Annotated in this window: 53 protein-coding genes (1 of these 53 running past the window's edge); all 53 read left to right on the top strand. The window is 46.7% G+C overall.

Annotated features, from left to right (window positions below):
• Window positions 1-705, top strand: the 3' portion of a protein-coding gene (gene fliY, locus G358_RS0115070) for a flagellar motor switch phosphatase FliY (protein WP_019638069.1). It extends 537 nt beyond the left edge of the window; the window shows 705 of its 1,242 coding nt (coding positions 538-1,242); the start codon falls outside the window, past its left edge; it ends in the stop codon at window positions 703-705.
• Window positions 706-732: 27 nt separating this feature from the next.
• Window positions 733-1,098, top strand: coding sequence for a response regulator (locus G358_RS0115065; RefSeq protein ID WP_019638068.1), 366 nt, complete (start codon window positions 733-735; stop codon window positions 1,096-1,098).
• Window positions 1,099-1,108: 10 nt separating this feature from the next.
• The gene (locus G358_RS0115060; protein WP_019638067.1) at window positions 1,109-1,645 is read left to right on the top strand and encodes a flagellar biosynthetic protein FliO; all 537 of its coding nucleotides are present in this window, start codon (window positions 1,109-1,111) and stop codon (window positions 1,643-1,645) included.
• A gap of 35 nt (window positions 1,646-1,680) precedes the next feature.
• Entirely contained in the window at window positions 1,681-2,403 is a 723-nt protein-coding gene (gene fliP, locus G358_RS0115055; RefSeq protein WP_420836063.1) for a flagellar type III secretion system pore protein FliP, read from the top strand.
• Window positions 2,404-2,485: 82 nt separating this feature from the next.
• A complete protein-coding gene (gene fliQ / locus G358_RS0115050; protein WP_019638065.1) occupies window positions 2,486-2,755 on the top strand; it encodes a flagellar biosynthesis protein FliQ in 270 nt (89 codons plus the stop codon).
• A 12-nt stretch (window positions 2,756-2,767) separates the two neighbouring features.
• Complete coding sequence (gene fliR / locus G358_RS0115045; protein ID WP_026342277.1) at window positions 2,768-3,556, top strand: flagellar biosynthetic protein FliR; 789 nt, start codon at window positions 2,768-2,770, stop codon at window positions 3,554-3,556.
• Window positions 3,557-3,571: 15 nt separating this feature from the next.
• Window positions 3,572-4,660, top strand: a complete 1,089-nt coding sequence (gene flhB, locus G358_RS0115040) for a flagellar biosynthesis protein FlhB (protein WP_019638063.1) — start codon at window positions 3,572-3,574, stop codon at window positions 4,658-4,660.
• Window positions 4,661-4,684: 24 nt separating this feature from the next.
• Entirely contained in the window at window positions 4,685-6,721 is a 2,037-nt protein-coding gene (gene flhA, locus G358_RS0115035) for a flagellar biosynthesis protein FlhA (protein ID WP_019638062.1), read from the top strand.
• Complete coding sequence (gene flhF / locus G358_RS0115030) at window positions 6,718-8,136, top strand: flagellar biosynthesis GTPase FlhF (RefSeq protein WP_019638061.1); 1,419 nt, start codon at window positions 6,718-6,720, stop codon at window positions 8,134-8,136. The genes flhA and flhF overlap by 4 nt, the downstream gene beginning before the upstream one ends.
• A complete protein-coding gene (locus G358_RS0115025; protein WP_019638060.1) occupies window positions 8,133-9,023 on the top strand; it encodes a MinD/ParA family protein in 891 nt (296 codons plus the stop codon). The genes flhF and G358_RS0115025 overlap by 4 nt, the downstream gene beginning before the upstream one ends.
• A 27-nt stretch (window positions 9,024-9,050) precedes the next feature.
• Complete coding sequence (locus tag G358_RS0115020; protein WP_019638059.1) at window positions 9,051-10,514, top strand: protein-glutamate methylesterase/protein-glutamine glutaminase; 1,464 nt, start codon at window positions 9,051-9,053, stop codon at window positions 10,512-10,514.
• Between the two features lie 28 nt (window positions 10,515-10,542).
• Window positions 10,543-12,639: a chemotaxis protein CheA gene (locus G358_RS0115015; RefSeq protein WP_019638058.1), complete on the top strand. Its 2,097-nt coding sequence runs from the start codon at window positions 10,543-10,545 to the stop codon at window positions 12,637-12,639.
• Window positions 12,640-12,705: 66 nt separating this feature from the next.
• On the top strand, window positions 12,706-13,167 hold the full coding sequence (locus G358_RS0115010; RefSeq protein WP_019638057.1) for a chemotaxis protein CheW: 462 nt from the start codon (window positions 12,706-12,708) through the stop codon (window positions 13,165-13,167).
• A gap of 36 nt (window positions 13,168-13,203) precedes the next feature.
• Entirely contained in the window at window positions 13,204-13,797 is a 594-nt protein-coding gene (locus G358_RS0115005) for a chemotaxis protein CheC (RefSeq protein WP_205621542.1), read from the top strand.
• Entirely contained in the window at window positions 13,790-14,287 is a 498-nt protein-coding gene (locus G358_RS0115000) for a chemotaxis protein CheD (protein WP_019638055.1), read from the top strand. The genes G358_RS0115005 and G358_RS0115000 overlap by 8 nt, the downstream gene beginning before the upstream one ends.
• An 89-nt stretch (window positions 14,288-14,376) precedes the next feature.
• Window positions 14,377-14,712 (top strand): hypothetical protein, encoded by a 336-nt coding sequence (locus tag G358_RS0114995; protein ID WP_240480035.1) that lies wholly within the window; start codon window positions 14,377-14,379, stop codon window positions 14,710-14,712.
• Between the two features lie 15 nt (window positions 14,713-14,727).
• On the top strand, window positions 14,728-15,516 hold the full coding sequence (locus G358_RS0114990) for a FliA/WhiG family RNA polymerase sigma factor (RefSeq protein ID WP_019638053.1): 789 nt from the start codon (window positions 14,728-14,730) through the stop codon (window positions 15,514-15,516).
• A 51-nt stretch (window positions 15,517-15,567) separates the two neighbouring features.
• Entirely contained in the window at window positions 15,568-16,980 is a 1,413-nt protein-coding gene (locus tag G358_RS0114985) for a DUF342 domain-containing protein (protein WP_019638052.1), read from the top strand.
• Window positions 16,981-17,037: 57 nt separating this feature from the next.
• Window positions 17,038-17,352 (top strand): hypothetical protein, encoded by a 315-nt coding sequence (locus tag G358_RS0114980; RefSeq protein ID WP_240480034.1) that lies wholly within the window; start codon window positions 17,038-17,040, stop codon window positions 17,350-17,352.
• A gap of 45 nt (window positions 17,353-17,397) precedes the next feature.
• On the top strand, window positions 17,398-18,015 hold the full coding sequence (locus tag G358_RS0114975; RefSeq protein ID WP_019638050.1) for an OmpH family outer membrane protein: 618 nt from the start codon (window positions 17,398-17,400) through the stop codon (window positions 18,013-18,015).
• Window positions 18,015-18,677 carry an MltG/YceG/YrrL family protein gene (locus G358_RS0114970; protein ID WP_019638049.1) on the top strand — a complete coding sequence of 221 codons (663 nt, stop codon included), beginning with the start codon at window positions 18,015-18,017 and terminating at the stop codon, window positions 18,675-18,677. The genes G358_RS0114975 and G358_RS0114970 overlap by 1 nt, the downstream gene beginning before the upstream one ends.
• A gap of 269 nt (window positions 18,678-18,946) precedes the next feature.
• Window positions 18,947-19,645 carry a 30S ribosomal protein S2 gene (gene rpsB, locus G358_RS0114965; protein ID WP_019638048.1) on the top strand — a complete coding sequence of 233 codons (699 nt, stop codon included), beginning with the start codon at window positions 18,947-18,949 and terminating at the stop codon, window positions 19,643-19,645.
• Between the two features lie 151 nt (window positions 19,646-19,796).
• On the top strand, window positions 19,797-20,447 hold the full coding sequence (gene tsf / locus G358_RS0114960; protein ID WP_019638047.1) for a translation elongation factor Ts: 651 nt from the start codon (window positions 19,797-19,799) through the stop codon (window positions 20,445-20,447).
• A 201-nt stretch (window positions 20,448-20,648) separates the two neighbouring features.
• Window positions 20,649-21,377, top strand: a complete 729-nt coding sequence (gene pyrH, locus G358_RS0114955; RefSeq protein WP_019638046.1) for a UMP kinase — start codon at window positions 20,649-20,651, stop codon at window positions 21,375-21,377.
• Window positions 21,377-21,931: a ribosome recycling factor gene (gene frr, locus G358_RS0114950; protein ID WP_019638045.1), complete on the top strand. Its 555-nt coding sequence runs from the start codon at window positions 21,377-21,379 to the stop codon at window positions 21,929-21,931. Before pyrH ends, frr begins: the two co-directional genes overlap by 1 nt.
• A 70-nt stretch (window positions 21,932-22,001) precedes the next feature.
• On the top strand, window positions 22,002-22,769 hold the full coding sequence (locus G358_RS0114945; protein WP_019638044.1) for an isoprenyl transferase: 768 nt from the start codon (window positions 22,002-22,004) through the stop codon (window positions 22,767-22,769).
• A gap of 20 nt (window positions 22,770-22,789) precedes the next feature.
• Window positions 22,790-23,593 carry a phosphatidate cytidylyltransferase gene (locus G358_RS0114940; protein WP_019638043.1) on the top strand — a complete coding sequence of 268 codons (804 nt, stop codon included), beginning with the start codon at window positions 22,790-22,792 and terminating at the stop codon, window positions 23,591-23,593.
• A gap of 114 nt (window positions 23,594-23,707) precedes the next feature.
• The gene (locus G358_RS0114935; protein WP_019638042.1) at window positions 23,708-24,847 is read left to right on the top strand and encodes a 1-deoxy-D-xylulose-5-phosphate reductoisomerase; all 1,140 of its coding nucleotides are present in this window, start codon (window positions 23,708-23,710) and stop codon (window positions 24,845-24,847) included.
• 117 nt (window positions 24,848-24,964) lie between these two features.
• A complete protein-coding gene (gene rseP, locus G358_RS0114930; RefSeq protein WP_019638041.1) occupies window positions 24,965-26,242 on the top strand; it encodes an RIP metalloprotease RseP in 1,278 nt (425 codons plus the stop codon).
• A 66-nt stretch (window positions 26,243-26,308) separates the two neighbouring features.
• Window positions 26,309-27,760 carry a proline--tRNA ligase gene (proS, locus tag G358_RS0114925; protein WP_019638040.1) on the top strand — a complete coding sequence of 484 codons (1,452 nt, stop codon included), beginning with the start codon at window positions 26,309-26,311 and terminating at the stop codon, window positions 27,758-27,760.
• Window positions 27,761-27,952: 192 nt separating this feature from the next.
• Window positions 27,953-32,269, top strand: a complete 4,317-nt coding sequence (locus tag G358_RS0114920; protein WP_026342276.1) for a PolC-type DNA polymerase III — start codon at window positions 27,953-27,955, stop codon at window positions 32,267-32,269.
• Between the two features lie 116 nt (window positions 32,270-32,385).
• Window positions 32,386-34,560, top strand: a complete 2,175-nt coding sequence (locus G358_RS0114915; protein ID WP_084662804.1) for a peptidase domain-containing ABC transporter — start codon at window positions 32,386-32,388, stop codon at window positions 34,558-34,560.
• 80 nt (window positions 34,561-34,640) lie between these two features.
• Window positions 34,641-34,877 carry a hypothetical protein gene (locus G358_RS0114910; RefSeq protein ID WP_019638037.1) on the top strand — a complete coding sequence of 79 codons (237 nt, stop codon included), beginning with the start codon at window positions 34,641-34,643 and terminating at the stop codon, window positions 34,875-34,877.
• A 120-nt stretch (window positions 34,878-34,997) separates the two neighbouring features.
• Window positions 34,998-38,111: a type 2 lanthipeptide synthetase LanM family protein gene (locus tag G358_RS0114905; RefSeq protein WP_019638036.1), complete on the top strand. Its 3,114-nt coding sequence runs from the start codon at window positions 34,998-35,000 to the stop codon at window positions 38,109-38,111.
• A 179-nt stretch (window positions 38,112-38,290) separates the two neighbouring features.
• The gene (gene rimP / locus G358_RS0114900; RefSeq protein ID WP_019638035.1) at window positions 38,291-38,752 is read left to right on the top strand and encodes a ribosome maturation factor RimP; all 462 of its coding nucleotides are present in this window, start codon (window positions 38,291-38,293) and stop codon (window positions 38,750-38,752) included.
• Window positions 38,753-38,791: 39 nt separating this feature from the next.
• Window positions 38,792-39,889 (top strand): transcription termination factor NusA, encoded by a 1,098-nt coding sequence (nusA, locus tag G358_RS0114895; RefSeq protein ID WP_019638034.1) that lies wholly within the window; start codon window positions 38,792-38,794, stop codon window positions 39,887-39,889.
• 33 nt (window positions 39,890-39,922) lie between these two features.
• The gene (gene rnpM / locus G358_RS0114890; protein WP_019638033.1) at window positions 39,923-40,237 is read left to right on the top strand and encodes an RNase P modulator RnpM; all 315 of its coding nucleotides are present in this window, start codon (window positions 39,923-39,925) and stop codon (window positions 40,235-40,237) included.
• A complete protein-coding gene (locus G358_RS0114885) occupies window positions 40,230-40,553 on the top strand; it encodes a L7Ae/L30e/S12e/Gadd45 family ribosomal protein (protein WP_019638032.1) in 324 nt (107 codons plus the stop codon). The genes rnpM and G358_RS0114885 overlap by 8 nt, the downstream gene beginning before the upstream one ends.
• Window positions 40,546-43,131: a translation initiation factor IF-2 gene (gene infB / locus G358_RS0114880; protein WP_019638031.1), complete on the top strand. Its 2,586-nt coding sequence runs from the start codon at window positions 40,546-40,548 to the stop codon at window positions 43,129-43,131. The genes G358_RS0114885 and infB overlap by 8 nt, the downstream gene beginning before the upstream one ends.
• Before the next feature lie 16 nt (window positions 43,132-43,147).
• Window positions 43,148-43,501 (top strand): 30S ribosome-binding factor RbfA, encoded by a 354-nt coding sequence (gene rbfA, locus G358_RS0114875; protein ID WP_019638030.1) that lies wholly within the window; start codon window positions 43,148-43,150, stop codon window positions 43,499-43,501.
• 17 nt (window positions 43,502-43,518) lie between these two features.
• Window positions 43,519-44,496: a DHH family phosphoesterase gene (locus G358_RS0114870; protein WP_026342274.1), complete on the top strand. Its 978-nt coding sequence runs from the start codon at window positions 43,519-43,521 to the stop codon at window positions 44,494-44,496.
• Complete coding sequence (truB, locus tag G358_RS0114865) at window positions 44,493-45,413, top strand: tRNA pseudouridine(55) synthase TruB (RefSeq protein WP_019638028.1); 921 nt, start codon at window positions 44,493-44,495, stop codon at window positions 45,411-45,413. The genes G358_RS0114870 and truB overlap by 4 nt, the downstream gene beginning before the upstream one ends.
• Before the next feature lie 41 nt (window positions 45,414-45,454).
• Entirely contained in the window at window positions 45,455-46,402 is a 948-nt protein-coding gene (locus G358_RS0114860) for a bifunctional riboflavin kinase/FAD synthetase (protein WP_019638027.1), read from the top strand.
• A gap of 193 nt (window positions 46,403-46,595) precedes the next feature.
• Window positions 46,596-46,865, top strand: coding sequence for a 30S ribosomal protein S15 (rpsO, locus tag G358_RS0114855; RefSeq protein ID WP_026342272.1), 270 nt, complete (start codon window positions 46,596-46,598; stop codon window positions 46,863-46,865).
• 304 nt (window positions 46,866-47,169) lie between these two features.
• Window positions 47,170-49,275, top strand: a complete 2,106-nt coding sequence (pnp, locus tag G358_RS0114845) for a polyribonucleotide nucleotidyltransferase (RefSeq protein ID WP_019638025.1) — start codon at window positions 47,170-47,172, stop codon at window positions 49,273-49,275.
• Window positions 49,276-49,475: 200 nt separating this feature from the next.
• Window positions 49,476-50,462, top strand: a complete 987-nt coding sequence (locus G358_RS0114840; RefSeq protein WP_019638024.1) for a polysaccharide deacetylase family protein — start codon at window positions 49,476-49,478, stop codon at window positions 50,460-50,462.
• Window positions 50,463-50,637: 175 nt separating this feature from the next.
• The gene (locus G358_RS0114835) at window positions 50,638-51,852 is read left to right on the top strand and encodes a M16 family metallopeptidase (protein WP_420836062.1); all 1,215 of its coding nucleotides are present in this window, start codon (window positions 50,638-50,640) and stop codon (window positions 51,850-51,852) included.
• Window positions 51,842-52,291 carry a dUTP diphosphatase gene (gene dut / locus G358_RS0114830; RefSeq protein ID WP_019638022.1) on the top strand — a complete coding sequence of 150 codons (450 nt, stop codon included), beginning with the start codon at window positions 51,842-51,844 and terminating at the stop codon, window positions 52,289-52,291. Before G358_RS0114835 ends, dut begins: the two co-directional genes overlap by 11 nt.
• Before the next feature lie 221 nt (window positions 52,292-52,512).
• The gene (dpsA, locus tag G358_RS0114825; RefSeq protein ID WP_019638021.1) at window positions 52,513-53,412 is read left to right on the top strand and encodes a dipicolinate synthase subunit DpsA; all 900 of its coding nucleotides are present in this window, start codon (window positions 52,513-52,515) and stop codon (window positions 53,410-53,412) included.
• Window positions 53,409-53,999: a dipicolinate synthase subunit B gene (locus tag G358_RS0114820; RefSeq protein WP_019638020.1), complete on the top strand. Its 591-nt coding sequence runs from the start codon at window positions 53,409-53,411 to the stop codon at window positions 53,997-53,999. The genes dpsA and G358_RS0114820 overlap by 4 nt, the downstream gene beginning before the upstream one ends.
• A 54-nt stretch (window positions 54,000-54,053) precedes the next feature.
• Complete coding sequence (locus G358_RS0114815) at window positions 54,054-55,088, top strand: aspartate-semialdehyde dehydrogenase (RefSeq protein WP_019638019.1); 1,035 nt, start codon at window positions 54,054-54,056, stop codon at window positions 55,086-55,088.
• A gap of 99 nt (window positions 55,089-55,187) precedes the next feature.
• Entirely contained in the window at window positions 55,188-56,408 is a 1,221-nt protein-coding gene (gene dapG / locus G358_RS0114810; protein WP_019638018.1) for an aspartate kinase, read from the top strand.
• Window positions 56,409-56,432: 24 nt separating this feature from the next.
• Window positions 56,433-57,314, top strand: coding sequence for a 4-hydroxy-tetrahydrodipicolinate synthase (gene dapA / locus G358_RS0114805; RefSeq protein ID WP_019638017.1), 882 nt, complete (start codon window positions 56,433-56,435; stop codon window positions 57,312-57,314).
• Window positions 57,315-57,671: the final 357 nt, after the last annotated feature.

Raw genomic sequence — 57,671 nt, 5'->3', positions numbered from 1 at the left:
GGTAGTCTGCCCCCCGATGAGACGCTAGTAAAAATATCATTTAGGCTAACTATCGGCGATTTGATTGATTCGACGATTATGCAGCTTCTTACGGTGCAGTTCTCTAAAGAGATGGTAGATAACTTGATCAATGGAGCGGTATCGGAATCGACTTCGATGGAGAGCGCGGCGGCATCTGCCCCGGCATCCGCACCGCCACCGGTATCTCCAGCAGTGGAGGATGCGCCTGCATTTTCGCAGCCGATGACTGCTCATGAGCCGCCGATGCAATCGCCAATGCAGCAGCCGATGATGCCTCCAATGCAGGATCAAGGTTATTATGCGCCGCCGCATGGCCGGCCGTACAATGAGCCGCAGCATTATGGAACCATGCCAGGCCGGAATTTGAATGTTCAGCCGGTGCAGTTCGCTAATTTAGGCGCTCCAGCTTATGCTCATGTGGATGAAAGTAATTTAAATTTACTGATGGACATTCCCCTTAAAGTCACCGTAGAATTAGGAAGGACCCAGAAGCAAATTAAGGATATCCTGGAATTGTCCCAGGGCTCTATTATCGAGCTGGACAAGCTGGCCGGTGAACCAGTGGACATTCTCGTGAACAACAAATTGATCGCTAAAGGCGAAGTTGTCGTCATTGATGAGAACTTTGGTGTTCGTGTGACGGATATCGTTAGTCAGTGGGACCGGATTCAAAAATTACAATAGTAGAAGTTTAGGGAGGATTTTAAATCAATGGCAAACCGAATTCTAATCGTAGACGACGCTGCTTTTATGAGAATGATGATCCGTGACATTTTAACGAAAAACGGATTCGAGGTCGTAGGAGAAGCGCAGGACGGTGCTCAGGCCGTCGAGAAATTCAAGGAGCTGCATCCGGATCTCGTAACGATGGATATTACGATGCCTGAAATGGACGGCATTGCTGCACTTAAAGAAATCAAGGGAATCGATCCGAATGCGAAGGTCATTATGTGTTCCGCTATGGGTCAGCAGGCAATGGTCATCGACGCGATCCAGGCTGGAGCTAAAGACTTTATTGTTAAGCCGTTCCAATCTGACCGTGTTATCGAAGCTATTAACAAGACACTAGGTTTGTAGGCTTTTTACGATGACATCGAATCAGCCGGACTATCCGCCGATTGGCAGCGATATGAACCTGTGGGGCAATTTAGTAACGGTCATTTCCGTACTGGCTATCATTATTGTATTAATCGTATTATTAATTCGTTTTCTTGGTAAGAGAAGCCGTTATTTGTCCCAAAGCCGATCGATCCGCACTCTAGCGGCCATCGGTTTGGGACCAAACAAATCTTTGCAGGTGATCGAAATCGGTGAAAGTGTCTATGTTGTCGGAGTAGGTGAAGACATTTCCCTGGTTGATAAAATTAATGATCCGGAAGAAGTGGCGATATTGCGCCGAGCATTTGAAGAACAAGGAGAAGAATTTCCTGCTCTTGCTTCCGTGGTAGGTAAATTAGCTGCTCGATTCCGCAAATCTCCTCCTAAGGAGGAAGAACTGGATGAGACGACCTTCCATGAAATGTTTCAATCGCAGTTAAGTAAAATGCCTAGTCGGAAACGGCAAATGGAGGAGCTGCTTCAGGACCAGGAAGGACAATCTACAGATCGGTTGAGGGATTCATGAAAAAAAAGGTCTTTATAGTAGGATTATTGTTTGCGATGTGGAGTGTGCTGACCGTGTCGGCCGCTTCGGCCGCGCCAGTGAATCCGATACCGGATATCGGCATTCAAATTGGAAATTCGGATGGACAGCCAGGTACGACATCCCTTTCTCTAATTTTGCTCATTACAGTATTAAGCATCGCTCCTGCGATTCTTATATTAATGACCAGCTTTACGAGAATTGTTATCGTGCTCGGATTTGTGCGCAACTCACTCGGGACGCAGCAAATGCCTCCCAACCAGGTGATTATAGGCTTGGCGCTATTTCTTACCTTGTTCGTCATGAGTCCGACACTGTCTGACATTAATGAGGTAGCTCTGCAGCCTTATATGAAAGGCGAAATTACGCAGACGGAAGCTTTGGACAAAGCGGCTGTACCTATGAAGAAGTTCATGTACAAACATACCCGTCCTAAAGATCTTCAGCTGTTTATGAGCTACACTAAGACGGAAAGACCGGCCAGTTATGAAGATTTACCGATATCCGTACTGGTGCCTGCGTTCGCAATCAGTGAATTGAAAACCGCGTTTCAAATGGGATTTTTAATATTTATTCCATTTCTCATTATCGATATTGTCGTGGCGAGTGTGCTGATGGCGATGGGGATGATGATGCTGCCGCCGGTTATGATTTCACTTCCGTTCAAAATATTACTGTTTGTGCTCGTTGACGGGTGGTATCTCGTCGTTAAATCATTATTGACCAGCTTTAGTCCTTAGCCGGAATGCGGTCTGCGTTACGTTCCGAATTCCGGCGGACAACCTTCAACGGAGAATATTTATCAATCTGGGGGGTAGACGGATGAATACGGATTTTATAATCGGTTTGGCCGGGCAAGCGGTTTTTACCGTGTTAAAGGTTAGTGCGCCGATGCTGGTTATTGGATTATCCGTCGGTTTAATCATAAGTATATTCCAGGCGACGACGCAAATCCAGGAACAGACACTGGCCTTCGTTCCTAAAATCATCGCCGTCTTACTCGCCTTGCTGTTATTCGGCCCTTGGATTTTGACGACCATGGTCGATTTTACTTACGGTATTTTAAACAATCTATCTAATTATATCGGTTAGGCATAAAAGAATATGGAGATTTTATTACAGTCTACTTCAATTTTTTTGCTAGTTTTTTGTCGAATGACAGCGTTTTTTGTAGTCGCGCCGATTTTTGCGTCACGTGGAATACCGAATTCATTCAAAATCGGGATATCGGCGATGATCGCTCTGCTAATTGTTATTATTCAAGACGGTAACCAGGTTATCCCGACTGATTTCAATTATATTTTGTTAATCATTCGTGAACTGTTGCTTGGATTACTGATGGGTTATGTGGCGGTTCTAATATTTACGGTTATCCAGATGGCAGGTTCGTTTATCGACATTCAAATGGGCTTTGGGATCGTTAACGTGATTGACCCTATGACAGGGGCATCCGCTCCTGTGCTCGGCAATTTTAAATACATGATTGCCACGTTATTGTTCCTGGCGATGAATGGCCATCATTACTTATTAGATGCTGTCATCCGCAGTTATAATTGGATGCCCCTATCCAATGAACTGTTTCAGAAAATATATCACGGGAGCATTGGCGAGTTTTTGGCAAGATTGTTCAGTCAAGCGTTTTTGCTGTCATTCCAACTTGCGGCACCGCTTGTTGTCGCCTTGTTCGTGACGGATGTAGCGCTCGGATTTTTAGCCCGGACGGCTCCTCAATTTAACGTTTTTGTCATTGGGATACCGCTTAAAATTATGGTCGGGTTATTGATGCTTCTGCTGCTCATTCCCAGCTTCATTTATGCTTTTGAGAACTTGTTCCAGGTTTTATTCAAATCGCTGCATAATTTGTTTGGCACGATCGGGCAAAGGCCAACGTAGGATAGGGGGATCGTTATGTCGTTCCGGTATGCGCTGAACCTGCAGCTGTTTGCCGGTGAAAAAACAGAGAAGGCTACGCCAAAGAAACGGCAGGATGCCCGGAAAAAAGGCCAGGTTGCTAAAAGTCAGGATTTATCAGGCTCGATCGTGTTGTTGTCCGCTTTTTTATGCCTGTTAATGTTCGGAGGCTTCATCAAGGAACGACTGATTTTACTTTTTTCTGACGTGTATTTTCACCGGATGAACATGGATGTTACCAAAGAAAATGTCATGACGATGTTTGGAGACTATATGTTTCAAATTTTACTCCTCCTTGCACCGGTGTTTTTAGTCGTCGTTGTGATGGCAGTCATTGCAAACTATGCCCAGGTCGGTTTTTTGCTGACAGGAGAACCATTTAAAATTCAGTTCAAGAAGCTGGATCCGATCAAAGGGTTTAAAAGAATTTTTTCAATGCGGTCCTTGGTCGAGTTTCTGAAGTCGCTTCTGAAACTAACGATCATCGGCTATCTGGTTTATTCTACCGTTTGGGGAGCTCGCGGAAATATCGCTGCCCTGGGACATGTCACGATAGAGGACGCATTTTATTTTACTTCCAAGCTTACGATGAATCTCGGTTTAAAAATCGGGGCTGCTTTATTCGTACTGGCCGTTCTCGATTACCTGTACCAGAAATATGAGCATGAGAAAAACTTGAAAATGTCCAAGCAGGACATAAAAGACGAGTACAAAAAAATGGAAGGCGATCCGCTCATCAAAGGCAAAATAAGAGAAAGACAGCGGCGCATGGCACTGCAGCGTATGATGCAGGAAGTGCCTAAAGCAGATGTTATCATTACAAACCCTACCCACTTTGCCGTCGCCTTGAAATATGAGGGTTCCGAAATGGATGCCCCGCAAATCGTTGCTAAGGGTCAGGATTATGTAGCCCTCCGCATCCGCGAAATCGCTAAGGAACACGGCGTTATTATTATGGAAAATAAGCCGCTGGCACGAGCATTGTTCCAAAGAGCGGAAATCGGCGATTCGATTCCTGCAGACTTGTTTCAGGCCGTAGCCGAAGTGCTGGCTTACGTATATAGAATGAAAGGAAAGAGTAAATAATGGACGGGATCGGAGGCGGAGCCAATGAAGAAGGCTAAGGATTTATTTATACTGATAGGTATTATCGGCATCGTTCTATTAATGATTCTTCCGATCCCGACCTGGCTGCTGGATATTCTTCTCATCATTAACATATCGATCGCTTTGATGATTCTGCTTGTTGCCATGAATACGAAAGAGGCGCTGCAGTTTTCTATCTTTCCGGCAATGCTTCTTATCACAACGTTATTCCGGCTAGCACTCAATGTATCGACAACCAAGCTTATTTTGGGACAAGCCAAAGCCGGTGATGTCGTTGCCACATTTGGCTCCTGGGTATCGCAAGGCCAGCCAGTTGTCGGTTTCATCGTGTTCCTTATCCTGGTAGTCGTTCAGTTTATCGTCATTACTAAGGGATCGGAACGCGTAGCGGAAGTGGCAGCGCGTTTCACCTTGGATGCAATGCCGGGGAAACAGATGAGTATTGATGCGGATTTGAATGCCGGTCTGATTAACGAGCAGCAGGCGAGAGATCGTCGTCGCAAGATCGAAAGAGAGTCGGATTTCTACGGAGCTATGGACGGGGCGAGCAAGTTCGTCAAAGGTGACGCCATTGCAAGTATTATAATATTGCTGATTAACCTGATCGGCGGTTTCATTATTGGAATGTCGATTCATCACATGGGGTTTGGCGAGGCGTTATCCACTTACTCCCTCCTTACGATCGGGGACGGACTTGTCAGCCAAATTCCTGCGTTGCTGATCTCGACTGCAGCCGGCCTTATCGTTACCCGCGCTTCTTCGGAAGGCAATTTGGCAGACGATATTACTGGCCAGCTTTTCAGTTATCCGAAGCTCCTTTATATTGTAGCTGGTACTATCGGGATGCTAGGACTTTTTACCCCTATCGGACCTGTAACGACATTGCCTTTTTCAGGTTTACTCGCTTTTGCGGGCTATAGGATGCAGAAAAACCTCAACCGTCATCAAATTGAACAGGAGCAGGAAGAGGAGGAGCAGCAGATCGAAGAGGTGCGAAGTCCGGAAAGTGTCATCAACTTGCTGCAGGTCGATCCGATTGAATTCGAATTTGGATATGGCCTCATCCCTTTGGCAGACAGCGGCCAAGGCGGAGATTTGTTAGACAGAATCATTATGATCCGCCGGCAATGTGCGCTAGAAATGGGGTTAGTTGTACCTGTTATTCGAATTCGTGACAATATTCAACTAAAACCGAACGAATATGTGATCAAAATTAAAGGAAATGTCGTTGGTGGTGGTGAATTATTACTTAATCACTATTTGGCAATGAGTCCTGGGATGGATGACGAATCGATTACAGGTATTGAGACTCGGGAACCAGCCTTTGGATTGCCAGCGATTTGGATCGATGAATCGACGAAAGACCGGGCTGAGCTATCAGGCTATACTGTAGTTGATCCCCCTTCCGTAGTGGCTACCCATTTGACGGAAATGATCAAGAAGCACGCGCATGAGCTGCTTGGCAGACAGGAGACGAAGACGCTTGTCGATAATCTCAGGGACAACTACGCCGTTCTTGTCGATGAACTCATCCCTTCCGTACTCTCTATTGGAGATGTGCAAAAAGTGCTGGCCAAGCTGCTGCGTGAGAAAATATCCATTCGCGATATGGTGACGATCTTTGAAACGCTGGCTGACTACGGAACCTATACAAAGGATCCGGATGTGTTGACCGAGTACGTCAGACAAGCGCTATCGAGGCAAATTACGCAGCAATATACTCAGCAGGGTGAAACGATGAGGGTAATTACCGTAGGTCCATCGCTCGAGAAGAAAATTGCCGAAAGTGTACAACAGACCGAGCAGGGCAGCTATTTAGCCCTTGATCCCGCCTCTACTCAATCGGTCTACCAGAAACTGACGGAGCAAATCAACCGGTTGGTTCAAACAGGACAACAGCCGATCGTCCTGACATCACCTACGATTCGCATGTATTTACGCCAGGTGGTCGAGCGGACGATGCAGGACATACCCGTACTGTCTTACAGTGAACTTGAGCCGAATGTCGAAATTCAGAGTGTCGGAGTGGTGAACTTATGAGAGTAAAAAGGTATATCGTCGAGACGATGCCTGAGGCTATGCACAAAATCCGTGATGAGCTGGGCGTCGACGCTGTCATTTTAAGTACGAAGGAATTAAAAATCGGCGGGTTTCTCGGAATGTTTCAGAAGAAAAAAATTGAAGTGATCGCTGCATCAGAAAGCAAGGAAACGGCAGCACCCAAGGGGAAACCATCCCGGCCACTCGTTACAGCTCCTTCATTTCCGCCGGTTACGCCACATGCGGTGCCTGAAGCCTATCGGAAATCTTCAGCGATGATGCAGCAGGGGGGCAGCAGCGCTGTATTGCCGGCAGCAGGGAATGAAGAGGACAAGGCGGGTCTAGGGGACAAGCAGCTGACACCGGCAGCCGCTGCCGTTGCTGCGGTCGCTGTAGCCCAGGCTGACGATCCATTGCTGGAGGGAGAGCGACTGCAATTGTCAGCCCGAGTCCAAGACAGTATTGCTGCCGGAACTGCGGCTCTGCATGGAGCCGTATCTGGCGACGAGGCTATGCCCTCCTCGCCTGCGGGCAGCAGAGAAGACCGGCTGTTCATAGAAATTGAACAGATGAAAATGCTGATGTCGAAGCTCGCCCGGTTTCAAGAAGGCTTACCGGAGCTGCCCGAGCCGCTGAATGAATTGAAGGAAAGGCTTGTCGGGCAAGAGGTCAATCACGCGCTTGTGGACTTATGGATCGACTCCACCTATCGAGAGTGGGAGAACAGCGAGAAGAAAATGAGCGATGAGGAATTAACGGCCTCCGTGAGAACGAGTATTGAATCCTTTCTTAAGGAGCGGATCGGCCAGGGAATTCAGGAAGGGACTAAAGTAGTATACATTGTCGGGCCAACGGGTGTCGGAAAGACGACGACGATCGCCAAACTGGCAGCGGATCAAATTTTTCGGGCCCGGAAAAAGGTAGGCTTCATTACAGCGGATACGTATCGCATTTCGGCGATAGAGCAATTGCGGACGTATGCTTCGATTTTGAACGTTCCGCTTGAGGTTGTCCAGTCACCGGGGGATGTGCAAAGGGCGATGCAGCGCCTGCAGCATTGCGATCTGATTTTAATGGATACGGCAGGAAGAAATTATCTGAATGAGCTGTATGTCGCTGAATTACACAGTTTGTTGAGCCCTTCAGAGCTCAGCGAAACTTATTTGGTACTTAGCTTGACTTCTAAAAGCCAGGATATGAAGACGATTACCGAGCATTTCAGCAAATATGGCATCGAGAAGGTGATATTTACGAAGCTGGATGAAACGCAAAGCGTTGGACCTATTTATAGCTTGCTGGATGAGTATCCGCTGCAGGTATGCTATGTAACGAATGGCCAGAATGTACCCGATGATTTGCTGCAAGCCGACAATGATTTATTTATGGATATGCTTCTTGGAGCAAAACGGACATGAATGACCAGGCTCAATCTCTTAGACGGCTTGTATCAACCTTAGAAGAGTCATCCAGTACACAGGCGTCCAAATCTCGTTCAGCCCGCATTATTACTGTAAGCAGCGGGAAGGGCGGTGTTGGCAAATCCAATTTCACCTTAAATTTTGCTCTGGCTCTAAAAACGCTTGGCCGCAAGGTGCTCATCTTCGATGCAGATATCGGCATGGCTAACATCGATGTACTTATGGGGGCCCGCCCCCGGTACAATTTATACCATCTGCTCAAAGGCGAGAGGAGTATAGAGGAGATTGTCGAGTTGGGGGCTTTCGGTCTTCCCTTTATCGCGGGTGGATCAGGAATGGCCGATTTATTTACTTTATCGGAATCCGATCTGAATTATTTTACCTCGCAAATTGAAGGGATTTCCGAACAAATGGATTTTATTATTTTTGATACGGGAGCAGGCTTATCGAAAGAAACGGTAAAGTTTATTACTGCAGCCGATGAGTGTCTGGTAGTCACGACGCCAGAGCCAACTGCAATTACAGATGCATATGCATTAATCAAAGTCGTTCATGGTATGGATCAGGATGTAGCATTTCGCCTTGTCATTAACCGTGTTGCGAATAAGCAGGAAGCTCAGCAGGTTACCGATAAAATTTCCCTGGTGGCCAGACGTTTTCTCGATATGGAGGTTCCACTGCTTGGACATATCCATGATGATCCGCATGTAATGCAGGCGGTAAAGAAACAAGTCCCATTTTCAACCGCATTTCCTAGCTGTGTAGCTGCACGCGACATTCAACGACTGGCTATTAAATATTTGGAAGTTCCACAGATCGGGCAAAAGGATACCTTGACAGGAATCAAAGGATTTATGCATAGATGGCTTAAGCGCACAAGATGATTCTAATTAAGGAACAGGGGTGGGACGATGCCTTACCGGATTATGGTGGTCGATGATTCGGCATTTATGAGGAAGATCGTGTCAGACTTAATTGAGCAGAATCCTTCATGCGAAGTAATCGCTACGGCCCGAAATGGGCGTGAGGCTATTGAACAAATTGCTCTTTTATCGCCGGATCTTGTGACATTGGACGTAGAAATGCCGGAAATGAACGGACTTGATGCTCTGAAAATCATCATGGAGCGTCACCCGGTGCCTGTCATTATGCTTTCGGGCATCAACGAGCAAGGTATGCGGGAGACGATCATGGCTCTCGAATTGGGAGCTTTTGATTTTATCCGCAAGCCGTCCGCTTCCACTAGTTCGCATGATATTGCCCAGGTTCGACGCGAACTTCATGAACAGATTCAAGCGGCCATGCTGATGAAGGAGCACAAGGCTGCCAGACAGCTCGCGCTGGACAATTCGGTTAATCAACACGCGCGGTCTCCAAACTTAAATAAATCGGCGCGTCCGGCAAATGCCGAGACGACAAAATCATCACACAAGCCTACACCTGGTACACCTGGTACACTTCGTCCAGGGGCCAAGTCTGGCGCAGCTAAAGCATATGCAGCTTCAGCTTCGGAGGTCCTGTCTAAAAATGAAGGGGCTAAGGCAGAGGCTTCGGATCGAACAAAACTGAATTCGGCACACCTTCAGAAAAAGACCGGACCATATGTGCATGTGCCGGATGGAGCAGATCGGTTAAATCGACCGCTTTTACCAGATAAGCTCGCTAATCCGGCTTTAATCCACAAGAAAAATAACGGCTCAATCATGAAACGGCCAAAAGCGGATGAGAAAATTGAGGCAGCAGCAATTCAACAACGACTGCCTGTCAAAGAAAAGAATAGCGGCTTACCCTTAAAGACGGATTTCACTGACCTGGTAGCCATCGGGACATCAACAGGGGGCCCCAAAGCTCTAAAAGCTGTGTTAGAAAAAATACCCAGGAACTTCCCGGCGCCTATCGTGATCGTGCAGCATATGCCGCCAAACTTCACCAAATCATTAGCGCAGCGGTTAAATAGTTTAAGCGCACTGCACGTAGTTGAGGCAGAAGAAGGAATGAAGCTGCTTCCGGGTACAGCCTACATTGCCCCAGGCGGCCATCATATGAATGTGGTTAAGGATTTGGATGGTTATAAAGTTACCTTGACGGGACAGGAGCCTCGTAATGGTCATAGACCGTCGGTAGATGTTATGTATGAATCATTAATGCCGCTTAAAGCGCTGAAAAGGCATATTGTACTTTTAACGGGGATGGGCAGCGACGGGGCGAGAGCAATGAAGAAGCTGTATGATGCGGGTGTCAGTTCGACCATTGCTGAAAGTGAAGAGACCTGCGTAGTTTACGGCATGCCGCGCTCAGCGATTGAACTGAATTGTGTAAGTCATGTTTTACCATTACATGAGATCGGCCCCAAGCTTGTACAAGTAGTGAAATAAAGGAATCTCTTAGAGGAGGTGCCTCACCATGGACATGAATCAGTATTTATCCATGTTTATCGATGAGTCCAACGATCATTTGCAATCATTAAACGAGAATATGCTGGAGCTGGAAAAAGCCCCGGAGGATATTGGCATTGTGCAAGTTATTTTCCGTTCGGCGCATACCCTTAAAGGAATGGCTGCCACGATGGGATTTGAGGATTTATCCTCATTGACGCATCAGATGGAGAATGTGCTGGATCTGGTGCGTAACGAAAAGCTGAAAATGCAGGAGTATATTTTCGATACGTTATTCAAAAGTCTGGACGCTCTGCAGCTGATGGTGCAGGATATCACGCAAGGCGGCGACGGCAAAGCCGACGTCCAATCGATCGTATCTTCGCTCCAGGCGATCGTTCGCGGTGAGGTACCGGGAGGCGGGGATGAGAAGCCGGCTGCCGGGAATAATGCTGGTGCAGCCGCTGCTTCTGGGGCTATTCATTCAGATATTCAGCTGGATGAGTATCAATTTTCGGTACTGGAGCAATCGATATCTGAAGGCCATAAGGTCCTGTACATCGAGGTAGCTATTCGTGAGGACTGTCAATTAAAAGCTGCGCGAGCGTATTTGGTCTTTGACCTGCTTGAGCGATACGGTGAAATCGTGAAGTCTCATCCCTCTGTACAGGAGATCGAGCAGGAAAAATTTGATCGCAGCTTCTCGCTATATTACATAACGCAGAAGGAAGCTTCGGAATTACAAAGCATGATTGTAAATCTGTCCGAAATCGATTTTGCGCAGGTAGTCACGCTCGATCATGAGACGCTTAGCGAGCTTACGACCGGGGTTAAAGAGGCCGCGGCAGGAGCCGCAACGGCACCCGCTGCTGTCAGTGCTGCTGCGCCGGAAGTTAAAGCCTCTGAACAGGCAGCTTCAAAACCGGCGGCAAGTGAAGCGAAAGCCGGCGGCCGCACGAATGGAGGAGGAGCACCCTCTCGAACGATTCGCGTCGATATTGAGCGTTTGGATGTGCTCATGAATTTACTTAGCGAACTGCTTATCGACCGTTCCAGACTGGAGCAGCTTGCCCAAGAAGTAAAGCGGGCTGATTTGACCGAGACGGTTGAGCATATGAGCCGTGTTGGCAGTGATCTTCAGAACATTGTTCTCAAGCTGCGCATGGTTCCGATCGATACGGTATTCAGCCGCTTTCCGCGCATGGTTCGAGACGTGGCCAAATCGCTGGACAAGAAAATCGATCTGGTCATTATCGGTGCGGAGACCGAGCTGGATCGCACCGTCATTGATGAGATCGGTGATCCGCTTGTGCATTTGCTGAGAAATGCGGTCGATCACGGTGTTGAATCTACGGCACAGCGCATCGCTGCTGGCAAGCCGGAGACAGGAACCGTTCAATTGCGTGCTTTCCACAGTGGAAATCATGTATTTATTGAAATTGAGGATGACGGCGGCGGCATCGATCGGGATAAAATTTTGAGCAGAGCCTTTAAGAACGGGATCGTCAAGGAAAGCGAAGCTGCTGCCATGTCGGACGAGCAGGTGTATATGCTTTTGTTTGCCGCTGGATTTAGTACCGCGGATGTCATCTCTGACATTTCGGGGCGCGGTGTCGGACTTGATGTTGTCCGTTCAAAAATCGAGTCGTTAAGCGGCGTCGTATCCGTAACTTCTACGCTTGGCCAAGGAACGAAGTTCTCGGTGCAGCTCCCGCTGACCCTCTCCATCATTTCGGCGATGCTGATTAAGATTGGTTCCGAGAAGTACGCGATTCCGCTCTCATCGATCGTTGAGACTGGACTTATTCAACGTAAGCAAATTCGCAAAGTACACGGATATACGATGATCCCTTATCGAGATGCGCATATTCCACTGTTATCTTTGGCCAATCTGTTTGAAGTTGCTGACTTTGCCGAGGATGCCGAGGAGGAAACGGAAATTGTCGTCGTCCGTAAAGGCGATCGGCTGGCAGCTCTGACTGTTGAAGATTTCATCGGACAAAGCGAGATCGTCATTAAAAATCTGGGCAAATACTTGCCGGCAATTCAAGGTGTTGCAGGTGCGACGATTTTGGGTGACGGACAGGTAGCTCTGATTATTGATCCGAATGCTTTCATTAAGTAAAGCCATTACACACTCGGTAGGCAGGGCGCAAGCAGTCTCTGCTTCAACCATTAAGGAGGATTTACCATGGGAGAGGAATTGAAAGTCATCGTATTTAAACTGGGTGATGAAGAGTACGGGATTGAGGTGGACAAGGTCCAGACGATTGAACGGATGATGCCTATTACCCGCGTACCGAAAACTTATTCCTTTGTAAAAGGAGTAATAAATCTTCGTGGCGTCGTAATCCCCGTCATTGACCTGCGCGGCCGCTTCGGTCTTCCAGAAGCAGATTATACGGACCAGACACGGATTATTATCGTAGCTGTAAATGAGATGGAGGTTGGCTTTATCGTTGATTCTGCTAACGATGTCATGGACTTGAATTCCGATACGATCGATTCGCCGCCGGATGTCGTTGGAGGAATCAAAGCGAAATATTTGCACGGAGTGGCACGTATTTCGGATGAACGGCTTCTGGTCATGCTGAACTTGTCCGAGGTATTAAATCGTTCAGAAATCATTCAATTGGAAAGCTTAGAGGGTTAAGAGGTGGATCTGTTCAGAGGCTTTGAGGAATTTAAAATGGATGTGTTAAAGGAAGTTGGCAACATCGGTGCGGGTAATGCGGCAACCGCTTTGTCGAGACTCCTTGATAAACCGATTGATATGGCGGTTCCCAAAGTGCAGATGCTGCCATTCGAAGCCGTTGCTGACAAAGTAGGCGGGGCGGAGAGTGTAGTTCTCGCTATCTTTTTAAGAGTTGAAGGGGATGCCCCTGGCAATCTGTTTTTTATCCTTAGTCCTGAAGCAGCGAAGAAGCTGCTTCATCGCCTCGCTGGTCTTCAAGTCGAAAGCGAGGAAGAGTTTTCGGAGATGGAATGGTCGGCGTTGTCTGAAATCGGTAACATATTGGCAGGCTCCTACTTGTCTTCGCTTGCTGATTTCACATCGCTCTCTATGATGCCGACAGTGCCAGCGCTGGCCATGGATATGGCGGGGGCAATACTTAGTTATGGACTGCTGCAGTTTGGTGAAATGGGTGATTCCGCATTGCTGATCGATACGACCTTTATCGAAGGACAACATGAAGTGGAGGGACAATTTTTCCTTATACCGGATCCAGATTCGTTTGATAAAATATTCGCTGCCTTAGGAGTACCAATGAATCATGATTGAAGAGCAGCGAGTTGTTAAGGTCGGTATGGCAGATCTCAATATCATCGAGCAGCAAGGGCTAATTCGTACGACAGGGCTTGGCTCCTGCGTAGGATTAACTTTATTCGATCCGATCGTCAAAGTGGCTGGTCTTGCACATGTAATGCTTCCGGTCTCTACGATAGCACGCGATGGCGCATTAAACATTGCGAAATATGCGGACACTGCTGTCCCAGCTTTATTAGAACGATTACTGGAAAGCGGAGCAGATCAGGCGAGAATAGTGGCTAAAATGGCAGGCGGATCTCAAATGTTCACTTTTGCCGGAACAGGGGATTCGCTCCGGATTGGCCCGCGAAATGTGGAGTCTTGCAAGGAAAAATTAAACGAACTGGGTATCCCTTTACTAGCGGAAGATACAGGGGGCAATTACGGTAGAACAATCGAGCTTGATTGTGAGACCGGTATATTGTTCATACGCAGTGTACAAAAGGGTATAAAGGAATTGTAGCCATGGCTGGAAAAATGAAATATTACATGTTGTTTGGACTCTTTGGGTTTTTAATCACGTTTGCTGTCTCTTCTAGCAGTAACTTGTTTATGACAAGCTTAATCCGATCATTGATTGGCTTTGTGGTCTGGTTTGCGCTTTCTTATGCGGCCTACTGGATGTTCGGCTTCATGAAAGAAATGTCCCCGATCCCAGAGACCGAGGAATTAGGCGTATCTCCCGAAGATGAGGGAAAAGGCGGACAGCTTGATTTGACGACTCCGGATGAAACGGATGAACTGAACGACTTGTTGAAGCAGCCACTTGGAGATCAGACAGGACAGAACGATTTTACACCATTAAACCCGCCAAAATTGGTAAAGACATCTGACGACAAAGATCCTGAAGAACTGGCTAAAGTTGTTCGTCACCTGACAGAAAACTAAGGAGGGTGAAGGCAATTGGAAGAGCGAAAGACATCCTCTTTAAGCTACGCTGATGTGTGGGAGCGTTGGAAAGAACACGGCGAAATAGAGGCCAAAAAACAGCTTATTGAAAAGCATTTACACATTGTCGATTATGTATCGGGACGTCTTGCGGTGGGCCTTCCGAAAAATGTGTCTAAAGATGACTTGTACAGTAATGGTATAATGGGCTTGATAGATGCTGTAGAGAAATTTGACTATAAACGGGGTCTGCAATTTGAGACCTATGCTTCATGGAGAGTTAGAGGGGCCATCCTGGACGGATTGCGGCAGGGGGATTGGGTTCCCAGGTCTGTTCGCGAAAAAGCTAAAAAAATTGAAGAAGGGTATCAGCAATTGGAGCAGCAATACCTCCGTTCTGTTACAGATATGGAAATGAGCGCTTATTTGAACGTAAGCGAGAAGGAATTTCAAAATATGCTGCAGGAAGTTGCCGTCATGACTCTTTGTTCGTTAGAAGATCCGATTCGGGAAGAGGAATCCGAAACGCGGCTTACTTTATTGATCGATGAGAAAGCTAAAAATCCCGATTACAAAGTGAGGGAATTTTTCCTTAAAGATTCTTTGGCGAAAGGGATCGAAAAGCTGACCGAGAAGGAACGGACGGTAGTTTCTTTACTATACTATGATGATCTATCCTTAAGTGAAATCGCGGAGGTGATGTCTCTTTCCCCGTCACGTATCTCTCAACTCCATTCTAAAGCTATTCTTAGACTGCGTGGCAGCTTGGAGAAACAGAAAGATTTGTTGATGAGAGAAGATTGAAGACTGCAAGATGAACTTGCGAGTATTATGAGATGGAAGGAGGAACGACTAATGGAATACATGAAGGATCTAGCTCAAATTTTGAGTGTAACGATGAATGATGACAAAACGGTAGCCTATTTGCAATTTTTGAAGAAGGATGAGGAGTTTACTTGTACTCCTGATGTTTTGCTTCACTTTTTGCGAGGGGAAGGTGTGAAATACGGTATTCAGGACGATATCGTGACAAGATTTTCTCTTCATCCTAAAGAATACTATTTTAGTAAAACACCGATCGCTATCGGAATCGAGCCGGTACAAGGCAAAGACGGCTCGATTCGCTATGCGGTGCCGATGGATGACGAGGATCAGCACCGTAAACCGGCGGAGAGCGATGACGGCACAGTAGATTTTAAAGACATCACCCGCTTGAACAACGTACGAAAAGGCCAGATTATCGCAGAGCTTGTCCCACCGGTGCCGGGAAGCCCTGGCACAGCGATTACAGGCGAGCCGATTCCTTGTAAGGAAGGGAAGGAAGCGCGCTTTAAGGTAGGCAAAAATGTCGTTCTTAACCCGGAACAGACAGCAATGTATGCGGCAATCGACGGTCTAGTCACGCGGACGGATAAAGGCAAATTGAACGTATTTCCGGTCTATGAGATTAATGGCGATGTCGACTATAGTACCGGTAATATCGATTTTGTAGGGACGGTCGTCATCCGCGGCAACGTTTTGACTGGTTTTCGCGTCTGCGCTTCCGGGGATATTCGTGTCAATGGCGGAGTAGAGGGTGCGGAGTTAATTGCCGATGGTTCCATTGAAATAACAGGCGGCATTATCGGTTATAACAAAGGGCTAGTCAAAGCGGCTCACCACGTAAAGAGCTCGTTTATCCAGGATGGAAACGTTCAGGCTGGCGAGGATGTCATCGTTACGCAAAGTATTATGCATTCCAATGTCCGGGCTGGCCGTGATGTGATCTGCAGCGGAACCAAAGGTCTTATCGTCGGTGGTAACATTCAGGCAGGCGAGCGGGTTACGGCCCGAATTATCGGCAATCCGATGTCTACAACGACTTCGATTGAAGTGGGGGTTTTGCCGGAGCTGCGGAATGAACTGCTTGAGCTGCGTCAGCAGACAAAGGTCCAGATGGAAAATCTTGACAAGACGAAGAAAGCGCTTGCTTTGCTTGATCAGCTCGCTTCCATGGGAAAACTGACACCGGATAAGGTGGCGATGAGATCGAAGCTTAACTTGACCCAGAAATCAAACATGCAAGAGCTTGAGGAAATTAGAGAACGGATGCTATTTATCGAGAAGGCGCTGGAAGAGACGGGAAATGCACGGGTGGATGTGCTGAAAATGATTTATGGCGGATCTAGAATTGTCATTGGCAGATATACAAAATATATTAAAGATCCTGTGTCCCGAATGTCTTTCTATTATAGTGAAGGAGACATTTCTATGTCGGCTTACGTCTAGGGCTCCTAATGAAGACAAACAATTCTCTGAATTCGGCTTGAGGTGATTTTTATGAATATGAAATCCGTTGAATTGCAAATAGCTGTCCCCCGGACTAGCGAGGCGGGGCGTATTCAGCAAGATCAGCAGCAGAGGCCTCTCAGTGATCAGTCTTTACTCGCACAGCAAAATTTGAAGACGAGCGAGCTTGAACGGAAAAGAAGCTCGGGGTTGGAACAGAGCGCTCATAACAAGGCTGTAAAACGAGAAGGAAGTGCCTCCTCTGACCGGCAGCAAGAGCAACCGGAGTCCGGAGAACAGCAGGAAGAGCGGGATAAAGATCAGCCAGCCGAGCATCCCTATAAAGGAAAACATATCGATTTGTCATTTTAGCAGGACAACATACATGAATACGTACAGCAAAAGGTGAGGATAACATTGGGAGAGCCATGGATTTATATCGTGATGCTGGGGATTGCTTCTATATTATATGCTATATTTTTACCCGGCCGGAAACCTGGCGGTGAAACGGCGAATGAGATGGAGGCCATATTTGAACAATATATGGCTGAAATTGAGAAAGAAAATGAGGAACTAATTGATTTGATTGCCGGTATGAAGCAGGATTTTACATCTAAGCAATTGGCGCAGCAGGAATCCATCGTAGAGCTGCGCCAGCGTCTATTAGAGGTGGAGCAGTCCAACCGGCAGCTTGCTGCTCGTTTTGAATCCCTGGAGGTTCCTCCAGTTCCAGAGGAATCCTCCTCTCTTTCACCAATCGAACCATCATCTCAAGCGGCTGTGCATCAGGCTGTGCATCATCCAAGCGAAGCAGTTCCTCCTTTAGCAGTGCAAGCATCGGCTGCCGCAGAAGCTGCGGCTTCCACCTCTGAGGAGGAGGAGTTCCAGACTACCGATTCACTGCGCGACAGGTACCCGGAGCTGTTTGAGCTGTATGCTAAAGGAAAATCTATCGATATGATTGCCAAATCTATCGGAATTCAGCGCGGCGAGGTTCAGCTTATTTTGCAATTGGCTAACAGGGAGGAAGCGTAATGTTCAGAAATCGCCACTTCATGTTGGGAATTGGAATCGGCCTCATTGCTGGCGCGCTTTTATTGCAAATCATCATGATTGGGCAAGGTCAGCAGAACAAGCTTGTGACAGAGGAGCAGGTCAAGCAAGCTGCCGAGAAGTTGAATTTGCGGGTAGTAGGGGAAGACGAACTGCTGCTCACAGAGGAAGAATGGGAGTCTAGGATGGCGGAGGACAAGCTGGATCCAGCCGATACTGCTGAAGAGCCGTCGGAACCAGAGCAGCCTGAGGCGCCAAATACGCCTGCAACTCCGCAGGACCCCCAATCGGATAGCGGGCAAGCTCCAGGCGCAAATGGTGAAAGCAAGCTGCAAACGGATAAGCCGGCGGCTCCGGAGAAACCGGAAGCCGGCGTTCCTAAAGAAGCCGATGCCGCCGTCATAAACGCTGTAAAAGAACCGGAGCCTGTCACGGTGAAATACAAAATATCGTATGGGGACAGCCTGACTGAGGTCGCTAACGGCTTGCAAAAGGCCGGGGTAATTTCTAGCAGCGATACATTTATAAAAGAGGCTTCGAAACGGGGGATTAATAAAAAAATCCGCACGGGTACCTACACGTTTCAAGTCGGCGAAAAGCATAGTTCCATTATTACTAAAATCACGACCAAGCCGAAGCAGTAAATAAGATGGCGTCATCCCTAAAGTGCGCACGGTACGGATCCGGGGCAGGCTTGAATGGCTTTCGAACCCGGCAGGATGCCTCTGGAGGCTGAGTGGTATGAACTTCGGTTGCATCCATTTGTTACTTATGGTATATTAATTGACGGTGTTATAACGCACGCAGGGTGATTTTGCCAAGGGTGCTTTTCATTATGAATGAGAAGTCTTGGGGGAAGATGAAGCCTGCGGAGGGAGCATCAAACAAAACCAAACTTAGGAGGTGCGTGAAGATGGCAGTAATCTCCATGAAACAACTGCTTGAGGCAGGTGTGCACTTCGGACACCAGACACGTCGCTGGAACCCGAAAATGGATCGTTATATCTTCACTGAAAGAAACGGAATTTATATTATCGACCTGCAAAAGACGGTCAAGAAAGTGGAAGAAGCTTATAACTTCGTGAAGAGCATTGCGGAAGACAACGGTACAATTTTGTTCGTTGGTACGAAGAAGCAGGCTCAAGACTCAGTTAAAGAAGAAGCAGAGCGCGCGGGTCAATTTTATATTAACCAACGCTGGCTCGGGGGAACTTTGACTAACTTCCAAACAATTCAAAAACGGATCGACCGTTTGAAGCAATTGGAAAATTGGGAAGAGGATGGCACGTTTGAAGTGCTTCCGAAGAAAGAAGTTATCCTGCTCCGCAAAGAGAAGGAACGCCTTGAGAAATTCCTCGGCGGTATCAAGAATATGAAGGGCTTGCCAAGCGCTTTGTTCATCATTGATCCGCGCAAAGAGCGTATTGCGGTTGCTGAAGCTCGTAAATTGGGTATCCCAATCGTAGGTATTGTTGATACAAACTGCGATCCGGATGAAATCGACTATGTCATTCCAGGTAACGACGACGCGATTCGCGCTGTTAAGCTGTTGACTGGTAAAATGGCAGACGCCGTAATCGAAGCGAATCAAGGGGAGCAAACGACAGCATAAAATGTTTGTCGGGCTTCCAAAATAAAGAATGAATTAAATGAAAAGGGTGGTTGGTAGGTGTGAAACCTCTCACTACCCTTTTTTTAAAGGATAAATCTTTGGTAATTTACTTTAGATTAGGTCCTATAAATGATATGGAGGGAATTTTAAAATGGCTGTTGATGCAAAAGCGGTAAAGGAACTACGCGAAAAAACGGGAGCAGGAATGCTCGATTGTAAAAAAGCGCTTGAAGAAGTAAATGGGGATATTGATAAAGCGGTTGAATTCCTTCGTGAAAAAGGTTTGGCTGCTTCGGCTAAAAAGGCTGGACGTATTGCTACAGAAGGCCTTGTAGAATCCTACATTCACGCTGGCGGCCGGATTGGTGTTCTTGTCGAAGTCAACTGTGAAACTGACTTTGTAGCCTTGACGGATCAGTTTAAAGAATTTGTACGCGACATTGCGCTTCATATTGCAGCTTCAAGCCCTCGCTATGTGCGCCGTGAAGAAGTGCCACAGGAAGAAATTGAAAAAGAGAAGGAAATCCTGAAAGCACAAGCATTGAATGAAGGCAAGCCTGAGAAGATCGTTGAAAAAATGGTCGAAGGCCGCATTTCCAAATACTATGAAGAATATTGCTTGATGGAGCAAACTTTCGTTAAAGATCCGGACAAAACAATTGCTACATTGCTGAATGAAAAAATCGCTACGATCGGAGAAAATATCTCTATCCGCCGTTTCGTTCGTTATGAGCTGGGTGAAGGTCTGGAGAAAAAAGTCGACAACTTCGTAGAAGAGGTTATGTCTCAAGTCAACGGCTAAGTGAAGCGGGAATGAGATGTAAAAGAGGGATGTAACACAGCGTGTTCCTTCTTTTTTAAAGGATTATGAAGACATCTTTGAATAGAGGCACCGGCAGGTGCTTTTCTTACCAAACGCCCTTAATTGTGTGAGCTTAGAAAGTGCTGTCCTGCACTTTCTGGGCAACCTCTAAGAGGGTTCATTAAAGTGGAGGGTATACAATTGGAGCAGCCAGTTTTTAAACGTGTTGTCTTGAAGGTTAGCGGAGAATCGCTTGCTGGTCAAAATGGATACGGAATTGATGCGGACACCATATCATCGATAGCCGAACAGGTGAAGGAAGTAGTTGAGTTAGGGGTTCAGGTAGCTATCGTATGTGGCGGGGGCAACATATGGCGCGGTATTGCGGGCAGTGCGAAGGGCATTGACCGTGCTACGGCGGACTATATGGGAATGCTCGCGACAGTTATGAATTCCCTTGCCCTGCAAGATGCGCTGGAGCAGATCGATGTGCCTACGCGGGTACAAACTTCGATCGCCATGCAGCAAATCGCTGAGCCTTACATACGGCGCCGGGCGATTCGCCACTTGGAGAAGGGAAGAGTTGTTATTTTCGCCGCTGGAACTGGCAATCCGTTTTTCTCTACGGATACGACAGCAGCGCTTCGTGCCGCTGAAATCGAAGCGGAAGTTATTTTAATGGCTAAAAATAAAGTAGACGGTGTATATTCTGCAGATCCATTTGTTGATCCGTCGGCAGAGAAGTATGAAATGCTGACTTATATGGAAGTGCTCAGCAAAAATCTGGGCGTTATGGATTCCACAGCATCATCGCTTTGTATGGATAATGATATTCCGCTTATCGTATTTGCGATTACGGAGCAGGGCAATATTAAACGTGTTGTGCTTGGTGAGAAAATCGGAACGACTGTGAAAGGAAGTGTAAGCTAATGCCACAATCGATTAAACAAAACGCTGAAGAACGTATGGATAAAGCGATTCAGTCTTTGAAGAGAGATTTGGCAACGCTGCGTGCCGGAAGAGCGGCTCCTTCGCTGCTGGATCGTATTCAGGTGGATTATTACGGAACACCAACGCCAATTAATCAACTGGCCAATATCAATACGCCGGACACCCGGACGCTGTTAATTCAGCCTTGGGATAAATCCTCGCTGGCTGACATTGAGCGTGCGATTCAGAAGTCCGACCTGGGACTTACACCGGCTAATGACGGCTCGATGATCCGTTTGTCGATTCCGCCGTTGACCGAAGAGCGCCGGGTCGATTTGGTTAAAATGACGAAGAAATTCGGTGAAGAAGCAAAGGTTGCAATTCGCAACATTCGCCGTGATGCCAATGATGACATTAAAAAGCTTGAGAAAACGGACATTTCGGAAGACGAATCTCGGCGCCATCAGGAAGATATTCAGAAGTCAACGGATAAATTTATCGCGGAAGTCGATAAGGTACTCGCTGCGAAAGAAAAAGAGATTATGGAAGTTTAAGAGACGAAAAGCGGCCCCTCCTTTCATGGTGGGGTTTGTCTCTTTTTCATCACCGGCTGGAGGAAGAGGAATGATCAAGTTATTTCAATCCTGGTGGAAAAAAGGGGAAAAGCACTCTGCCGAAGTGTTGCCGGGTGATAACATTCCAGAGCATGTCGCGATCATTATGGACGGCAACGGGCGTTGGGCTCGCAGATTAGGCCTCCCGCGCATCATTGGACATCGCAATGGAATGAAAGCAGTGAAGCGGGCAACGATCGCTGCAGACGAGCTCGGCATTCGGATACTAACTCTATATGCATTTTCGACAGAAAACTGGAAGCGGCCCAAGGATGAAGTTGATTTCCTGATGTCGCTTCCGCAGGAGTTTCTGGCGCTTGAACTTGAGGAGCTTATTGAGAAAAATGTTCAGGTGCGTATGATGGGGCATACGGATAATCTTCCCGCGCATACGATTGAAGCCATGGAGGAAGCGATCTCCCGAACAAAGCACAATACCGGCCTTATTTTGAATTTTGCGCTGAACTATGGCAGTCGTCGTGAAATAACGGAGAGCATGAAGGTGATCGCGCATCAGGTGCGGGAAGGTATTTTGTCTCCGGACGACATTACGGAAGAGATGGTGAATTCCCACTTGCTGTCAGCAGGATTGGGTGATCCTGATTTGCTTATTCGGACGGGCGGCGAGCTCCGACTTAGCAATTTCATGCTCTGGCAGGTAGCGTATAGTGAACTGTGGTTTACGGACTTATATTGGCCTGAATTCGGCCGTGAGCAGCTGATTGAAGCGGTAGCCGAATACCAGCGCCGCACACGTCGCTACGGAGGGTTATCATAGCAGGATAGAAGGTGTAGAATTTGAAGATTCGATTGATTACAGGACTGGTTGCAGGTGTGTTTTTTTTAGGCGTGTGCCTGATCGGTGGAATTGGATATCAAGGGCTCCTTATGGCCATGGCATTGGTCGGCTATTATGAGTTCGTTCGGATGACCAAAATGCCAGCTTTCGGCGGACCGGCCATGCTCGGTTATATCTGCATACTCTATATGATGTTTCCGTGGAGCCTGTTAAACTGGAGCATGCCGCTCGAAACTATGCCTGCCCTGTGGTTAATGATGTTTCTATTCCTGGCGGTTACGGTATTTACCAAAAACGATTTTCCGGTCGGCCAAGCTTCGCTTTTATTTCTCGGTACGATGTATATCGGTATCGGATTTTCTTCTATTGCGACAACACGGTTCACACCGGACGGGCACGGGGTATTCTGGACGTTCCTTATGCTGGCTGCAATATGGAGCAGTGATGCAGGGGCTTATTTTACGGGGCGAAGGTTCGGCAATAAAAAGCTTTGGCCCGCCATCAGTCCGAATAAAACGGTGGAAGGCGCCCTTGGGGGAATCGCGCTTGCTGTTGTAGCCGCAGTGCTGTTCGCCTTGTTCTCCGATGGTTTGCTCTCACTGGGCCGGGCTATTTTGCTTGGTGCTTCAGCAGCAGTAGTCGGGCAGCTGGGCGATTTAATTCAATCTGCCTATAAACGGGTTTACGGCATTAAAGATTCCGGTAAGCTTCTACCCGGGCATGGCGGTATTCTGGACCGTTGTGACAGTTGGGTCGTCGTATTTCCGTTTGTACATATTTTGATGCTGCTTCCTTACTACTAATCACTTCAGCAGCTGCATTACGTTCGTATAGGAACTCCAATTGACTCGAATTGAGTCCAATAGTTGAATTCAATTGCTGTCGTAACAGTTATTTGTAAAAAAGAGAGGTATATTATGAGGAAAATAGCTGTCATTGGTTCTACTGGATCGATCGGTACGCAAACACTTGACGTTGTGATGCAGCATCCTGAGCAATTTGTGATTGAGGGTTTGGCTGCGGGCAGCAATATCGATATGTTTGTACAACAGGTTAATGCATTTCGGCCCAAGAAGGCTTCTATTGGCAGTAAACAATTAGCTGAGCAGGTAGCCCCGCTCCTTCCGGCAGATGTCGAGCTCTACTACGGCGAGCAGGGATTGATTGAAGTGGCAGCTGGCACTGATGCAGACTTTGTACTCAGCGCGATTGTCGGCAGCGCCGGGCTGCCGCCGACATTGGCCGCTATTGCCGAAGGGAAGACGATCGGTATTGCCAATAAAGAAACGCTCGTGACTGCCGGGCATATCGTGACGGAGCTGGCCAAGCAGAAGGGTGTTAAATTGGTGCCGGTAGACAGCGAGCACTCCGCCATTTTCCAATGCCTGAATGGGGAGAACCTGAATGAGGTGGACCACATTACATTGACCGCTTCAGGCGGGGCATTTCGTGACTTAACGCGGGCACAGCTGCAAAATGTAACGCTGGAGGATGCTTTAAAGCACCCCAATTGGTCGATGGGAGCCAAGCTTACGATTGATTCGGCCACGATGGTCAACAAAGGATTGGAGGTCATTGAGGCGCACTGGCTTTTCGATCTTCCTTATGACAAAATTAAAGTCCTACTGCACCCAGAGAGCATCATCCACTCTTTCGTTGAATATCGTGACGGGAGCATCATCGCTCAGCTTGGAACGCCGGATATGCGCGTCCCGATTCAATATGCTATGACTTACCCGGCGAGGCTAGCATCCGCATCCAAGCGATTATCCTTGGCAGAGGTCGGCAAGCTGCATTTCCGTGAAATGGATGAGGAGCGATTCCCTTGTTTAAGATTGGCCTATGAGTGTGGTAAAATAGGTGGGACGGCGACGACGGTGTTTAATGCGGCCAATGAAGTGGCAGTGGCTCGTTTTATGAGCCGGGCTATTCCATTCATGCAGATTGAAACGATCATTGAAGAAGTGCTTTCCAAGCATATCCCTGTAGCGAAAGCGGATCTGGAAACGATCCAGGCTGCTGACCGCTGGGCCAGAGAGACGGCCGCATTATTATAATTTCCTTAAGTTTCCGTGAAAAAAAGTTCCCTGCTGGTATTCTCTTGTGCCAGATCGGAGAATAATGATAATCTAAATGAACTGGACGATCTGTGGCAAAAAGGAGGATGCTTTCGATTGGAATTACTGAGAATCATATTTTTGACAGTGCTCATGTTTCTCGTGATTGTCACTGTACATGAGTGGGGACATTATTACTTTGCCAAACGGGCCGGCATTTTGGTTCGTGAGTTTGCAATCGGTTTTGGACCGAAGCTGTTTTCCTATAGACGAAACGAAACCCAATTTACCCTCCGTTTGCTGCCTTTTGGCGGATATGCCAGAATGGCCGGGGAGGACCCGGAATTTGTCCAGATTCAAAGCGGACAAACCGTAGCCCTGCGAGTAGAAGGGGACGAGGTTCGTAAAATCTATCTCGACCGCCTGGACAACCGGAAGAACGTCATCCGCGGTGAAATTCAAGAGGTAGACCTCGAAGACCGGCTGCGAATCGTGCTTGACGTCGACGGGGAAGTTATCGCCTACCGGGTTCATCCGCAAGCGATGCTTGTCGCTAAAGGCAGTGAGACGCAAATTGCGCCACGTGACCGTCAATATGGCAGCAAGACAGTAGGACAGCGGGCATTGTCCATTTTTGCCGGGCCTTTGATGAACTTTATTCTCGCATTTGTACTGTTTGCACTTCATACGCAAATGGCGGGCATTCCGCTGGATGAACCGGAGCATCTCGAACTCGGGGATGTCATAGAGCAAAGGCCCGCCTTTGAGGCAGGTTTTAAGAAGGGTGACATTATTGAGTCGATTAACGGCGTACCTGTAGGTACAGACGCAACCAAGCTGATCGAAACGATTTCCGGCTCCAAGGACATCCCGATGAATTGGACGGTCCGGCGTGGAGATGAACTGTTAACGATTAACGTTACTCCGCGGCCTGTGGAGAATGAGGAAGGCGGCAAGATCGGCGCGGTCATTGTCACTTATTTCGAGACGCGCAGCGCTTCCTTCGGGGAAACATTTACGGTGGCTGCCGAAAAAATGACAAGCATGAGCAAGCTGATTTTCTCTAGTTTGAAGCAGCTGATTGCCCGATTCTCCATGAATGATTTGGCCGGGCCGGTTGGTATGATTGAAGCAACCAGTAAAGTTGTAAAGCAAGGGTTTACCGATTTTGTGTTTTGGACAGCGATAATAAGCCTGAACCTAGGGATCTTTAACTTATTGCCGATTCCTGCCCTGGATGGAAGCCGGCTTATATTCTTGGGGGTTGAAGCGCTGCGTGGCAAACCGGTGGATCCTAACCGTGAAGGCTTGGTGCATTTTATCGGCTTCGCTGCACTGTTCTTGCTTATGCTCGCAGTGACGTATAATGATATATTGCGGTTGATACAGAGTTAACCAATTAAAATAGGTTTATTCGGTGCTTCAAAATAAAGTTGTTTTTAACGGGAGGACAAGGTTTTAATGGCAAATGAGGAGAAGCAGTTCGTAACGGAGATTACTCCGCAGGGAGAGGATTTTTCCCGCTGGTATATCGATGTAATTAAAAAAGCAGATTTGATGGATTATTCGCCAGTGCGCGGCTGTATCGTATTCAAACCGGACGGTTACGAAATATGGGAGCATATCCAGGAGGAACTGGACCGCCGGTTTAAAGAGACAGGGCATCGCAACGCTTACTTCCCTCTCTTTATTCCCGAGAGCTTTTTCCAAAAGGAAAAAGAGCATGTGGAGGGATTCAACCCCGAGCTGCCTTGGGTAACCGAAGCGGCAGGCGAGAAGCTGGAAGAGCGGCTGGCCATACGTCCTACCTCTGAAACGATGATCGGCCATATGTATGAGAGGTGGATTCAATCCTATCGGGACTTGCCGGTTCTGATCAACCAATGGGCCAACGTCGTACGGTGGGAGAAGCGGACATTGCCGTTTCTGCGTACGAGCGAGTTTTTGTGGCAGGAAGGCCACACTGCGCATGAGAACGAGCAGGAAGCGCGGGAAGAAACGATGCAAATGCTGGAGATTTACCGGGATTTTGTAGAGAACTATTTGGCGATTCCCGTCATTGTCGGGCAGAAGACACCTTCGGAGAAGTTCGCCGGGGCAGTCGACACGTATTCGATTGAAGCGATGATGAAGGATGGCCGGGCGGTGCAAGCGGGTACTTCTCATTACCTTGGAACGAATTTTGCCGTCGCTTTTAATATTCAATATTTGAACCGGGACAACGTTCAGGAATATGTTCATACCACCTCCTGGGGAGTCAGTACCCGCTTGATCGGCTCGCTCATTATGGTTCATGGCGATGACCGGGGACTTGCCTTGCCGCCGAGGGTTGCGCCTAAGCAGGTTATGATTATTCCGATCGGACCGCCAAAAACGCGTGATGCTGTTATTGGCCGGGCAGACGAGCTGTTTGCCGAGTTGAAGAAGGCGGGCATTCGCGTAGGGATGGATGACCGGGCGGATGTACGGCCAGGCTGGAAATTTAATGAATATGAAATGCGCGGTGTGCCAGTCCGTCTGGAGCTGGGGCCTCGTGACATGGATAACGGCGTCTGTGTACTTGTCTCGCGGATTAGCGGGGAGAAAAAAGTAGTGCAGCAGGATAAGCTTGTAGAAGAGGTTCAGGCTATGCTGGAGCAAGTTCACAATGAAATGTACGAGCGTGCCAAAGCTTTCCGTGAGGAGCATTTCTACAGTGTAGATACACTGGAGGAAATGAAGTCGAGCATTGAAGAGAAGCGCGGCTTCACGTTAGCGGGCTGGTGCGGCTCGGAAGTATGCGAGCGTCATGTTAAGGAAGAAACCGGCGCAACTAGCCGTAATATTCCATTTGAACCGGGCACGAAGAAATCCAAATGCCTCGTATGTGGAGAAGAAGCGCAGCACACAGTTGTTTTTGCCAGAGCATATTAAGCTTGAATGGCTATTGTAATGCTAATGTTTTATAGAAAGCAGGCTAGTCCGTAAGCAAGTGAACATCGGAGGGCTTCCGGCAGTGAGCTGCCGGGTGGGGACAACCCCGCTCGGACCTCCTTGCGGAAGCTTTTCTTTATTCACAGAGTTATCTTAACCTCACATGGAGGAATGTATTCAGGGGAGGATATCATGACCGCAGTTGGGGAGAAGAGACAAAGGCTGGAGTTGTTGATGCAGCAGACCGAGATGCCTGCCGGTTTGATGGATCCATACTTTTTGGATGGATGGATCGAGCAGGTGGAAGTCAGCCGCAGTAACCGGGAATGGAAAATTGCCATCGCAAAAGAAACGCTTGTTCCCGCCGAGGCATATCGGACCTTTTGTTTACGGGTCAAGGAACGGCTGGAGCACATTGCCCACATTTCGTTTGAATTTCGATATGGGCAGGGAGTAGCTGCTGCAGATATCATTTCGGAATATTGGAAACTGTTTCTGGAATGGGTGCAGCGGGAAGTTCCTTCCGTAAACGGCTGGTTAGCCAGGGCAACGTATGATATTGAGGACAATCTTATTGCGATTACCCTTAGCGATGCGATGGCTTTGGAGCTAGCCAGGAAAAAAAGCATCGATAAGTATATTACGTCCTTTTACGAAACGTATTTCAATATTCAGGTGCGAATCAAGCTTCAAACAGGGGAGAACAGCGCCGAAGCGTTCGAGGAATTCCAGCAGCGGATCGTTGAGGAAGAACGCGATTTCATCCAGCAAATGATGGAGAGCATGGCGGCGGAAGCACCGCCGGAGGATGACGTTGGTGAGGCCGTTAAACTACAGATTGGCTATGACATCAAGGAACAGCCTGTTCCGCTTCAGGAAATCCAGGATGAAGAAAAAAAGATTACGATTCAAGGGACGATCTTCGGGTTAGATCGGAAAGAGCTGCGCAACGGCAACACCTTGTTTATTTTCAATTTGACCGACTTTACAGATTCGCTGCAAATGAAGCTGTTCGCCAAGAACAAGGAAGATTTGAAAGTAATGAATCAGCTTGCTAATGGCAAGTGGGTCAGGGCGAGAGGGCGCGTCGAAATGGATCGGTTTATGCCGGTACCTGAGCTCGTCATGATTCCTTCGGATTTGTGCGAGGTTTCCGCACCGCCTAGCCGCAAAGATAATGCTGCAGAGAAGCGGGTCGAATTCCACTTGCATTCCACGATGAGTACGATGGATGCTGTGACACCGATCGGAGAATATATAAAGACAGCTGCCAAATGGGGACATAAAGCGATAGCCGTGACGGATCATGGCGGTATTCAGTGTTATCCGGATGCGGATAGAGCAGCAAGCAAGCATGGGATCAAAATGATTTATGGTCTGGAAGCCAACGTCGTCAACGATGATGTGGCCGTCGTGTTGAATCCGCGTCCGGACGATTTAAAGGGGACTACATATATCGTATTCGATATCGAGACGACGGGCTTGTCCGTGACCCAGAACAAAATTATCGAAATTGCTGCCGTGAAAATGGTGGATGGCAAAGAAATTGACCGCTATGCGACGTTTGTAAATCCGCATGTGCGCATTCCATACAATATCCAGCAATTGACGAACATTAATGATGACATGGTTAAGGATGCCCCCGATGTGGCGCCCGTCCTGGCAGAGTTCGTCCAATTTGCCGAGGATGCTGTGCTGGTCGCACACAATGCCAGATTTGATATCGGTTTTGTCAATGCCAAGCTGAAGGAGCTTGGGCAGCCGCCGCTCGACAACCCGGTGCTTGATACGCTGGAACTGGCTAGGATGCTGTTTCCTACGATGAAAAACCACCGGCTTAATACGCTCGCGGCCAAATATAAAGTATCGCTCGAAAACCATCACCGGGCGATCGACGATACGCTCGCTCTGGGGGAAATTTTGAATGGGCTGCTTGAAGACGCGGTTAAAATCGAAGGCTATAAAACGCTGGATCAGTTGAATGCCAAGGTAGGTAAGGATTTGTCGAACGTCCGGCCGTTCCATTGCGGAATTTATGCCCTCAATATGACCGGAAAGAAAAATTTGTACAAATTGGTATCGAAGTCCCATACGGAACATTTCAGGCGAGTAGCCTGTATCCCTAAATCCAAGCTGACTGAACTGAGGGAAGGACTGCTCATTATGTCAGGATGCGAGAAGGGCGAGTTTTTTGAGACGGTATTGAACAAGTCGCTCGAAGAGGCGGAGGAAGTAGCGGAGTTTTACGATGTGCTGGAAATTCAGCCGTTGACGATGTATATGCATTTGGTCGAGAAAGGACTCGTTGGCAGCGTGCAGGAATTGGAAACAGCACTGCGCAAAGTTTGCGAAATCGGCTTTAAGCTGGGCAAACCGGTGGTGGCCACAGGCAATGTGCATTATTTAGAGCCCCGCGACAAGTTATACAGAGATATTACGATTCATGGAATTACCGGTTTTAGTCCGCTGAAGGATATCCGCAAGCCGGATGCCCATTTCCGTACAACAGAGGAAATGCTGGAGGAGTTTCAGTTTCTCGGTGAAGAGAAGGCCTATGAAGTTGTCGTGAAAAATACGTCTGAGCTGGCCGATGCCTTTGAGGAACTGGAGCTGTTCCCGACGAAGCTGTTTACGCCGATTATCGAAGGGGCTGATGATGAAATCCGCAACACCTGCTACGATACGGCCAAATCGATTTATGGAGAAAATTTGCCGGAGGTCGTCGTTCAGCGTCTTGAAAAAGAACTTGAACCCATTATCAAATACGGCTTCTCGGCTAACTATCTTATATCTGAACGGCTCGTCAAAAAATCGAACCAGGACGGCTACCTCGTCGGTTCCCGGGGCTCCGTCGGCTCTTCGGTCGTCGCGACATTTCTCGGGATATCGGAGGTTAACCCGCTGCCTGCGCATTATATTTGCGCCAATCCGGAATGCAAGCACAGCGAGTGGTTTCTCGACGGCAGCGTGCCAAGCGGATTCGACCTTCCTGACAAGAGCTGCCCAGAGTGTGGAGAGAAGCTTAAGGGGGAAGGACAGGATATTCCCTTCGAGACTTTTCTCGGGTTTAAGGGTGACAAGGTACCCGATATCGATTTGAACTTCTCGGGAGAATATCAGCCGCATGCTCACAACTTCACAAAGGAGATGTTCGGGGAGAAAAGCGTATTCCGCGCCGGAACGATCGGCACGGTTGCCGAGAAAACGGCTTTCGGCTTTGCCAAGAAGTATGAAGAAGAGCATCACAAGAGCTGGCGGGGCGCCGAGCTTAACCGTCTGGCCGCAGGCTGTACGGGTGTGAAGCGAAGCACGGGGCAGCATCCGGGGGGGATCGTGGTCGTACCCGATTATATTGAGGTGGAGGACATTACGCCTGTTCAATTTCCGGCTGACGATGTTAATGCAGAGTGGAAAACGACCCACTTCGATTATCATGCCTTCGACGCGAACCTGCTTAAGCTCGATATTCTGGGCCACGATGATCCGACGATGATGCGGATGCTGCAGGATTTGACCGGTGTCGATCCGACGACGATTCCGATGAATGATCCGAAGGTAATGAGCATGTTTAACTCAACGGACTCGCTCGGAGTCACGCCTGAACAGATTCGTACACCGGTGGCGACCTATGGTGTACCGGAAATGGGGACGAAGTTCGTGCGCCAAATGCTTATTGAGTCGCAGCCGTCTTCCTTTGCCGACCTGCTGCAAATTTCGGGATTGTCTCATGGAACAGGCGTATGGCTGGGCAATGCCCAGGATCTGATCAAGAACGGAACTTGCAACATTAAGACCGTTATCGGCTGCCGGGACGATATTATGCTTTATTTGATCTATAAGGCGGGAATGGATGCCGGTCTGGCGTTTAAAATTACGGAGAGCGTTCGTAAAGGAAAGGGATTGACCCAGGAGTGGATCGATGAGATGAAAAGATGCAAGGTGCCACAGTGGTACATCGATTCCTGCCTCAAAATCCAATACATGTTTCCTAAAGCGCATGCGGCTGCTTACGTTATCTCCGCGGTGCGGACCGCTTATTTCAAGCTCTATCATCCGATTGAATATTATGCGACCTATTTCTCGGTGCGCGGGGAAGATTTTGATATTGAGCTGTTCTGCCAAGGCTATGAGGCGATTTACCGCAAAATTGAGGAGATTGAGCAAAAGGGTTTTCAGGCTCTGCCCAAAGAGAGAAATATGCTGCCGATTTTAGAAATGGCGCTTGAGATGACGGCGCGCGGCTTCCGCTTCAAAAACATTGATCTCTATCGCTCGGATGCAACCCGTTTTATCGTTGATGGCGATGCGCTAATTCCTCCGTTCTCCGCACTGGCAGGGATCGGGGATAATGCGGCCAGAAATATCGCCGCAGCGAAGGAACAGGGAGAATTTTTATCCATTGAAGATTTTCAGCAAAAGTCAAAAGCGACAAAAACGGTCGTGGAACTACTTAATAATTTGGGATGCTTCATTGGACTTCCGGAAAGCAACCAGCTTTCCCTGTTTTAATAAGAGCTATTTGTACCATGCATAAGTTTCATTTTATGTATGGTACTTTTTTTATATCATTCACCATAGATAGTTTACTGTTATAACCATATATAGTATATTTATATAAATTAAGGGTGCTGATTGGAGGGGGTATTATTTTTAAAAAAAAAGTACCGTATGTTGAACAAATGGATAAAATGGATTGCGGAATATGTTGTTTGGCAATGATATCAGCATATCACGGTAAACATGTATCATTATTAGAATTGCGTGAATTCACAGGGCATGGAAGAGATGGAATATCACTGTTAAATCTAAAAAAACTTGCTGAACTATTAGGGTTTGATACTATCTGTCAAAAATTGAACCTTCAGCAATTGAATAACGACCAATTACCTTTGATAATCTTCTGGGATGAGAAGCACTTTGTAGTTTTAGAAAAGATATATAAAAATAAATACTTTGTCGTTGATCCTGAACATGGAAGAAGAATATTTAATGAAGATGAGTTTAGTCTAAAATTTTCAAAATATGTATTGAAGTGCATTCCAACGAAGAGATTGATTTTAAAAAAACAAGTTAGTAGTTGGATTCCAATAATCAAATTACTTTTCAAAACACCGAGAATTTTATTAAGTTTGCTAGCTACCTCAATAATTCTTCAATTAATTTCTTTAGCTGTTCCATTCTTTACTAAGCTTATAATTGATAACGTCATTATATCTGAAGCATCCAGTAAAATGTATATTTATGGGCTAGGAATAGTTATCTTATTTTTTTCACTTGGCATAATCACTCTAACACGTGGAAAGCTAGTCATATTTTTACAAAATTTATTAGATACACAATTGACTACAGATTTTTTTAAGCATCTTCTTAAATTACCTTATAATTTCTTTCAGCTTCGTTCTTTCGGAGATCTTTTATTCAGAGCAAATAGCTTACAAACTATCAGAGAACTCTTATCCAATTATATCTTCAAATGTGTACTAGATATTGGTGTAGTTGTAACAATATTAATATATATGTTTTATCAATCCACACCTCTAGCTTTGTGGACAATTATCTTGGGCGGTTTGAATATAGTTTTTATGATATTTAGCAATTATAAAATTGTAGAGAGAAGCAAGGAGGAAATTGTAAGGTCTTCTATTGTTAGTGGAACTCAAACGGAAATGTTATACGGAATATCCGATATTAAGTTATCGGGGGTTGAAGATATTTTTTTGAAAAAGTGGTGTGAAGAGTTTAATAAATTGATTACTAGCAGAAGGAAAAAGTTAGAGTTAATTAATTATGTAAATTCAATTTCTATTAGTATTACTATATTTGCTCCTCTTTTAATTTTATTTATTGGTTCTAAGTTAGTTATAGCAAATCAGTTATCATTAGGAAGCCTTATAGCGTTTAATACGCTAACTATACAATTTTTTACTTTGACTTCTTCATTGGTACAGATTTCAAATATGTTTGGACAGGTAAAAGTACACGTAAATCGCATACAAGACGTCATGAATTCGCCAATACCTCACGAAAGTAATAATCTAAAAGAAATTAATAAATTTAAAGGTGAAATAAAATTAGAGAATGTATGTTTTAAATACTCAAAATATGGAGAGAATGTCATCGATAATGTATCTCTGCATATTCAAAGTGGGCAAAAGGTAGCTATAGTAGGGAAATCCGGTTCAGGAAAAAGTACATTAGCTGGGTTGCTGACCGGGTTATATTTTCCTACAGAAGGGACTATTAAATATGATGGGGTTCTATTAGAGGAGTTAAGTAAACATCAATTAAGGACAAACATAGGTGTAGTTTCCCAAAATGTAAACTTGTTCAACCGCAGCATCTTTGAGAATATAAGCATTCACAGACCGGATGCTTCTTTCGAAGAAGTAGTTGAAGCAGCTAAGATTGCTCAAATTCATGAAGAAATTATGCTGATGCCTATGCATTACCATACTCAGATTTCTGAAATGGGAATGGCACTTTCCGGTGGACAACGTCAAAGATTAGCCATTGCAAGGGCGATTCTTCATAAACCTCGCATATTACTGTTAGATGAAGCTACCAGTTCACTGGATTATATTAATGAACAAAAGATAGATGCCTACTTTTCTTCCATTCAATGTACCAGAGTCGTTATTACACATAGACTTACCTCTATTTTGAATGCGGATCAGATACTTGTAATAGAGAATGGGAGGATTGTGTGCCAGGGGACTCATTACCAATTGATATCGAACAATAATTATTATAAAAACTATTTTTATGATAACGTGCAAGGTGAAGTCTTAACAACATATTAAATTCATAAAATAGTATTGCATGGAAAAAAATACTATGGTATATTAAGGAAGAAAATAATAATATATGGGAGGTAATGAATATGTCTTTGGCTGACAAGATTCGCGCAATTCGGGATCCGGATTTTCGAGGTAATGCTTCTAGTTTTGATCATCCAGTAGGGATTGTTAGTGAAAATGAAATTGAAAATGTTGTTGGAGGAGCGGAAGTGAGTCCTAATTCTATTAGAATCTCGATTTATAAATGCCTTTCACTTTTCTGTCCTTCCGTTGCAGAATGTTTGGTTACAACTCCAAGAGACTGTGGTATCGAAGCCTAATGATTTATAAATTTTCAAAACGATGAAGGGTGCTATTATGTGGCACCCTTTTTAGGTAGATCGTTAATTGTGAGAATTCATATATTATAGAAACTTCATCACAATTCATGGAGGTAAGATATGCTTTGTGAACAGCTATTTAGTTTTGATAATTGGCTGAAGGGTTCGTATTTAAGTGAACGAGCTTATGTTGAAGGCGTATTAAAACGTGAGGATATAGTAGATCAATGGTTAAAAGTTGGAGATTTTTCTGAAGAAAAATTGCAATACCGTTTGGAAGCAGATGAATTAGACCTAGATTCTTTTGAAAATATTATTAGTAATAGAGACTCCATTAGATTGAAAGATAAAAAATCATTAGAATGGGTTAATACGCTCAAAGAGATTTTTCATGCGGATACGAATTTTGTTTCAGATTGTAAGGACAAACCGCTGTTTTATAACTTCTACGTGCCTTTTCTTGAGTATGCGAAAACCATCTTTAAGCAAAAATATGACTTACTTGGGCGGACTTATCACACACGTTATGTTGTAAATTTCACTTCTCTTGAATTAACCGCGTTAAATCAATTGTTTGATCAACTAAGTAAACTAAGTTTTCGAACACTAATTCAAGAATTACATATAGCAAAAATATCTGACGAATTAATAGGCGATACATCGGAAGAAAGGTATTTGTTTTATGTTGAAAATATACTTGCTAATAAAAATTACTTAATTTCTCTATTGCAATTGTACCCTGTTTTGGCAAGATTGATTATTGAAATAATTACGAGGTTTACCGAATCATATTTCGAATTATTAGAGAGATTCATAAATGATGTGGATCTTATATCTAAAGTTTTTCAAGGAAATTATAATCATTTAATAAAGATTGATGTAAGTGCAGGTGATCATCACCATGGTGGAAGATCGGTATCCATCTTAGTTTTTGAGTCAGGAGATAAAATTGTTTATAAACCTCGTTCATTAGATTTAGATTACCAGTTTTCTTATCTAACTTCTTGGCTTAATGGAAAAGGATTCAAATACTCCTTAAAAACTGTAAAGACCATTTCAAAGGAAGGTTATGGATGGCAGGAGTTTGTTTCAAATAAAGCTTGTAGTACTGAAAAACAGGTAGAGAGGTATTATTATAGATTTGGAGGTTATGTCGCATTACTGTATATACTCAACGCAGTTGATTTTCATCTGGAAAATGTAATCGCTCATGAAGAATTTCCCATTTTGATAGATATGGAAACTTTATTTTGTAATCATTATGATTTAGTTACAGGTTCAATTAAAGAGCATGTAGTTAATAAGGAATTTAGTGATTCAATTTTTGCTAGTTTACTTCTTCCAGTTAAAAGTATCACTAATCAAGAAGAATTTGATTTTAGTGCAATTGTTAATATCGAGAAACAAGAAAGTAACAATGAAGTTTGGGTAATTGAAAATAAATTTACTGATGAAATGCGAATGACTAAGAAAAAGGCCCAATTTACATCAAGCACCAATAGACTTTTCGTAGGAGATAAGGTCATAAATCCTTTAGAATACTACCATCAAATCATTGATGGTTTCCAAGACATGTACAATATACTGCTGAGACACAAGTCGGATCTGCTACTACAGCAATTAGCTTCATTTTCTGATAAGAGTGTAAGACATATACTTCGTCCGACGAAAGAATATGGTTTTTTATTAGAAACAAGTCTTCACCCGGACTATTTGCAAGATGGATTATCTAGAGTGAAACTTTTTGATCACTTATGGAGGGAATCCATACTATATAATCGAATTCAAGGGATAATTCATTACGAAACTTTTGATCTATTAAATAACGATATACCTCATTTTTGCTTTGAAATAAATAACAAATATATTTTTAGTGGCAAAAATAATGTAATAGAAAATTTTTACCAGGTTTCTTGTCTTGACAATTTATATCAGAAGATAGATAAACTTAGCCCAATAGATTGTGAGAAACAAATTCGGTATATTAGATTGTCTCTTGAAAGTCAATATTTACCTGAAACCAAAGTAAATTACCAAGGAAATGAAAATGCCCACTTATCAATGAAGTTGGAAGCACAAAATAACAGTGAATTATTTTTAGAAAAAGCTAAACAAATCGGTGATTTTTTAATAGAGCATGCTATATGGGACAAAGAATCGAATCAGGTTTTCTGGCTTGAAATTAAAAAAGAAAATGGGATGATTCTTCCAACAAACGAATCTTTGTATGATGGATTGCTTGGTATTTCTCTGTTTTTAGCCTATTTAGCTAGGGAAACAAACGAAGAAAAGTACGTACACTTAGCAAAAGCTGCTTTAAGCTCTGTTCAAAGTCATATCAGTGAACAAAACCTAGAAAATATATCAGCTTATAATGGGATTGCGGGTGTCGCATACGGTTATTATCATTTAGGCGCAATATGGGGAAATAAAAAATTGCACGATTCTGCACTTAAAGTTATCTTTGAGGCAGAACAATTTATTGAGAAGGACACTGAACTGGATTTAATAGGCGGAGTAACTGGCTTAATGTATATTTGCATTCAATTATATCAAAAGTTCAAAAATGAGCATTTAATTAATTTGTCTAATAAATGCGCTCAACATTTAATAAATAGTAACCAAGAAAAGATTAAGTCTCAGCGTTTATTGACAGGTTTTTCCCATGGAGCCGCAGGGATGGCCTGGGTTATGACAGAACTCTGGTCCATTACTGACAATACGCTTTATTATGATTATTTAAATACATTATTGCAATATGAAAAAAGGTTTTATTCTGCAAAAGAATCAAATTGGAAGGATTTGAGGTTTTCAGAGAAAGGTTCATACAGCTCTTTTTGGTGCCACGGAGCACCAGGAATAGGATTAAGCAGAGTTTTAATAAGCAAATACTATATCGATTCAAGTATTAGAAATGACATTAATGTTTCTATTGAAAAAATAAAACAATCGGGTTTTGGAAAATCCCTGTGTCTTTGTCATGGGAATTTCGGTAATGTAGAAATTTTAGTACAGATGGCTCAATTATTAAACCTGCAGGATTTAGGGATACAAGCTACTCAGATGGCATTGAAACTGGTTCATAATTTTGATGTTAATTACTGGAAAAATGATTTATCGAATAACATGGAGTCTTTGGGCCTAATGAACGGAATTTCTGGAATTGGTTATAGCCTCCTTAGATTTCATAATCCTAATATCCCCTCCATTTTATCGTTACAATTCCCTGATTAGAAATTTGCTTTGTAACAGACGTTGGTCTTGTGAAGTAAAGGTGTTTTACTTGTCACTAGTGCTGGACTATGTTATAATTTTTTTGGTAATCATGGAGATAGAACCGTTGTTTAAAGAGTGGGGAAACCCACTCTTTACTCTTTGGTATATAGGAATGAATGTTATGGAGGTAGGTACGCTTGAGTACACCGAAGATCAAAGCGACCGTGGAAGAGATGGTTGTGCCCTTTTTGGAGGAGAACGGCTTTGAACTGGTAGACGTGGAATACGTAAAAGAGGGAAGCAACTGGTTTTTGCGCGTCTTCGTCGACAAGGACGGGGGCATCGATATCGATGATTGCGGCCGGATCAGTGAATATCTTAGCGAGAGGCTGGATGCTGATGATCCGATTCCTTCCGCTTATTTTCTGGAAGTTTCTTCACCTGGCGCGGAGCGTCCGCTCAAGAAGGCAGAGGATGTGACGAAAGCCGTCGGCAAGGATGTATTTGTAACTACATATGAACCGGTAGATGGTCTGAAAGAATTTGAAGGCCGCCTTCTTTCCTTTGATAACGACGAGCTTGTCGTTGCGGTAGGCAAGAAGAATCATGCCATTCCATATAACAAAGTTGCCAGCGCAAGGTTGGCCATCATCTTTTAATTGACCTGAACGGAATATGAAAGGGGGAACTTGAGGCAGATGAGTATGGATTTTATTGAAGCCTTAAATGAGTTGGAGAGGGAAAAGGGAATCAGCAAAGATATTTTATTCGAAGCGATTGAGGCCGCTTTGATTTCCAGCTATAAGCGAAATTTCAACACGGCGCAAAACGTTCGGGTCGATATGAACCGTCATACCGGAGCTATTAAAGTATTTGCCCGCAAGCTTGTCGTTGAAGAGGTGCTTGATCCACGGACAGAAATATCTCTTACGGCAGCTCGCGAGATCAATCCGAGCTTCCAGTTGGATGACATTTCGGAGATTGAAGTAACGCCTCGGGATTTCGGGCGCATCGCTGCCCAAACGGCGAAGCAGGTTGTGACGCAGCGCATACGGGAAGCGGAGCGGGGATTGATTTACAACGCTTTTATCGAGAAGGAAGAGGACATTGTTACCGGCATCGTGCAGCGTCAGGATCAGCGTAATGTATATGTAGATCTTGGAAAAATCGAAGCTCATCTACCGCTTAATGAACTGATGCCCAATGAGAAATTCAAGCATGGGGATCGGATTAAGGCTTATATAACGAAGGTAGAGAACACGACGAAGGGACCGCAAATTTTACTTTCACGTACCCATCCAGGGCTGCTAAAGCGTCTATTTGAGCTTGAAGTGCCGGAAATATTTGACGGCGTCGTCGAAATACGCTCCGTGGCGCGCGAAGCGGGCTTTCGTTCTAAAATTGCCGTACATTCAAGGAACAGTGAAGTGGATCCGGTCGGCTCCTGTGTCGGTCCGAAGGGGACTCGCGTCCAAACGATTGTCAATGAGCTGCGCGGCGAGAAAATAGATATCGTTCGCTATTCCGAGAGCGTGGAAGAGTACGTAGCTAATGCGCTGAGTCCTTCCAAAGTGCTCGAGGTCCAAGTTTTTGAAGCGGAGAAGATGGCCCGTGTCATCGTTCCTGACTATCAGCTCTCGCTTGCCATCGGTATTAAAGGGCAGAATGCCCGGCTTGCTGCCAAACTGACGGGATGGAAAATTGACATCAAGAGTGAAAGTCAAGCGGAAGAGGAATTTGGAAGAGAAAAGACAGACTCAGGAGAAATGCCTCAAGATTCCGTCTCCGTCGATTAATGATGAAGTAATCAGAAGACGGGGGGGAAAGGAATGAAACCAAGAAAGATACCTTTACGCAAATGCGTAGCCTGCAATGAAATGAAGCCAAAGAAGTCGCTAATTCGAATTGTCCGGTCTCCAGAGGGAGTCGTTTCGATTGATTTAACAGGCAAAAAATCAGGCCGCGGCGCCTATTTGTGCGGCCAAGCGTCCTGTTTCAGACTAGCCCACAAAAATCGCTCTCTGGACAGGGCGCTGAAATCGCCTGTCGGTCAAGAGGTTTATGAGCAATTGGCGCAAGATTTCCTTGCGGTGGAAGATAAATTTATCGCTGAGCGGGACCGGGAAGACGATGCTGATGAGTAAAGTATTGTCAGGACTTGGTCTCGCAATGAGAGCGGGTAAAGTGGTAACCGGAGATGAGAGCGTACTTAAAGCTGTTCGCTCTGGTGAAGCTAAGCTCGTAGTAGTTGCAGCGGATGCATCCGGCAATGCCCGCAAGAAATTTCGTGACAAATGTGCAACCTATAAAGTCCCACTGATCATCGGCTTTGATCGGGAACAGTTAGGTTCCAGCGTAGGAAAGCCGGAACGAGTCGTCCTAGCGCTGATGGATCAGGGGTTTGCCGAAATGATCCGGAAAACGATCGTGAAAACGTCGGAGGTGGAGTATATTGAGTAAACAAGAAAACAAAGAAAAGCTTAGGGTTTATGAATATGCAAAATCCCTTAATATGAGCAGTAAGGAAATTATCACCATTTTGAAGCGGCTTAATATCCCGGTTAACAATCATATGAGCGTGATGGAGAACGATGCTGTATCGCGCGTCGAGCAATTTTTCAAGGATATTAAGAGCAATGCTGCTGCCAAGCGGGAAGGCTCGGGACGTACTGAGTCTTCAGCTAAATCGTCGGCACCAGCTTCCGCAGGAGGAAGCCAAACGCCGAAAACTGGGGCCGGGTCAAACGCCGGCCAGCGTGAAAATCAAAAGCCTTCCAGTGCAGGCAGCAGCTCATCCAGCAATAACAAAAATCAACAAGAAAAGCAGGTAAGTATGAATAATAAAACGCATAACTCATTCTCCGCGAGTGGAGGAGCACAAGCCACTCAAGAAAGAAAACATCGCGCCAGCGACAATAAACAGGAAAACCGAACTCAGCAAGCATCAGGTGCTTCTGCGAATCGGAATCACAATCAATCGAACCGGGGGAGCCAGTCCAGCGGACAGCGTTCAGCTCGCCCGGGACAAGGTTCCAGCAATGCTTCAGGCGGAGCAGGCCGCAGCCAAGGCGCGCCGCAGCAGGCCGCGAGCAATGACAATTACTCCTCCGGCAACCGGGGAGGGCAAAGCGGAGCAGGGCAGCGTAAAGGTGGCAACAACAAGCCTGGTCAGCGGCGTTTTGATGACAACAGACAAGGTAATTTCAAGAACAACCGCGGCGGGAAAGGCGGCCGTGGAGGCAGAGGAGGCCAGCAGCAGCCGCCACGGGAGAAAATCGATAACACGCCGAAGAAAATTATCGTTCGGGGCAATATGACCGTAGGCGAATCTGCTAAGCTGCTTCATAAAGATGCTTCCGAAGTCATTAAGAAACTGATTGCCCTCGGCGTTATGGCGACGATCAATCAGGAGCTCGACATCGATACGATTCTGCTCCTTGCCGGTGAATTCGGAGTAGAGGTTGAGGTGAAAATTCCGGTTGAGGAAGATCGTTTTGAAACATTAGAAGAGCATGATGAAGAAGCGGATTTGATGGAACGCCCACCGGTCGTTACGATTATGGGACACGTTGACCACGGGAAGACGACCTTGCTTGATGCCATACGCTCAGCGAACGTCAGCAGCGGCGAAGCCGGAGGGATTACCCAGCATATCGGTGCTTATCAGGTGGAAATCAACAACAAAAAAATCACGTTCCTGGATACGCCTGGACACGAAGCTTTTACGGCGATGCGTGCTCGCGGTGCCCAGCTGACGGACATAACGATTATTGTTGTAGCAGCGGATGACGGCGTGATGCCGCAAACGGTAGAAGCGGTTAACCATGCCAAAGCCGCAGGACTTCCAATCATTGTAGCGGTCAACAAAATTGACAAGCCGACAGCGAATCCGGACAAAGTGAAGCAGGAGCTGACGGAATACGGGCTCGTTCCGGAGGAGTGGGGCGGAGAAACGATTTTCGTCAATGTGTCGGCCAAGCAAAGAATGGGACTGGAAGATTTGCTGGAAATGATTCTGCTCGTAGCTGAAGTGAACGAGTACAAAGCGAATCCGGACAAACGCGCTCGCGGAGCCGTCATAGAAGCCGAGCTGGATAAGAGCCGCGGCCCTGTAGCCCGCGTACTCGTTCAGCATGGTACGCTGAAGGTTGGCGACGCTTTTGTTGCCGGAAACTGCTTTGGCCGTATTCGGGCTATGGTAAATGATAAAGGACGCCGCCTCAAAGAAGCAGGGCCTTCTACACCGGTGGAAATTACGGGGTTGACCGAGGTTCCGCATGCCGGCGATCCGTTTATGGTGTTCGAGGATGAGCGCAAAGCCCGCTCTATTGCCGATAGACGCGCTATTACGCAGCGTCAATCCGAGCTTGGCGGCAATACTCGCGTCACGCTGGATGATTTGTTCCGCCATATCAAGGAAGGCGAGATCAAAGATCTCAACGTCATTATTAAAGCGGACGTACAAGGTTCGGTTGAGGCGCTTAAAGGCTCGTTGGAGAAAATCGAAGTAGAAGGCGTACGGGTGAAAATCATTCACAGCGGTGCTGGAGCGATTACAGAATCCGATATTATTTTGGCGGCTGCATCCAATGCTATCGTGATCGGCTTTAACGTTCGCCCGGACAGCCAGACGAAAGCAACTGCGGAGCAGGAGAAAGTAGATATTCGTCTGCATCGCGTCATTTATAAAGCGATCGAAGAAATTGAGCAGGCGATGAAAGGGATGCTCGATCCTGAATACAAAGAGAGCGTCATCGGTCATGCCGAAGTCCGTGATACGTTCAAACTCAGCAGAGTGGGGACGATTGCCGGTTGCATGGTAACCTCCGGTAAAATTACCCGCAATGCTGAAACCCGTCTAATCCGTGACGGTATCGTTGTATATGAGGGCAAGATTGATTCACTCAAGCGTTACAAGGACGATGCGAAGGAAGTGTCCCAAGGTTATGAGTGTGGTATTACACTCGATAACTACAACGACATTAAAGAGGGCGACATTATAGAAGCGTTTATTATGGAGGCCGTCGAGCGGAAGTAAGGTGAGGTGACAAACTATGGCTAAAAATCGTACCGGCCGTGTTGGCGAACAAATTAAGAAGGAACTCAGCGTGCTGATTCAGAACGAAGTTAAGGATCCCAGGGTCGGATTTGTCACAGTGACCGGCGTCGATGTTACAAGTGATTTATCCCAGGCGAAAGTATATATCAGCATATTCGGCGACGAGGAGAAAAAAGCGGAATCGTTGAAGGGGCTGGATAAAGCGCTCGGATATTTGCGGACGGAGCTGGGAAAACGGATGCGTCTGCGTCACACACCGGAGCTGATTTTTAAAGTCGATGAGTCGATTGAATACGGCAGCCGCATTGAGAAGCTGCTGGGTGAAATTACGCAAGATGAGGAAAAATGAATTTAAAGGAGACGGCAATGCAGACCAATGAACAGGAATTCCGACAGGCAGAGCAATTTCTGAAGGATCATGATGATTTCCTGGTAGTGTCGCATGTACAGCCGGACGGAGACGCAGTCAGTTCTACCCTAGTGGTGGGCTGGCTTCTCTCATGTCTGGGTAAAAATTACGTTATGGTCAATGAAGGGCCGATTCCTCAGCGTATGTCGTACTTGTTGCACTCGGATCGCATTATGGATCTGTCAGTAACAACTCTGGACAAATCCTACAAATATGTTATAAGTGTTGATTGCGCTGATTTCCGCAGAATTGGAAAATCGAGCGACTATTTTGCGGCAGATGCCCGTATTTTGAATATCGATCACCATCCGACCAACGACGGATTTGGGAATGAAAATCTAATTGTTCCTACTGCAGCAGCTACGGTGGAGATTTTATATGATCTGGCAAAATGGCTAGGCTTCACCTTGTCTAAAGATACAGCTACGGCTATATATACTGGATTATTAACGGATACTGGCGGCTTTCGCTATGCAAGCACGTCCCCGAAAGTAATGGCGGTTGCTTCTGAACTGCTTGAATACGGAGTGAACGGACCTGAACTGTCGCAGCTGCTGCTCGAGCAAATGACACTGCCTCAACTCAGGCTGTTAACGAGAGCGCTCAACGGCTTGCAAATGACGGATGACGGCAAAATAAGCTGGGTAATCATCAATGACGAAGACATGAGGAAATCCGGGGCGATTCATGAAGATTTGGAGGGAATTGTGAACTACCCGCGCAACATTCAAGGTGTTGAGGTTGGTTTGCTGTTTAAAGTGATTGATGAGGAAACAGTGAAGGTAAGCATGAGGTCTGCCGGAACTGTGGATGTTGCTGCTGTCGCTCAAAGCTTTGGCGGCGGGGGCCATGTTCTCGCTGCAGGTGTTCGCATGCAAGGCAATGTGGAGCATGTTGTTGTGCAAATTATAGAGCGGGTGAAGTCACGGCTATGAAACTGACGTCATATGAAGGGATACTTGCCGTAAATAAACCTGCAGGCTTTACCTCGCATGATGTCGTGGCCAAAACTCGGGGTATATTAAAAATGAAGCGGATCGGACATACGGGAACGCTGGATCCGGCAGTAACGGGCGTGCTTCCTCTTTGTCTGGGAAGGGCGACCAGAATGGTCGAATACTTGCAGGAGCTTCCTAAACAATACGAGGCGACACTGCTGCTGGGCATTGCTACCGATACAGAGGACATGTCGGGCACCGTCATTGAACGAAAGGCTGGATTGTGCGTCAGTGAACAAGAGGTACGAGCCGTTCTCGAGCAATTTATAGGTACGATCTCCCAGGTTCCGCCGATGTACTCGGCCTTGAAGCAGGATGGGAAACGGCTATACGAGTTAGCCAGGGAGGGAAAAGTCGTCGAGCGCAAAGCGAGAGAAGTGACGATTGAGGAACTGGAGCTGCTGTCCTATCAGCCTGAAGGGGAGCATCCTTCCGTTTCTTTTCGGGTGTTGTGCTCTAAAGGAACATACATCCGGACACTTTGTGTTGATATCGGGCGTGCGTTGGGCGTACCGGCCGCGATGGCCGAGCTGAAGCGAACGTTTTCCGCTGGCATTCATGAAGCTCAGTGCCTGACGCTGGAGGAAATAGCCGCCCACGCGGAACAGGGCACACTGGAGGCGCATCTGATCCCCGTAGATCAGGCTGTAAGCCACATGCCTGCCCATCGCATTCCCGAGAGTCATGTAAAACAGGCATTACAGGGGCAGAAAATCTCCTCAGGGCTAGTTGAGCCGCCGGTAACATGGGGGGAGAATATCCGGCTTTATAGTTCAGAGAAATTTCTAGGCATTTTTCGCAGCGAGGAAACGACGAGGTCGATCATCCCGGTAAAAGTGTTTCTGCCAGAGTGATATAGCGTGCTAATCCGACTGAAATTGCAGGTGAAGTGATATTGGAAACGATAAATATTAATTATCCTCTTACAAAAGAGATTATAGATTGCAGTGCTAAACCGCAGGTTCTCGCGATCGGCCAATTTGATGGCCTGCATTTGGGACATGTCAGTGTCATCGAATCTGCTGTGCGGCTTGCAGCCTCAGCGAAATTACCGGCCGCGGTCATGACCTTTCATCCCCATCCTAAAGAAGTGATGAAGAAAGGCGATTACGACGGATATTTAACGCCCCCACGCGAGAAAGAACGGCTTCTTAAAAGTTTGGGCGTCGATTACACATACATTATAGGGTTTAATGATGCATTCTCCCAAGTGAGCCCTCATAATTTTGTTAGCGGAGTACTTGTCCCGCTTCAGGTTCATACGGCCGTTGTTGGGTTTGATTTCCGCTATGGCTACCGGGGAGAAGGACATGCAGGCATGCTCCGTGAGCTAAGTAACAATTCGCTGGAAGTCAGCACGGTCTCTCCGTTTTTGATCGATGGGGAGAAGGTCAGCAGCTCTGGCATACGCAAAGCGCTGACGGAAGGGAATGTTCGGCTGGCTGCACGCTGGCTTGGACGGAGATATGCGCTGAGCGGCACGGTGATGCATGGGGAGAAGCGCGGCAGGAAGATTGGTTTTCCAACGGCGAACCTAAGTCCTGATGAGCATTTTGTGCTACCTGCCAAGGGCGTCTACGCCGTTAAAGTCAAGTTTGAAGACAAATGGCTGCATGGGGTAATGAATGTCGGAGTTAAGCCAACCTTCCATACCGACAAGGCAGCCCCGTCGCTGGAAATTCATCTGTTTGATTTTAGCGGGGACTTATACGGCAAAACGTTGTCGGTTGAGCTAGTAGATTATATTCGGGAGGAACGCAAGTTTGCTTCCATTGACGAGCTCGTGGCGCAAATTGGCCGGGATGCGGAGACGGCTAAACGCCTGCTGCTTGCTGCTGAATAGGACGATCAGCTGCAATGCTGCAAGTTTGACGTATTATCATTTACATTTGTCCTGCAATTATGGTATACTGATCTACGTTGTTCATGGTGAATGCTGGCATTTTTCCAGAACAGCTGCAACCTTAGCTTGGTTAACCGGACCTCACCGCCCGGCGACGAGGCTAATGGCGATTTAGATAAAGGAGGTGAACAGGATGGCATTGACTCAAGAACGTAAACAACAATTGATCGAAGAGCACAAAACTCATGAATCCGATACCGGATCACCAGAGGTGCAAATTGCTATCCTTACGGAGAACATTGTGAATTTGACCCAGCACTTGCGCTCGCACAAGAAGGATCATCATTCCCGTCGCGGTCTTCTGAAAATGGTTGGCCAACGCCGTAAGCTGTTGGCATACCTGAAGAACAAAGACGTAAAACGTTACTCCGCTTTGATCGAGAAGCTCGGATTGCGTCGTTAATTTTTCGTGATTAACTGAAGCAGCCTGGTTGCCCGCCGGATGCGCTAATTAAGCGAACGGCGTGCATCTGGGTTGCTTTTTAACAGTTATGGAATGTATGCGCTTTGCCCTGCCGTATACTGCTCTATTACGCGATATTCAAGGCTCCTGCAGGAGCTTTTGTTGTGCATAGGGACAAACTTCCTTTTTTCCGTTCATTAAGGCGCTTTGCTCCAACATTTTGCGCCATCCTTTTATGAATCGGGCAAAAGGAGGAAATAATGATCTTTATACCGAATTTCTATTTGTGATAAGGAGGGATTTCATGGAGAATCATGTGAAAATGCAGTTGGGGGGAAGACCTCTTATACTGGAAACAGGCCGCCTGGCCAAGCAGGCGAACGCAGCCGTTATGGTACGCTACGGGGATACTGCCGTTTTGTGTACAGTTACCGCCTCGTCTGAGCCGAAGGATTTGGATTTCTTTCCGCTTACCGTAAATTATGAAGAGAAATTGTACGCTGTGGGTAAAATCCCAGGCGGCTTCATTAAACGGGAGGGCCGGCCGAGTGAGAAGGCCATCCTTGCCAGCCGCCTGACGGACCGTCCGATTCGTCCGTTGTTTCCGGAAGGGTTCCGTAACGATGTCCAAATCGTCAATCTCGTAATGAGTGTGGATCAGGATTGTGAACCGGAAATCGCCGCGATGATCGGAACATCCGCAGCGCTCAGCATATCTGACGTGCCTTTTAACGGACCGATTGGCGGGGTGGCTGTCGGCCGCGTCGATGGGCAGTTCATCATTAATCCGGATGTTGCCCAGCAGGAAGCCAGCGACATTTATGTCGTCGTCGCCGGTACGAAAGATGCGATTATGATGGTAGAGGCCGAAGCGAACGAAGTATCCGAAGAGGTCATGCTGGAAGCGATTATGTTCGGTCATGAGGAAATTAAGAACATCGTTGCTGTCATCGAAGAGCTCGTAAAGGTTGCCGGCAAAGAGAAGATGGAAGTGAAGCTGCATGCGGTAGATGCGGAAGTCAATCGCGAGGTGCGTGATTTCGCAGCTGACCGGCTTGTCAAGGCGGTAAGAATTGCTGAGAAGCATGCTCGTCAAGATGCGATTGATGCAATCAATGATGAGACAGTGGCTCATTTTGAAGAGAAGTATATTGAATCTCCAGAGCTATTAAAAGATGTTATGGAAGTGCTGCATGATATCGTTAAAGAAGAAGTACGCCGTCTGATTACCCATGACAAAGTACGTCCGGATGGCCGCAAGCTGGAGGAAATTCGTCCGATCGAATGCGACATTAACTTGCTGCCCCGCACGCACGGCTCGGGTCTATTTACACGCGGCCAAACGCAAGCGCTTAGCGTATGTACGCTTGGGGCTCTTGGGGATGTGCAAATTCTCGATGGCATCGATCTTGAAGAATCCAAGCGCTTCATGCATCATTACAACTTCCCGCCATTCAGCGTCGGGGAAGCTCGTCCATTGCGCGCGCCGGGACGCCGCGAAGTTGGACACGGAGCGCTCGGTGAAAGAGCCTTGTCCAAGGTTATTCCGCCTGAGAGTGAATTTCCTTACACGATTCGTCTCGTTTCCGAGGTGTTGGAATCGAATGGTTCAACCTCCCAAGCGAGTATTTGTGCAAGCACGCTAGCTATGATGGATGCAGGTGTGCCGATCAAAGCGCCGGTTGCTGGAGTGGCGATGGGACTAATAAAGGATGGAGATCAAGTATCGATCTTGAGTGATATTCAAGGCATGGAAGATCACTTGGGGGATATGGACTTTAAGGTGGCTGGAACACCGGATGGGGTGACCGCCATTCAAATGGATATAAAAATTGATGGAATCGATCGTCAAATTTTATCCGATGCGCTCGCCCAGGCAAGAGAAGGACGACTGCACATTCTTTCCAAGATGGTGGATCGCATCCAGAAGCCAAAGGAAAGTTTGTCTCCATATGCGCCTAAAATTCTCATCATAAATATCAACCCAGACAAAATTCGCGATGTGATCGGTGCCGGCGGTAAAATCATCAATAAAATTATTGAAGAGACCGGCGTAAAAATCGATATTGAGCAGGATGGCCGCGTGTTCATCGCTTCTACGAATGAGGAGATGAATAATAAGGCGCGTTCGATCATCGAAGGCATTGTGAAGGAAGTTGTCGTCGGAGAGATCTATGTAGGCACGGTAAAACGGATTGAGAAATTCGGTGCGTTTGTAGAAATTTTACCGGGCAAGGACGGTCTTGTTCATATTTCTCAGCTCTCTACAGAGCGTGTGGCTAAAGTGGAAGATGTCGTTGCAATCGGCGATACGGTAACCGTTAAGGTTACGGAAATCGACCAGCAAGGCCGCGTAAATCTTTCCCGCAAAGCGGTATTGACTGCTGAGACGAACAAACCATCATCTTAAAGGCTCCCCACCATTTCTTATTAATTGTGCGGGTAAAGAGACAGAATGCAATATTTCTGGCTCTTTTTTAATTTAAGCTGCTTATTAATTTTCTTGTAATTTTCTGGATCATGGCTGCACTTAACAACTCGTTTGTTGCATATAATGGAACTTGTCTTCATATGATGAGGACAAAACCGGGTTGAAGGGATGGGCCTGTCATGAGTCGGAATAAATTCATCGTGATCTCGTTATGCATTGTAATTGTATTTGCATTGTGGCAATGGGGTGGAATACGGGCATTTGTGGAAGGAAACACCGGTAAGCGTGAGGGCGATTTGGCCTTCCGGCTGTTTTCTGATGCAAGCAGTGACAGTCAGCTTATGTCCATCATCCGGGAAGAGGCCGCCAAACGCCGCGTAGAGCCTGTGGACGCAGTAATCGACCGGGTCTGGAAGGCCGTTCCGGGTTATAACGGACTTGAAGTAGATATCGAGCAAACGTATCAAAAAGCGAAGGCGCTGCCGCCAGGCTCTGATATTCCTTATCAATATCGCGAAATTCCTCCGCGCGTCAGCTTGGATGATCTGTCTCCAGAACCGATTTACCGGGGAAATTCCAATAAGCCAATGGTTGCCATGATGATCAACGTCGCCTGGGGAAACGAATATATTGTACCGATGCTGGACACGCTGGATGAAGCTAAAGTAAAAGCGACGTTTTTTCTGGATGGCAGCTGGCTGAAAAAAAATGTTGCTCTGGCGAAGGAAATACAAAAAAGAGGACATCAAATTGAGAATCATGCGTATTCTCATCCGAATATGAGCCAGCTTGATGATTATCGGGCCAGGCTGGAAATATCAAAAACAAAGGATTTGCTAAAAAGCGAGCTGGGTGTAGAAAATCGCTGGTTTGCCCCGCCATCGGGCGACTTTAACGCTCGAACTGTACGCCAGGCCGCGGATTACGGATTAAAGACTGTGCTGTGGACGTTGGACACGGTGGACTGGAGAAAGCCGTCGCCCTCCAGCATCGTCCAGAAAATTTCGCAAAAAGTGGCTCCAGGCTCACTGATTTTAATGCATCCGACGGAGTCCTCCAGCAAGGCGCTAAAGGAAATGATATCGGTTATCCGGCAAAAAGGGCTTGTCCTTGGAACGGTAGAAGAGACATTGTCGAGCAAGCGCGTCGATGTTCCAGGGAGTTGAGCTATCTTTATTTTTTTGATAGGATAATGATGATTTATGGTTAAGCGAATGCTTACGAAGTAAGTTTTACTTCGTAAAACTAAGTTTATGCTTACGGAGTAAGTTTTACTTCGTAAAACTTTTAGGAGGGCCTTTCGTGCACAAAACGCAACTAAACAACGGCCTGCGGGTAGTTATGGAGAAAATCCCTACCTTCCGCTCAGTGTCGTTCGGCATATGGGTTAAAACTGGATCACGGAACGAAAGTCCTGAATTAGGCGGTATCTCCCATTTTATTGAACACATGTTGTTTAAAGGTACAGAACGATTCAATGCTAGAGAGATTGCTGAACAATTTGACGCTATCGGCGGAAATGTGAATGCTTTTACCTCAAAGGAATATACGTGCTTTTACGCCAAGGTGCTGGATGAGCATCTGCCGATTGCTGTTGATGTGTTGTCCGATATGTTTTTTAAATCTCTCTTTGATGAAGAAGAGCTCCGCAAAGAGAAAAACGTTATTTTTGAAGAAATCGCCATGTATGAAGATACTCCGGACGATATGGTGCATGATCTTATATCTGAAGCCGCCTACGGGAGCCACCCTCTCGCTCTGCCTATTCTCGGCACAGAAGAGCAGCTGCAGGCGATGAAGCCGGAAGATCTGAAAGCATTTATGCGCGAAAAATATACGATCGAAAATACAGTCATCAGCATTGCGGGCAATTATGACGACAACATTATCGAGCTGCTGGAGAAGCATTTCGGACAATTCAGTGCAAGCGGAACGCTGGAACCTTTGAAAGCTCCCGCATTTTTGGGGGGATTAAGATTTCACCGCAAGAAAACAGAGCAAAACCACATTTGCATGTCTTTTCCGGGCCTGCAGATGGGGGATAAAAATCAGTATGCGATGGTGCTGCTGAACAATGCGCTTGGAGGAGGCATGAGCTCGCGTCTATTCCAGGAAATCCGGGAAAAACGGGGGTTGGCCTATTCCGTATATTCCTATCATAGCTCACATGCGGACAGCGGCCTGTTTACGGTCTATGCGGGGACGGCGCCGAAGCAGACGAAAGATGTTCTTGAGCTGACCCGGGAAATATTGCATGACGTATCTCTGAATGGACTTACCGAGCATGAACTGAGCAAAGGCAAGGAGCAGCTTAAGGGCAGCCTAATTCTTAGCTTGGAGAGCACGAGCAGCCGCATGAACCGGCTTGGTAAAAATGAACTGATGCTCGGCCGCCACTATACGCTGGATGAAATTATTGCAAAAATAGAAGCAGTAACGATGGATGATATCACTGATGTGCTTCGAGGCATGTTCAAGCAACCGTACTCGTTAGCAATGGTCGGTTCATCTGATCGGGTATTGTCAGGAATAAGGAGAGATGAACTTGTCGTATAACGTCCAAATTAACCGGTTAGCTGGAAATGAAGATATTGAGCTTCCTCAGAAAATGTCCGAGCTGGCTTCCGGCTTCGATTTATATGCTGCCATTACAGAGGAAGTTGTGCTTCTTCCGGGACAGCGGACTTTGATCCCCACTGGCTTTGCCTTGGCGATGCCCGCTGGCTTGGAAGCGCAAATACGCCCGCGCAGCGGTTTGGCGTTCAAGCATGGAATCACTTGTCTGAATACACCGGGAACGATTGACGCCGATTATCGCGGAGAGGTAAAAGTACTGTTAATTAATTTGGGAGACGAGCCTTTTACGTTCCGTCGTAACGAACGAATTGCCCAAATGGTTTTTCAAATCGTGCCGGAAGTGAAGCTGATTCCAGTTGAAGAACTGTCTGAAACTGTACGGGGAGCCGGCGGATTTGGGCATACGGGGAGAAATTAATCTCCTATTGTGCTGCAAATCAATATTTGCTTAAATTGTCTTCTGCTTTAAATTGTTTTCTGTTAATATTGTCCTCCGACGAAGCCTGCTAGTCCAATATGCCGAATGGCATAAAGACTAGCAGGCTTTTTGTTGTCAACAGGCAGCACAGGTTTCACCACTTGCTAGGCAGCGGCATAATATGGTCTATACTGTGTTGCTTGGGAAGGAGGATGTCTGTAGTGCTTACCGGACTAACTATCGTATTCATCGGCGGGGATGCACGCCAGATTGAAATTATTAACAAATGCATAGAGCTTGACGCAACAGTAAAGGTAGTTGGTTTCGATCTGACGGATCCTCCTCTCACTGGCGTGCTGCATAAAAAGTTAATGCCTAGTCTGTTATTCGATGCGGATGTCATTGTACTTCCGGTAATCGGCTGTGATGATCAAGGCGTAATCGGTGCGCCGTTTTCCGGCGAGGATATCGTTATGACCAAAGAAATTTTTGCAGCGATCAAGGAAGGAGCACAGGTATATACAGGAATGGCCAAAAGTTTGCTTAAACGGATGGCCGTTGAGTTCGGCTTCAACTTAATTGAGCTGCTTGAGCGTGATGATGTGGCCATATACAATTCGATACCGACTGCCGAGGGCGCCCTGATGATGGCGATCCAGCATACGGATATTACGATTCATGGCTCTACCTGTATCGTGCTTGGTTTGGGGAGAACTGGGTTTACATTAGCCCAAACGTTACAGGGATTGGGGGCAACAGTGAAGGTGGGGGTGCGGCGGGAAGATCAGGTCGCCAGAGCCGTCCAAATGGGCTGGAAGCCTTTCGTGACAACGGATTTAGCCGCTTATACAGGGGAAATTGACTTGATTTTTAACACAATTCCGACTATGATAGTCACAGCGCAAATCATCTCAAAACTGCCCCGTAGTGCAGTTATTATTGATCTCGCCTCGGCACCTGGAGGAACAGATTTCCGTTTTGCCGAGAAGCGGGGAATAAAGGCACTTCTTGCCCCTGGATTACCTGGAATCGTCGCTCCCAAGACGGCTGGAATTATTATGGCGAACACGATATGTCAGTCGATATCGGAAGAGTTCCATCTACGGGGGGATGAAATGTGAATTGGCAGGGGAGAACAGTAGGCTATGCGATAACAGGTTCGCATTGCACATTTGCCGAAGTAATGCCGCAAATACAACGATTTGTAGATTTTGGCGCCAAGGTTGTGCCGATTATTTCCCATACGGTACTTTCAACAGATACCCGGTTCGGCAAGTCGGAGGATTGGCGTAAACAGTTGAAAGATATAACGGGGAATGATATCATTGCTTCGATTGTTGAGGCGGAACCGCTCGGACCGAGCAAATTGCTGGACGTACTGGTCATCGCGCCTTGCACGGGAACGACGACTAGCAAGCTCGCTAATGCGATGACGGACAGTCCTGTTCTTATGGCTGCCAAGGCTCAGCTTCGCAACGGCCGTCCAGTAGTGCTGGCTATTTCGACGAATGACGGCTTGGGCTTTAACTTAGCGAATATAGCCAAACTCATCGTAGCGAAAAATGTTTATTTTGTACCGTTTGGGCAGGATAATCCGACCGGCAAGCCCAACTCGCTTGTAGCGAGAATGGAACTGGTACCCGAGGCTGCCTATGCCGCTCTGGAAGGTAAGCAGTACCAGCCGCTTATTATCGAGCGATTTAGGTAACAGAATTAATTCATTCACATAAGCAGTCATGGAAAGAGAGGGAAGGCGTGCCGGATGAGTAAAACGAAATATAATGTCGCTGTAGTAGGAGCGACGGGAGCGGTAGGAGAACAGATTATCAAGTTGCTGGAAGAAAGAGACTTCCCGCTTGATAAGCTCAAGCTGTTATCTTCTGCCCGTTCCGCAGGAATCGTTCTTACTTATAAGGGACAGAAAATTACCGTTGAAGAAGCAGTACCAGACAGTTTTGAAGGAATCGATATCGCTTTGTTCAGTGCGGGCGGTGATGTCAGCAAGGCCCTTGCTCCGCATGCAGTACGCTCTGGAGCGGTATGCATCGATAATACGAATGCATTCCGTATGGACCCGGATACACCGCTCGCAGTACCGGAAGTGAACGAAGATAAAATCACCGAGCATCAAGGTATTATTGCCAATCCGAACTGCTCTACGACGCAAATGGTAGTAGCTTTGAAACCGCTGTATGACCGCTATGGTATAGCACGCATTATCGTGTCTACGTACCAGGCCGTATCCGGCGCGGGTGCCAGCGCAATCGAAGAGATGCTTCGCCAAAGCCGTGAAATACTCGCAGGCAGCGAAGTGACGCCGGATATTTTACCGGTTGGATCTCTGCCGGTTAAACACCAAATTGCCTTTAATGCGATTCCGCAAATCGATAAATTCCAGGATAACGGATATACACTGGAAGAAATGAAAATGGTTCGCGAGACGAAGAAAATTTTCGGGGACGAATCGATCGATGTAACGGCAACATGCGTCCGGATTCCTGTCGTATATGGTCACTCTGAATCTGTATATGTTGAGCTGAAGAATGATTTTGAGCTGGAAGATGTGAAGAATCTTCTTGCCAACGCTCCTGGCGTGAAGCTGGTAGACGATCCGGCAGCCCAGGCTTATCCGCTTGCTACGGAAGCTGCAGGCCAGAAAGAGGTGTTTGTAGGCCGATTGCGCCGAGATCTTGGACATGAGCGCGGCCTGAACCTTTGGATCGTTTCTGACAACTTAATCAAAGGGGCAGCCTGGAATGCGGTGCAAATTGCGGAAATCGTAGCAGCAAAATTGTAGCTTCAAAGGCGCACTAATCGGCCAAGAGCGCATTTGGCCACTTTTAGTAAGACGGAATGAAGTGATGCTTTAATCCGCCATCATACTGGAGGAATATGCATGCACATTATGGTGCAGAAATTCGGCGGCACATCCCTCTCTTCTCCGGAAGCGAGAGAGCATGTCCTTTCACACATTCGCCGGGAATTGGATAACGACTACCGGCTTGTCATTGTTGTATCGGCTATGGGCCGAAGAGGAGATCCTTACGCAACAGATACGCTGCTGGATTTAATTGAGCAGACAGGAGGATCTCTTTCTCCGCGTGAGCAGGATTTACTGCTGTGCTGTGGTGAAATCATATCGGCCAGTACACTCAGCAGCCTGCTTCATCGCGAAGGCATATCATCGACTGTTCTAACGGGAGCACAGGCAGGATTTAGAACGGACAGTCATTTCGGCAACGCCCGGATTCTTGACATCGTCCCGTCCCGGGTGCTCGAGGAATTGGAGTACAACGAGGTGGTTATCGTGACCGGATTTCAAGGTCAAAACTTGGACGGCGAGTTTACAACCCTAGGGCGGGGCGGCAGTGATACTTCAGCGACAGCGCTGGGTGCGGCCCTGCGCGCTGAGATGGTTGACATATATACGGATGTGAACGGCATATTGACGGCGGACCCTAGAATCGTCGAGGATGCCCGGGCACTGCCCTATGTCAGCTACGCAGAAATTTGCAATATGGCTCATCAGGGCGCTAAAGTAATACACCCGCGGGCAGTAGAAATCGCCATGCAGGCCGGTATCCCGATCCGCGTCCGCTCAACCTTTGCACAAGGCGAAGGAACGCTGGTCGCTAATCCGGAAGGCTTCCGGGATGTCCAAAGCGGTGTTGTCGACAGATATGTGACTGGAATCGCATATGTAGGCAACGTTACGCAGATTACCGTGCAACCGGCAGAACAGCAGGAAGCTAACTTGCAGCTGAAAGTATTCAAAGCGATGGCAGAAAATGCAATCAGTGTCGATTTTATTAATGTTACCCCTTCCGGCGTAGTTTATACTGTGTTTGATTGCGATGCTGTTCAGGCTTCAGCCGTTTTGGAAGAAATGGGCTTTCGACCCCGTATTTTGACCGGCTGTGCAAAAGTATCCGTCATTGGCGGGGGAATTAACGGTGTTCCTGGCATTATGGCTAAAATTGTCGAAGCATTAACGGAACAAGGAATACAAATTTTGCAGTCAGCGGACTCTAACACGACGATATGGGTCCTTGTTAATAAAGAAGATATGGTGCAGGCGCTCAGAGCGTTGCATACCAAATTCGAGCTAGCCCATTAAATACAATGATCAGGAGGAGACAAGGTGGATTTCGGAAGATTAATTACGGCTATGGTGACACCCTTCGACGGCCAGGGGCATATAGATTGGGATCAGACCGCCCGGCTTATAGATTATTTGATTGAAGAACAGAAATCCGATTCTCTCGTCGTCTGCGGGACAACGGGAGAGTCTCCTACGTTAAGCGAGGAAGAGAAAGTATCGCTGTTTGAGTTTACTGTCAAGCATGCGAACGGCCGTTGTAAAATCATTGCCGGTACAGGGAGCAACAACACGGCTGAATCGATCAGCCTTACTATGAAAGCAGAGAAATGCGGCGCAGATGGAGTGCTCCTTGTCGCGCCATATTACAATAGGCCGAACCAGGAAGGGCTGTACCGTCACTTCGAAGCGATTGCGAATGCTACTAAGCTTCCTGTGATGCTGTACAATGTGCCGAGCCGGACAGTAATTAGCCTGAGCGCAGCAACAACGCTGAGACTGGCTCAGCTCCCGAATGTGGTGGCCACGAAGGAATGCGCTTCGTTAGAGCAGTTGGCCCAAATTGCTTCCGAAGCTCCGGAAGGATTTAAAGTATACTCCGGTGATGATTCCGCAACGCTGCCAGCGATCTCTGTCGGGGCTTATGGTATCGTCAGCGTAGCGAGCCACATTGTAGGCCGGCCGATGAAAGAGATGATTGAGGCCTTTTTGGAAGGCCGCGTCACCGAGTCCGCCAAGCTGCATCAACGGCTCTTGCCGATCTTTAAAGGTCTGTTCGATTGCCCCCATCCGGTACCTAACCCGGTTGCCGTGAAATTTGCATTAAACGAGGCTGGTATTTCAGTTGGTTCTGTACGCTTGCCGCTCGTGCCTCCATCAGAGGATGAGGCAGCGTTTATTCGGGCGCTGGTTCCGAAAGCTTAATTCCAGCAGCAAGTTATGCCCGCTCCATTTCAATAGTTCAACATACAGTTAAAAATATGCTATGCTTCCAGAAGAGGCTGGGACAAAACCCTCCGCTAACGAAAAATAGCCGGCAAGCTTTTACGATGAGTAAAAGTTTACCGGCTTTCATTATTTTTGACGTAAAAAAGGACACCTTCTGATAAAATTAAGTTACCACACAAAATCCAATCAGAAAGAAGTGTCCTTATGTTTAAAGATTATAACATGAATCAATTGGTTTTGCCGCTAGATTTAGAAGTTAAATTACAAGAAAATGACATTGCTTTTTCGATCCACCATCTAGTCGACAGTATTCCACCCGATGCCCTTGATTCT

The organism is Paenibacillus fonticola DSM 21315, assembly GCF_000381905.1.
GTDB classification, from domain to species: Bacteria; Bacillota; Bacilli; order Paenibacillales; family Paenibacillaceae; genus Fontibacillus; species Fontibacillus fonticola.
The sequence above is the reverse complement of the archived record's forward strand: the minus strand, read 5'-3'. Positions and strand labels throughout refer to the sequence as shown.

Bases quoted from the DNA above. Each gene is read 5' to 3' on its own strand.
- nusA (WP_019638034.1), top strand. From the start codon at position 38,792: ATGAGTATGGATTTTATTGAAGCCTTAAATGAGTTGGAGAGGGAAAAG.
- G358_RS0115060 (WP_019638067.1), top strand. From the start codon at position 1,109: ATGACATCGAATCAGCCGGACTATCCGCCGATTGGCAGCGATATGAAC.
- rbfA (WP_019638030.1), top strand. From the start codon at position 43,148: ATGGCTAAAAATCGTACCGGCCGTGTTGGCGAACAAATTAAGAAGGAA.
- G358_RS0114945 (WP_019638044.1), top strand. From the start codon at position 22,002: ATGATCAAGTTATTTCAATCCTGGTGGAAAAAAGGGGAAAAGCACTCT.
- proS (WP_019638040.1), top strand. From the start codon at position 26,309: ATGGCAAATGAGGAGAAGCAGTTCGTAACGGAGATTACTCCGCAGGGA.
- G358_RS0114935 (WP_019638042.1), top strand. From the start codon at position 23,708: ATGAGGAAAATAGCTGTCATTGGTTCTACTGGATCGATCGGTACGCAA.
- pnp (WP_019638025.1), top strand. From the start codon at position 47,170: ATGGAGAATCATGTGAAAATGCAGTTGGGGGGAAGACCTCTTATACTG.
- G358_RS0114980 (WP_240480034.1), top strand. From the start codon at position 17,038: ATGAAATCCGTTGAATTGCAAATAGCTGTCCCCCGGACTAGCGAGGCG.
- G358_RS0114985 (WP_019638052.1), top strand. From the start codon at position 15,568: ATGGAATACATGAAGGATCTAGCTCAAATTTTGAGTGTAACGATGAAT.
- G358_RS0114995 (WP_240480035.1), top strand. From the start codon at position 14,377: ATGACAAGCTTAATCCGATCATTGATTGGCTTTGTGGTCTGGTTTGCG.
- G358_RS0115015 (WP_019638058.1), top strand. From the start codon at position 10,543: ATGGACATGAATCAGTATTTATCCATGTTTATCGATGAGTCCAACGAT.
- flhF (WP_019638061.1), top strand. From the start codon at position 6,718: ATGAGAGTAAAAAGGTATATCGTCGAGACGATGCCTGAGGCTATGCAC.
- tsf (WP_019638047.1), top strand. From the start codon at position 19,797: ATGGCTGTTGATGCAAAAGCGGTAAAGGAACTACGCGAAAAAACGGGA.
- rpsB (WP_019638048.1), top strand. From the start codon at position 18,947: ATGGCAGTAATCTCCATGAAACAACTGCTTGAGGCAGGTGTGCACTTC.
- flhB (WP_019638063.1), top strand. From the start codon at position 3,572: ATGTCGTTCCGGTATGCGCTGAACCTGCAGCTGTTTGCCGGTGAAAAA.
- rpsO (WP_026342272.1), top strand. From the start codon at position 46,596: ATGGCATTGACTCAAGAACGTAAACAACAATTGATCGAAGAGCACAAA.
- G358_RS0115010 (WP_019638057.1), top strand. From the start codon at position 12,706: ATGGGAGAGGAATTGAAAGTCATCGTATTTAAACTGGGTGATGAAGAG.
- G358_RS0114910 (WP_019638037.1), top strand. From the start codon at position 34,641: ATGTCTTTGGCTGACAAGATTCGCGCAATTCGGGATCCGGATTTTCGA.
- G358_RS0114840 (WP_019638024.1), top strand. From the start codon at position 49,476: ATGAGTCGGAATAAATTCATCGTGATCTCGTTATGCATTGTAATTGTA.
- fliR (WP_026342277.1), top strand. From the start codon at position 2,768: ATGGAGATTTTATTACAGTCTACTTCAATTTTTTTGCTAGTTTTTTGT.
- G358_RS0115065 (WP_019638068.1), top strand. From the start codon at position 733: ATGGCAAACCGAATTCTAATCGTAGACGACGCTGCTTTTATGAGAATG.
- G358_RS0114870 (WP_026342274.1), top strand. From the start codon at position 43,519: ATGCAGACCAATGAACAGGAATTCCGACAGGCAGAGCAATTTCTGAAG.
- G358_RS0115005 (WP_205621542.1), top strand. From the start codon at position 13,204: ATGGATGTGTTAAAGGAAGTTGGCAACATCGGTGCGGGTAATGCGGCA.
- fliP (WP_420836063.1), top strand. From the start codon at position 1,681: ATGTGGAGTGTGCTGACCGTGTCGGCCGCTTCGGCCGCGCCAGTGAAT.
- truB (WP_019638028.1), top strand. From the start codon at position 44,493: ATGAAACTGACGTCATATGAAGGGATACTTGCCGTAAATAAACCTGCA.
- flhA (WP_019638062.1), top strand. From the start codon at position 4,685: ATGAAGAAGGCTAAGGATTTATTTATACTGATAGGTATTATCGGCATC.
- G358_RS0114905 (WP_019638036.1), top strand. From the start codon at position 34,998: ATGCTTTGTGAACAGCTATTTAGTTTTGATAATTGGCTGAAGGGTTCG.
- frr (WP_019638045.1), top strand. From the start codon at position 21,377: ATGCCACAATCGATTAAACAAAACGCTGAAGAACGTATGGATAAAGCG.
- G358_RS0114885 (WP_019638032.1), top strand. From the start codon at position 40,230: ATGAGTAAAGTATTGTCAGGACTTGGTCTCGCAATGAGAGCGGGTAAA.
- fliQ (WP_019638065.1), top strand. From the start codon at position 2,486: ATGAATACGGATTTTATAATCGGTTTGGCCGGGCAAGCGGTTTTTACC.
- G358_RS0115020 (WP_019638059.1), top strand. From the start codon at position 9,051: ATGCCTTACCGGATTATGGTGGTCGATGATTCGGCATTTATGAGGAAG.
- G358_RS0114920 (WP_026342276.1), top strand. From the start codon at position 27,953: ATGACCGCAGTTGGGGAGAAGAGACAAAGGCTGGAGTTGTTGATGCAG.
- rnpM (WP_019638033.1), top strand. From the start codon at position 39,923: ATGAAACCAAGAAAGATACCTTTACGCAAATGCGTAGCCTGCAATGAA.
- G358_RS0115000 (WP_019638055.1), top strand. From the start codon at position 13,790: ATGATTGAAGAGCAGCGAGTTGTTAAGGTCGGTATGGCAGATCTCAAT.
- G358_RS0114815 (WP_019638019.1), top strand. From the start codon at position 54,054: ATGAGTAAAACGAAATATAATGTCGCTGTAGTAGGAGCGACGGGAGCG.
- G358_RS0114970 (WP_019638049.1), top strand. From the start codon at position 18,015: ATGTTCAGAAATCGCCACTTCATGTTGGGAATTGGAATCGGCCTCATT.
- G358_RS0115025 (WP_019638060.1), top strand. From the start codon at position 8,133: ATGAATGACCAGGCTCAATCTCTTAGACGGCTTGTATCAACCTTAGAA.
- G358_RS0114835 (WP_420836062.1), top strand. From the start codon at position 50,638: ATGGAGAAAATCCCTACCTTCCGCTCAGTGTCGTTCGGCATATGGGTT.
- dapG (WP_019638018.1), top strand. From the start codon at position 55,188: ATGCACATTATGGTGCAGAAATTCGGCGGCACATCCCTCTCTTCTCCG.